27 protein-coding genes (1 of these 27 running past the window's edge) are annotated in these 41,165 nt (G+C 36.8%); 11 read left to right on the forward strand and 16 right to left on the reverse strand.

What is annotated here, in order from left to right; genetic code table 11:
• From AC07YC_RS12845 to AC07YC_RS12870, 6 genes are all read right to left on the reverse strand, one after another.
• Positions 1 to 7, reverse strand: the start of a protein-coding gene (locus tag AC07YC_RS12845) for a ComF family protein (RefSeq protein WP_494919566.1). 584 nt of this gene lie to the left of the window's left edge; only the first 7 of its 591 coding nucleotides appear in the window; it begins with the start codon at positions 5 to 7; its stop codon lies beyond the left edge, outside the window.
• A complete protein-coding gene (locus AC07YC_RS12850) occupies positions 4 to 1,389 on the reverse strand; it encodes an ATP-dependent helicase ComFA (protein WP_494919567.1) in 1,386 nt (461 codons plus the stop codon). The genes AC07YC_RS12845 and AC07YC_RS12850 overlap by 4 nt, the downstream gene beginning before the upstream one ends.
• 44 nt (positions 1,390 to 1,433) lie before the next feature.
• A complete protein-coding gene (locus tag AC07YC_RS12855; RefSeq protein ID WP_494919568.1) occupies positions 1,434 to 2,276 on the reverse strand; it encodes a DegV family protein in 843 nt (280 codons plus the stop codon).
• A gap of 246 nt (positions 2,277 to 2,522) precedes the next feature.
• On the reverse strand, positions 2,523 to 3,074 hold the full coding sequence (locus AC07YC_RS12860; RefSeq protein ID WP_494919569.1) for a DUF3225 domain-containing protein: 552 nt from the start codon (positions 3,072 to 3,074) through the stop codon (positions 2,523 to 2,525).
• A gap of 295 nt (positions 3,075 to 3,369) precedes the next feature.
• Positions 3,370 to 4,044, reverse strand: coding sequence for a response regulator transcription factor (locus tag AC07YC_RS12865; protein WP_008178876.1), 675 nt, complete (start codon positions 4,042 to 4,044; stop codon positions 3,370 to 3,372).
• 30 nt (positions 4,045 to 4,074) lie between these two features.
• A complete protein-coding gene (locus tag AC07YC_RS12870; RefSeq protein ID WP_025116710.1) occupies positions 4,075 to 5,223 on the reverse strand; it encodes a sensor histidine kinase in 1,149 nt (382 codons plus the stop codon).
• A gap of 165 nt (positions 5,224 to 5,388) precedes the next feature.
• Here AC07YC_RS12870 and AC07YC_RS12875 point away from each other — a divergent pair, with 165 nt between their 5' ends.
• Both AC07YC_RS12875 and AC07YC_RS12880 read left to right on the forward strand, forming a co-directional pair.
• Positions 5,389 to 6,024 (forward strand): YigZ family protein, encoded by a 636-nt coding sequence (locus tag AC07YC_RS12875; protein WP_069480059.1) that lies wholly within the window; start codon positions 5,389 to 5,391, stop codon positions 6,022 to 6,024.
• Positions 6,025 to 6,173: 149 nt separating this feature from the next.
• A complete protein-coding gene (locus AC07YC_RS12880) occupies positions 6,174 to 7,235 on the forward strand; it encodes an LCP family protein (protein WP_402796036.1) in 1,062 nt (353 codons plus the stop codon).
• A gap of 459 nt (positions 7,236 to 7,694) precedes the next feature.
• Here the strand turns inward: AC07YC_RS12880 and AC07YC_RS12885 are convergent, their stop codons facing one another.
• A complete protein-coding gene (locus AC07YC_RS12885; RefSeq protein ID WP_008178880.1) occupies positions 7,695 to 8,762 on the reverse strand; it encodes a glycosyltransferase family 4 protein in 1,068 nt (355 codons plus the stop codon).
• A 225-nt stretch (positions 8,763 to 8,987) separates the two neighbouring features.
• Here AC07YC_RS12885 and secA2 point away from each other — a divergent pair, with 225 nt between their 5' ends.
• Positions 8,988 to 11,351 (forward strand): accessory Sec system translocase SecA2, encoded by a 2,364-nt coding sequence (secA2, locus tag AC07YC_RS12890; protein WP_336636178.1) that lies wholly within the window; start codon positions 8,988 to 8,990, stop codon positions 11,349 to 11,351.
• Positions 11,351 to 12,247 (forward strand): accessory Sec system S-layer assembly protein, encoded by an 897-nt coding sequence (locus AC07YC_RS12895; protein ID WP_208704735.1) that lies wholly within the window; start codon positions 11,351 to 11,353, stop codon positions 12,245 to 12,247. The genes secA2 and AC07YC_RS12895 overlap by 1 nt, the downstream gene beginning before the upstream one ends.
• A gap of 83 nt (positions 12,248 to 12,330) precedes the next feature.
• On the opposite strand, the gene AC07YC_RS12900 is transcribed toward AC07YC_RS12895, so the two are convergent.
• On the reverse strand, positions 12,331 to 13,224 hold the full coding sequence (locus AC07YC_RS12900; RefSeq protein ID WP_494919570.1) for a C40 family peptidase: 894 nt from the start codon (positions 13,222 to 13,224) through the stop codon (positions 12,331 to 12,333).
• A gap of 250 nt (positions 13,225 to 13,474) precedes the next feature.
• Between AC07YC_RS12900 and brnQ the strand changes: the two genes are divergently transcribed.
• Positions 13,475 to 14,806, forward strand: coding sequence for a branched-chain amino acid transport system II carrier protein (gene brnQ / locus AC07YC_RS12905; protein ID WP_494919571.1), 1,332 nt, complete (start codon positions 13,475 to 13,477; stop codon positions 14,804 to 14,806).
• Between the two features lie 191 nt (positions 14,807 to 14,997).
• A complete protein-coding gene (locus tag AC07YC_RS12910; RefSeq protein WP_494919572.1) occupies positions 14,998 to 16,371 on the forward strand; it encodes a S41 family peptidase in 1,374 nt (457 codons plus the stop codon).
• Between the two features lie 24 nt (positions 16,372 to 16,395).
• On the opposite strand, the gene AC07YC_RS12915 is transcribed toward AC07YC_RS12910, so the two are convergent.
• Positions 16,396 to 17,016 (reverse strand): TetR/AcrR family transcriptional regulator, encoded by a 621-nt coding sequence (locus AC07YC_RS12915; protein WP_494919573.1) that lies wholly within the window; start codon positions 17,014 to 17,016, stop codon positions 16,396 to 16,398.
• A 611-nt stretch (positions 17,017 to 17,627) separates the two neighbouring features.
• Here AC07YC_RS12915 and AC07YC_RS12920 point away from each other — a divergent pair.
• Positions 17,628 to 18,602 (forward strand): proline dehydrogenase family protein, encoded by a 975-nt coding sequence (locus AC07YC_RS12920; protein WP_036123135.1) that lies wholly within the window; start codon positions 17,628 to 17,630, stop codon positions 18,600 to 18,602.
• 124 nt (positions 18,603 to 18,726) lie between these two features.
• Here AC07YC_RS12920 and AC07YC_RS12925 read toward each other — a convergent pair whose 3' ends face one another.
• On the reverse strand, positions 18,727 to 20,064 hold the full coding sequence (locus AC07YC_RS12925) for an AAA-type ATPase lid domain-containing protein (RefSeq protein WP_036123133.1): 1,338 nt from the start codon (positions 20,062 to 20,064) through the stop codon (positions 18,727 to 18,729).
• Positions 20,065 to 20,243: 179 nt separating this feature from the next.
• Between AC07YC_RS12925 and pruA the strand changes: the two genes are divergently transcribed.
• Complete coding sequence (pruA, locus tag AC07YC_RS12930; protein WP_494919574.1) at positions 20,244 to 21,788, forward strand: L-glutamate gamma-semialdehyde dehydrogenase; 1,545 nt, start codon at positions 20,244 to 20,246, stop codon at positions 21,786 to 21,788.
• A 263-nt stretch (positions 21,789 to 22,051) separates the two neighbouring features.
• Positions 22,052 to 24,028: an S-layer homology domain-containing protein gene (locus AC07YC_RS12935; RefSeq protein WP_494919576.1), complete on the forward strand. Its 1,977-nt coding sequence runs from the start codon at positions 22,052 to 22,054 to the stop codon at positions 24,026 to 24,028.
• 127 nt (positions 24,029 to 24,155) lie between these two features.
• On the opposite strand, the gene AC07YC_RS12940 is transcribed toward AC07YC_RS12935, so the two are convergent.
• From AC07YC_RS12940 to AC07YC_RS12955, 4 genes are all read right to left on the reverse strand, one after another.
• Positions 24,156 to 26,078 (reverse strand): N-acetylmuramoyl-L-alanine amidase, encoded by a 1,923-nt coding sequence (locus AC07YC_RS12940; protein WP_494919577.1) that lies wholly within the window; start codon positions 26,076 to 26,078, stop codon positions 24,156 to 24,158.
• Positions 26,079 to 26,311: 233 nt separating this feature from the next.
• Positions 26,312 to 27,223: a C40 family peptidase gene (locus tag AC07YC_RS12945; RefSeq protein WP_336637004.1), complete on the reverse strand. Its 912-nt coding sequence runs from the start codon at positions 27,221 to 27,223 to the stop codon at positions 26,312 to 26,314.
• A gap of 221 nt (positions 27,224 to 27,444) precedes the next feature.
• Entirely contained in the window at positions 27,445 to 28,512 is a 1,068-nt protein-coding gene (locus tag AC07YC_RS12950) for a CAP and S-layer homology domain-containing protein (protein WP_336637003.1), read from the reverse strand.
• 214 nt (positions 28,513 to 28,726) lie between these two features.
• Positions 28,727 to 32,728, reverse strand: a complete 4,002-nt coding sequence (locus AC07YC_RS12955; protein ID WP_494919579.1) for a cell wall-binding protein — start codon at positions 32,726 to 32,728, stop codon at positions 28,727 to 28,729.
• 597 nt (positions 32,729 to 33,325) lie between these two features.
• On the opposite strand from AC07YC_RS12955, the gene AC07YC_RS12960 reads away from it, so the two are divergent.
• Both AC07YC_RS12960 and AC07YC_RS12965 read left to right on the forward strand, forming a co-directional pair.
• A complete protein-coding gene (locus AC07YC_RS12960) occupies positions 33,326 to 34,003 on the forward strand; it encodes a hypothetical protein (RefSeq protein ID WP_249661218.1) in 678 nt (225 codons plus the stop codon).
• Positions 34,003 to 35,256, forward strand: coding sequence for an HlyD family secretion protein (locus AC07YC_RS12965; RefSeq protein WP_494919580.1), 1,254 nt, complete (start codon positions 34,003 to 34,005; stop codon positions 35,254 to 35,256). The genes AC07YC_RS12960 and AC07YC_RS12965 overlap by 1 nt, the downstream gene beginning before the upstream one ends.
• 88 nt (positions 35,257 to 35,344) lie before the next feature.
• Here AC07YC_RS12965 and AC07YC_RS12970 read toward each other — a convergent pair whose 3' ends face one another.
• On the reverse strand, positions 35,345 to 37,837 hold the full coding sequence (locus tag AC07YC_RS12970; protein ID WP_494919581.1) for an S-layer homology domain-containing protein: 2,493 nt from the start codon (positions 37,835 to 37,837) through the stop codon (positions 35,345 to 35,347).
• A gap of 68 nt (positions 37,838 to 37,905) precedes the next feature.
• Entirely contained in the window at positions 37,906 to 39,798 is a 1,893-nt protein-coding gene (locus AC07YC_RS12975) for a stalk domain-containing protein (RefSeq protein WP_494919582.1), read from the reverse strand.
• Between the last annotated feature and the right edge of the window lie 1,367 nt (positions 39,799 to 41,165).

A 41,165-nucleotide genomic window follows, 5' to 3' on the forward strand; every position in this document is an offset into this window, starting at 1 on the left:
TATTCATTGAGGAAATCCTTTCTTATTATAAAAGAGGATTTTCGCACATGCCTCATCCATCTCTGTCGTGATGCCATGGTGAAAGAATACGATGTTCCCATTTGGATATTGATTATTTCGTCCAACTCGTCCAGCTATTTGAATTAGCGCACTTGCGGTAAATATGGAGGATTCTGCCCCAACAACCGCCACCTGCACATTACTAATGGTGATACCCCTCTCTAATATGGTAGTTGTTAAAAGTCCTGGTAATTCATTATTTCGGAGCATCTCTACTTTCTCTTTCCGATCCGGATCTTCTGCATGCACAGCGAGGATATTTTCATTTACTAGCTGAAATAGAGGCGCTGCTTTATGCATGAGGGCGATCGTAGGGAAAAATAGTAAGAATGGTTCCTTTCGTTCAAGGCGTTCTTCTGTCCATTTTATTAACTTTTTAGGGATTTTTCCTTGTTTGAAGCTTTTATTGTAACCCCATAAAGCACAAAACTGAGGAACTGGTAATGGATGATTGTGAAAGCGTTTGGGGATGAAGGAATAGCTTTCATGTTGGAAGGCATTGAGTAAATTCTGTGATGGCGTTGCTGTAACAAATACGATAGGTGCCTCTTTCTTTTTAGCCTTTGTCACTGCTCTTTGTAGAGTTTCATCTATAGTATAAGGAAAAGCATCTGCCTCATCTACGATCATGACATCAAAGGTGCTCTCAAATCTATAGAGCTGATGAGTTGTGGCAATAATAAGCTGGGCATAAGCATTTTGCTTCGTTACACCACCATATAATGCATGAATAACTGTCTTAGGGAATACATGTTGAAAGCGTGGATATAGCTCTAATACTACATCCGTGCGCGGTGTAGCAATACAAACACGTAAACCCCGCTTTAATGCATCATGAACAGTTGGAAAAAGCAATTCCGTTTTTCCTGCCCCACATACAGCATGAATAAGATGGGAGCGTTTTGCTTGTACACTTGCTAGCATCTCGCTTGCAGCCTGCTGTTGGAGCTTTGTCAACTGCCCTTCCCACTTTAATATATGCCTTCTCATTTTAATTACTTGAGGGCCTGTCCATACCATCAACTGCGTACAGCTACTCACCCTGCCCATTCGAATACAATGTCGACAATATAAACATTGCTGCTGACATTTTGAACAATCGAATATCGTGAATAAATGTGGGTCTATATTGTGGCAACGATTGCATTTGGTGACGGGCGTCAATTCAATTCCTTCTATTATACGGAAGTAATTTTGCTTAATTGCTCGATCAATATCTATAGTTGAAAATGGAGAATGATGCTTTAACCAAATACGGCCCTCATGAAAATCCCGTAAAGCTGGTGGTAATAGCCAACCTTTATATCTCAAAATGATCTCTCCCTTCATAGAAAAAAGCCTCTACTTTGCGTAGAGACTTTCATCGGTTACATTTATTTTTTGGTCCAACCTAAGCCCATTGATCCTTCTCCTAAATGAGTACCAATAACAGGACCAAAATAGCTTAATTTAAAGTTGACGTTCGGGTACGTTGCAGCTAATTGTTCTAGCCATTCTTGCGCTTCTGCTGGGCAATTGCCGTGAATGACCACAGCATCCATGGCATCATATTTTTTAGCATCCTCTGCTAGCAGTTCCTCCGCACGCTTTAAAGCTTTTTTACGTGTTCGGATTTTTTCAAAAGGAACAATTACCTTGTCCACAAAATGAAGGACAGGTTTCACTTGTAAAAGGCCACCGATTAAGGCTGCTGCAGAAGATAAACGCCCACCACGTTGTAAATGTGCTAAGTCGTCTACAATGAAGTAAGCACGAATATACTGCTGCATGTCCGCCAATGCTGCAAGTATTTCTTTGGCTGAATAGCCCTCTTTCGCCATTTCACCTGCTCTTAAAACGTAAAAGCCTTGAACAGCACAGGATATTTCACTGTCAAAGGTATACACATCAATACCTTCCACCATTTCACCTGCCTGCACTGCACCTTGATATGTTCCACTAATTCCACTTGATAGATGGATAGAAATAACCTCATCGTAATCCTTTGCTAGCTCATCGAAAAGAGCGACAAATTCTCCGATTGGAGGCTGTGTTGTTTTGGGAAATTCTTTGGCTCCACGCACCTTATCATAAAATTCAGATGCTGTGATATCTACTTCTTCTGCAAATAATTGGCCTGAAATATTAACGCTTAAAGGTATCATATGGATGTTTAAGCGTGCACGTTCCTCAACTGTATTATATGCAGTACTATCTGTTACGATTGCCGTCCTCATCTATGTCCACTCTCCTATGTTTCATAGTTTACAATCTATTTCATCTTGGTGCAATTGTTGTTGGGTTTCTCACAGATTTAGAATGAAAACAAAAAGAAATGAATGTGATGAAGGACGAACGTATATTTTACGTTTTGGTCATTCGACAATGAGCTAGTAGCTAAACTAGCCTCCATTTCACATTCATTTCCTATGTATAGTAGGCGTATCTTCACTCAATTCTATGTTGAATGAAGATCGCTCCTCTTAATTGCCTGTACTTGACTGTGAATCATCGCCAATATAAAAGACGCTTGTCACTTTCCAATCATCATCTTCTTTGACAAAGACCGTTACCTGTCGTCCTGCGCTTTCATGCTCGACATTTGTTTCGAGTTGAAGAGAATGCATTTTCATGTTGGCAAATACTTGAGCTTCTTCTGACCCGTATTTGGCAATCGTTACATTTTCGACATCACGCTTTATATCAAATTGATCGAACACTTCTGTTGCATATGTTTTTTCTTCATCATATTTAAAGCCCTTTGGATTTTTCGAAATCGTTTTCATATAGCGGTCGATTTCCTCCGCATTTAGGGCTGCAATATATTCATCGAAAGAAGCTAAAATAGCTTTTTCATCTGCTGCTGGTACGTTTTCTGCTTTTTCTACATTACCGCCCATCATCTCAAAGCCAACGGTACCATCCTCTATTACCTTTTCTCGATCGTCATCACTAATCTTCTCTTCTTTATTACCACATGCAGTTAAAGTGAATACAAATAAAATTATAACTGCTAGAAAACTTTTCTTTAACATCACAAAACCTCCCGCGCATATTGTAGCATATAAATGCTGTCGTAGGAATTTTGTTGTGCTTTTTCAACATTTAGGTGCTACATCTTCCTTATGACGCATTCGGCAGTAAAATGTTGCATGATCTGACAGTTTCCATATTTAATACCTACTAACAGGACGAAAGAGCAATGTTACAAATTTGTGAAAGGCGATCCAATATCTTTAACAGGCCATTCAAATAGTTACTAAAAAACAATAAAAAACTGTTTTAAAAACTACTTCTATACAAAGTAGCTTTTAAAAACAGTTTTAAACATTATCGTACTTCAACCCAACCATTTTTAATGGCTGTTACAACGGCTTGTGTACGGTCATTCACATTCATTTTTTGTAAGATGCTTGATACATGGTTTTTAACTGTTTTTTCAGAGATAAACAGTGTCTCACCAATTGTACGGTTTGATTGACCATCTGTTAATAGCTGTAATACTTCACATTCACGTTTTGTTAGTAAATGGAATGGACGGCGGATTTCCGTTTGGTGGAAGTTACCTTTATTTTCGTGTTCTGAAAGTCTTTTGAACTCTGCCACTAAATTTTTTGTTACTTTTGGATGTAAGTAAGATCCACCGTTTGCAACAACTTTAATAGCCTCCACGATTTCATCTGCATCCATTTCTTTTAGCATATAGCCAAGAGCGCCTGATTTTAATGCATGTGTCACATATGTTTCATCATCATGGATGGACAGCATAATGACCTTCGCATCAGGAAATTCATTAATTAACTCTGATGTTGCTTCTACGCCATTTTTGCCTGGCATGTTGATATCCATCAGTACTACATCTGGTTCGTTTTCAGCGTATAATGTTACTACATCAGTACCATCATCACCTTCTGCTACTACGTCAAACGTATCTTCAAAATCTAAAATACGTTTTACTCCTTCACGGAATAGCTGGTGATCGTCTACAATAATAATCTTTGTCATTTGTCTTTACCCCCTAAATTTCTGCAACAGTTACTTTACTTCTAACGGAATTTTAAATAACACCGTTGTACCTCGGTTGATTTCACTAGTAATAGTAATTGTACCATTTAAAATTTCAATTCGTTCTTTCATTCCTAAAATCCCAAAGGAATGGTCTTTCACTACTTGTTGGTCAAAGCCTATACCATCATCTTTAACAACGATATTAACAGCATCTTTTAACCATTCAAGCTTGACCCAAATGTCTTTACATTTTCCATGCTTCATGGCATTTGTTACACACTCTTGCACGAGTCGGAAAATGGATACTTCGTAATTGGAAGGTATACGTTTTTCTGTACTTCTCGATTGGAAATGAATGTCGACACCTGGATTATATTCAGTGACTGTTGATAAATACTTCTTTAATGTCGGAATAATTCCCAAATCATCAAGTGCCATTGGTCGTAGATCATAAATAATACGTCGCACCTCAGATAATGCGTTTCGCACCGTTTTCTTTAAATCAGCAATTTCTGCTAATGCATTTTCTATGCCTTTTTCACGATACGTTCTATCTATTAAATCAGTGCGCATTAGTACATTTGCAAGCATTTGAGCAGGTCCATCATGAATCTCTCTGGACAAACGCTTACGCTCCTCTTCTTGAGCTGCAATAATACGTATCCCAAAATCTTGCTTCATTTTTGCTTGTTCAAGCGCTAAACCAACATTTTTTAAATCTGAAGTTAAGTAATTCAAAACGACATTTACCTGATTGACAATATGATCAGCACGTTCAATCGTATCGAGTAATCCTCTTAATCTTCTCTCTAGATCATCTCTTTTATCGCGTAGCTGTTTTTCTTGCGTTCTAATAACGGAGAGCTTTACTTGAAAATCATGTGCAGTTTCATATGCTTCTCTAACTTGTTCTTCGGTATAATTATCAAAAGCTTTACTTACTAAGACAAGTCTTTGTTTAGCAAGCTGCGTACTTTTTTCCAATGCATCGCCTTCATCAATTACAATTGATATTTGTTTTCGAACAATTTCTAGCTCTTTTTGCATATCTTCAAAGCTTCTACGGCTTTGTTCGCTTATAATAAAGATATCATCCTTCGAGCTCATGATTGTATCTAACATTCGATTAAAAATGTCATCAAGCGACTTTAAATCGAAGGTATCATTTGAAAACATACTATACTCCCCAGTCTAATGTCTTATGATTACTTACTATTTTAATAGACCAAATTCTTATATTCCATAGTCTACACCTATTATAGCATTACCATGCTAAAATTTAATGCTTTTTCTTTACGAAAATTATAGAATAGAACTCTAGTTAAAAGGAGATTGATACGGATGAGAGAAAACTATTTAACAGTAAAAGGATATGGTGAAAGCGAAATTGTTATTTCTAAATCCCGCTTTCTCACTTATATAGAACGTGCAGAAACGGAAGAGGATGCAATTTCTTTTATAGATCGTATAAAAAAAATGCATCACAACGCAACACATAATTGCTCAGCCTATATAATCGGCGAACATGATAACATTCAAAAAGCGAATGATGACGGGGAACCTAGCGGTACGGCTGGCGTCCCTATGTTAGAGGTCTTAAAAAAACAAGGCCTAAAAGATACGGTCGTCGTTGTGACTCGCTATTTTGGAGGCATTAAACTTGGCGGTGGCGGTCTTATACGTGCATACGGAAAAGCAACAACAGAAGGTCTTATTGCCGCACAAGTAGTTGAACGCAAGCTCCATCATTTTATGAAGGTTGCCATTGATTACACATGGCTTGGGAAAGTGGAAAACGAAGTAAGAGGTTCGTCCTATTCGTTGGAGGACATCCGTTATTTAGAGGGTGTCGAAATCATCGTCTCTGTGCTAAAAGAAGAAGAGGAACAGTTCCGAAGCTGGATGACAGAAATCACGAATGGACAAGCATCCATCACATTCGAAGATGCTCAATTTATAGAATTTATTGTCAAATAAATAGTTTTAATTGTCGAAACTAAATATGCATAGTATAATTTTTTTGTTAGGCTATTTTTATGGACCACACGTTTACTTCTTTAGTAATTGAATAAAATTTAGCTTTATCGCATTATTATTCCCAATAATAAGAGGAGAATATATCCAATATGAAAAAAAGATCTATTAATAAGTTCAAAAAGAGATCTTCTAAAGCTTCCTTAATTATAAAAGTTACACTACTCCTAGTTGCTAGCTTAGTGATTTGTGTTACTGCTTATGGTGTTTACCTTACAAAACAGGTAGAGCATGCGGCAAACTCAGCCCATGAAGTATTAGAAGGTCGGGAAGTTTCTAAGCTCCGTGAGGAAAAAGTAGAACCGGTACATGATAATGTTTCTATTTTATTTGTCGGAGTCGATGATAGTGATAATCGTGGACAAGGTTCTGATCATTCACGTTCGGATGCGCTTATTTTAGCAACGTTAAATAATAAAACACATACCATTAAAATGTTAAGTATCCCTCGTGATTCTTACGTTTATATTCCTAAAGTGGGTTATAAAGATAAAATCACTCATGCTCACGCGATGGGTGGAACCCTTACTACGATTGAAACAGTAGAACAATTATTCGATATCCCAATCGACTACTATGTACGTATGAACTTCAATGCTTTCATTGATGTTGTCGATGCTTTAGGCGGTGTTGAAGCAGAAGTACCGTATGCCCTACACGAATTAGACGAATTTGATAAGTTTACAATCAATTTACAGCCAGGACTACAGCATTTAAATGGTAGTGAGGCACTGGCTCTTGCAAGAACACGTAAACAAGATAGCGATATCGAACGTGGTAAACGTCAACAGGAAATTCTTTCAGCTATAATTAAAAAAGTAGCATCTGTTGGTTCCATTACAAAGTATGATGATGTAATTAAAGCACTTGGTGATAATATGAAAACAGATATGACATTTACTGAAATGAAGTCCTTCTTGTCATACTTATCAAAAGGCGCTCCACGTATCGATGCTTTAACTTTGGAAGGTACAGATGATATGTCTACTGGTATTTATTATTACCAGCTAAATCAGGATTCTGTGGAAGAAACAAAGGAAATATTTAAAAACCATCTTGGCCGAAATGAAGAATCATCAAGCCTAACATCAAGTGGTAGCAATAATACAGGAACTGATAGTGCTGCTAGCGATGAAAATTCAGTTGTCGAATAATCAGTTCGTATAACAATAAGACCCTTCAGACCATAGACAAAATTTTGTCTATGGTCTTTTTTGCTTCTAGCCAAGGCCATTTTTAGTATAGCTCTTCTTTTCTTTTCCATACGTCATAATGACCATACGGCAGATTTATAGATGTTACTTCTTTTCCCTTAAACCGTTACTTTAAACAGCTCTCAGTTAGTGATAACAACCAACTCACCCCCATAATGAGCATATGCATTGCAAATCAACGATTTAGTTCTCTCGTCTCATTTATATGACTCCCTTATCAACTATCAACTTCAACCATTGTCCTCATAGCTTCCTGCCATGCTCAAAGTCGAAATTCTAGGTTGAACGAAATGAGTGAAGCAGTTCGACCTAAATCCGCCGTAGTGAAAATCAAAAAAAGACTAAAGACAAACTCAACTTTTTTGAGTGTGTCTTTAGTCTTTAGTATGTAACAAAGCTCTATTTACTAAAGCTTCGTACAAAATTCAATAGTGGTTTGTAGTTTTTACCAGCAAGTCCGATGATTTCTACAAATATTTCAATGGCTGTTAGGATGACGGCAACAAGTAAAATTGCTCCCCATACTTTTGCCATTGAGAAAATAATAGCTGCTAACCCAAACATCACAGCAATTCCGTAAATAAGAAGTACCGTTTGACGATGTGTGAAGCCCATATCCAGTAAACGATGGTGTAAGTGGGATTTATCTGGATCAGACCATTTCTTCTTCATACGGACACGACGAACAATTGCAAAGAACGTATCAGAAATCGGTACACCAAGAATAATAATTGGGATGATTAAAGAAACGAACGTAACATTTTTAAAACCAAGTAGCGCTAGTACAGAAATCATAAATCCAAGGAATAGTGCTCCTGTATCACCCATAAAGATTTTAGCTGGGTGGAAGTTATAAAATAAAAAGCCAAGTGAAGCTACAGCTAAAATGGCTGCTATCGCTAAAACAAACATATTACTCATAATAAATGCCATGACTGCTAATGTAATCAGCGCTATCGTGGAAACACCCGCCGCTAGACCATCTAAGCCATCAATTAAGTTTACTGCATTAGTTATCCCGACAATCCAAATAATTGTTAATGGAATACTTAGCAAACCAAAATCTAATGTTCCTAAAAACGGTAAGTTTACCATATCGATTTGAATGCCACCTACAAAAACAATAATGAGTGCAGCACCTAGCTGACCGACCATTTTTGCTTTAGCAGAAATCTCACGCATATCATCAACAACGCCTGTTGCAACTATAATACAAGCACCAATAATAATCGCTATTAAATAATCGCTATTGCCATTTTTAGTATGAATTAAATACGAATATAAAATCGTTACACCAATTATAAATGCAAGGAAAATAGCCAAACCACCAAGTCTTGGCATAATTCGAGCATGTACTTTTCGATAGTTTGGTGCATCCACTGCACCTATTCTAAACGCTAAACGTTTCACTAATGGAGTTAACAAAATGGATGCAACGAATGCTGCTATTAAAGACACGTAAATCATGTCTCTCCTCCTCAAAAAAATAATCTACATTGAAATCCAAATTGATTATAGCACGAACAAGCATTGAAATATACTTTTTCTAAACATTTTCCACGATTTCACAAATATTTTGTACATTTTAGCATTCATAGATTCCTATATAGTCAATTGTAGTCACCATAAGTAAAATTTGATAGAATAATGGTGTGTCTAGCATTTAGACAACATTAAAGGAGCGTATATTTCATGTTCTCAATTTTCAAAAGTAACAAAGAGCAAACGAGTGCTCGTCAATTAAAACGCTACTACAAAATAGTAGATCAAATTAATAATCTTGAAGAAAAGTATGTTGATAAGTCAGATGCTGAATTACGAGAAATGACTTTTATTTTCAAAAATCAATTAGAACAAGGTGAGCCTATTACATCGATCATCCCAGACGCATTTGCTGTTGTACGCGAAGCCTCAAAGCGTGTATTAGGAATGCGTCATTTTGATGTGCAGCTTATCGGTGGTCTAGTGTTAACAGAAGGTAATATTGCTGAAATGCCTACAGGTGAAGGTAAAACATTAGTTGCATCTCTTCCCTCTTATGTACGTGCATTAGAAGGTAAAGGCGTTCATGTCATTACTGTCAATGATTACCTAGCAAAACGTGACTTTGAGCTTGTTGGTCAAATCCATCGTTTCCTTGGCCTAACTGTTGGTTTAAATATTCCGATGATGGAAGCTGATGAGAAAAAAGAAGCCTATAATGCAGATATTACATATGGTGTTGGTACTGAATTTGGTTTCGACTATTTACGGGACAATATGTCCTATAGCTTAGCAGATAAAGTACAGCGTCCTTATCATTTCGCCATTATTGATGAAGTGGATAGTGTATTAATCGATGAAGCTAAAACACCACTAATTATCGCTGGTAAAATGCCTTCAAATGATGAATTACATCGCATCGCTGCTATGTTAGCTAAACGTTTCAAAAAAGATGAAGATTATGATTTCGATGATGAAACAAAGGCTACTTCCCTAACAGATAAAGGTATTGAAAAGATTGAGGCTGCTTTCGATGTTGAAAATCTGTATGATTTAGAACATCAAACACTCTTCCATTACGTCATTCAAGCGGTACGAGCTCATGTCATGTTTAAACGTGATGTAGATTACATTGTCAAAGATGACAAAATCGAGCTTGTCGATATGTTTACAGGTCGTATTTTAGAAGGTCGCTCACTTTCTGACGGTTTACATCAAGCAATTGAAGCCAAAGAAGGCGTCACGATTACGGATGAAAATAAATCACAAGCACAGATTACCATTCAGAACTATTTCCGTATGTATCCGAAGCTATCCGGGATGACGGGTACAGCGAAAACACAGGAAAAAGAAATTCGAGAAGTATATGGCATGGAAGTTATACAAATTCCAACGAATCGTCCACGTCAACGTGTCGATCAGCCTGATATTATTTTTAACACACAAGAGGCAAAATATAAGTATGTGGCAGCTGAAACTAAAAAGCGCCACGATAAAGGTCAGCCTATTTTAATTGGTACAACATCGATCTTACAGTCTGAAACAGTGGCGGACTACCTGAAAAAAGAAAAATTAACATTCCAATTACTGAATGCCAAAACCGTTGAGCAAGAGGTTGAGCTTATTTCGCAGGCAGGTCAAAAAGGTCGTATTACTGTAGCGACAAATATGGCTGGCCGTGGTACGGATATCGTGCTAGGCGACGATGTTCACGAACTTGGTGGTTTATATGTCATTGGTACCGAAAAGCATGAAAGTCGCCGTGTAGACAATCAGCTTCGTGGTCGGTCTGGGCGTCAAGGTGACATAGGCGAAAGCCGCTTCATACTCTCTATTGAAGATGATATGTTCCGACGCTATGCAAAAGAAGAAGTTGAAAAATTCTCTGCTAAAATGGTCGTTGATGAACAAGGGATTATTCAAAATAAAGAGGTTCAAGAGCTAATAGACCGTACACAGCGCATAGTCGAAGGATCTCAATATGGCATGCGTGAGTATAACCTAAAGTTAGACGATGTTATTAATGATCAACGTACTGTACTTTACGGGCTACGAGACAAAATTTTAGCTGGTGGAGACTTAATGGGCGAGCTGAAAAAAATGCTACATGAAACAATTGATTTCGCAGTGCTAGACGCTGCACCAGAGGATGTATCCACAATGGAATGGGATTATGATCGAATGGAGCATGCGCTTAACTCCCTATTTATCACACCGGTTACAATCGATCGCGAGGTCGGTAAAGTAAAACAAATTTTAGCTGATATTCAGCCTTCTGAACAAGAGCTACTCGATCATATGGAGAAATTTGCGGAAAATGAAAGAGTCATAGAAGTTCTGCCACAAATTATGCTTAGCTACATCGATAGTGGCTGGGTAAGACATTTAGAGGCAATGACGCATTTAAAAGAAGGGATCGGCTTACGTCATTATCAACAAGAAGACCCAATGCGAATTTACCAACGAGAAGGACTTGAGTTATTCGGTAAAAATTTCCAAGAACTACGTCGTTCTATTATAATAGAAATTACAGGCTTCATGAAAACAGTTGAGGCACAACAGGAGGAACAATAATGGGTTTATTTTCATTTTTTAAAAAATCGGACAAGGTTGGTCAAGAAAATACGATTGACTCTAAAGACCTGCTAGGAAATGCTACAGCAAAAAAAGGTGATAACCGTGATGTTGTAACAAAACTGTCCTTTCATCCAGAATGGGATGTGCCACAGGAGCAAAAATATATCTTTAACTTCCTTGCAAATGAGCTAGAACCATTGAAACCGAATCAATTATCACTATCTTCTATTAGTATTGAAGAGGCTCGTGCTGGAAAATGGCTCGTTCGTGCATTTTTCCGTTCTTCTTTACCACAAGCAATTGAGCTAGGTGAAATTGAACTTTTCATTTTAGATAAAGATGAAGAGCTTATAGCATCTAAAAAATTCGATTTTAAAGCATTAGGAACAATTCCAGCAGAAAGTGCTCGTCCATGGGTATTCGAATTCGAAAAATCTACCATTAAAGTAGACGAAGTTCCTGAGGATGGCTGGAAAATTGCCTTTAACCTTGTATCCCTTCGTGGTCACCAATTAGAGCTTGACCCATCATGGGAAAAGCAATTGCCAGCAGCTCAAAAAGAAGAGCTTGAGAAAATCGTTAAAACATTACCAGAGCTAGGTGAGACTGAGGTAAACTTTACAGGCTTACAGGCAAAACTAGCTGACAACGGTAATCTAAACGTATCCATCTTTATCCGTAATGGTCACAATAAAGCGATCAATCTAGAGCAATTACCTTTAGAAATTATTGATTCAACAGGTAAGCAAATTGCAAAGGGCTCTTTTAAAATGGATCCAATTTTAACTGTTCAACCGAACTCAACAAAGCCATGGACGTTTATCTTCCCGGCAGATCTTGTTGACGCAGAAGATGCTGATCTTTCTCGTTGGACAGCACGTGTAACACAATAACAAAAAGCCCCTCTCTAAAAAGAGGGGCTTTTCAATTATTCACTAAACAAGCGATTTCCGCCTTAGCAGAAATCGCTTGTTTTTTATTTCACACTATCAAACCGTTTATAGGCTACTAGTTTAGATGACCAGTATGGATACGTAACATCTGAGATTTCTACGCCATCAGTACCCGCATGGACAAATTTATTATCACCAAGATAAATTCCCATATGAGAAATGCCTTCTTTATACGTGTTCTCAAAGAATACTAGATCGCCAGGGACTGGATTTTGTACAGATGTTGTATGGCCATTAAAATACCCTTCACTACTTGCTCTGCCTATTTTTAAACCGCCCTGATTAAAGGCATAGAAAATAAAGCCACTGCAGTCAAGGCCTACCGGAGTATTTCCTCCATATAGATATGGTGTACCAACCAATGTATGGGCTACTTCAACTGTTTTCTTATAAATAACTTGTCCATTAGTTGTAGGATCATTTGATGTTACCTTTGATGGTGTACCCGCATCTGATGTCCCATTATTATGTATCGAATCGCCCTCGGGAATGACTGCGCCTGGAGACATTTTTAACACTTGTCCAATGTAAATTGTGTCTTTCTCAAGCTTATTCCAATTCATAATATCCTTAATTGTCACATTATATTGCTTAGCAATTTTCGATAATGTATCACCTTTCGCTACCGTATGAGAAGTAGTTGTTGGCTTTGAGGATGTTGATGGGACTGAAGGCTTTTTACTATCACTCGTTGCTTGCTTTTGAATATCAAGCTGTTGAGCTACATAAATCGTATCTTTCGAGAGATTATTCCATTTCATAATATCTGCAATCGTTACTTGATGATTTTGGGCGATTTTAGATAATGTATCGCCTTTTTGTACAGTATATGTTGCAGCCTCTGCAGTTTGTAGAGTTAAAAATGAAGTGGCTAAAGTGCTTAAAACAAGAATTCTCCATTTTTTTGTTTTTTGCATACCAAAGTGCCTCCGTTCGTGCTAGAATATTTCCTTGTGTGTCTATCATACTAGATAATTATAGTATGAAAAATCGGAAATACTGACTATTTTTCAAACATTTTATCAAACTTATAGAAAACGACGAAATCCGACTATATTACAATAATATATTCATTGCAAGATTTTGGTTCCTATGATAACATACACATCTGTATTTAAAATTTTTAGAAAGTTTTAGCTTTTCAATCTTAAAGGAGTTTTTATACTTATGAAAAACATCATGCATTTCATCAAAGGAAATTTAGCAGTAGGATTACTACTATTTGCCTTATTCTTGGGTGCTGGGAATATTATTTTTCCACCGTTATTAGGTCAGCAGGCAGGTGAAAATATCACAGTAGCTATGATTGGTTTCCTTATAACAGGTGTCGGTTTACCACTATTAGCTATCGTTGCTGTCGCCAAAGCAGGAGGCGATTTACAACTGCTCGCCAATCGTGTTAGTCCCACTTTTGGTATACTCTTTACCTCTATTGTATATCTAGCAATTGGACCATTCTTTGCTGTACCACGAACTGGATCAGTGTCCTATGAAATTGGCATTGCCCCTTTCCTTCCAGAAGTTATGAAGGACCATTGGGCACCGCTTTTCATTACATCTATTTTGTTTTTTACCTTAATTCTTTATTTATCCATTAACCCTTCGAAGCTTGTCGATCGAGTAGGAAAAATATTAACCCCTGCCCTGCTTCTTGTCATTTTATTGCTAGCAGTCAAAAGCTTTATTTCTCCAATGGGAGAGCCAGGAGAAGCAGCAGGAAACTATATTAGCTCCCCATTTGCTGAAGGATTTGTACAAGGTTACTTAACAATGGATGTTCTGAGCGCACTTGTTTTCGGTATCGTTATTTTACAAGCATTACGCGATATGGGAATGAAGGATAAAAAAAAGCAAGTGAATACAACTATATTTGCCGGTGTTGTTGCAGCCATTGGTCTATCTTTTGTTTATATCTCACTTGGCCATATCGGTAATACAAGTATTACTGCCATTGGTACTTCTGCTAATGGTGGAGATATTATTGCAAAATCAGCTGAAGTACTTTTTGGAAGTCTAGGAAGTATTATTTTGTCTGCGACTATTTTACTAGCTTGTATTTCAACAGCTGTTGGCTTACTAACTGCCAACGCACAATTTTTCCATAAGTTATTCCCAAAAATATCCTACAAAACATTCTTAATCGTATTTACTATTTTTAGTACAGCTATTACGAATGTGGGACTTTCAACAATTATTAATGCCTCTCTGCCTGTGTTGTTAATTATCTATCCAATAGCAATGGTATTGATGGTACTATCATTAGCGGATCATTTCTTTAAGGGTGGACAAATTGTTTATATTTTAGCGTTAATCCCTACTTTCCTTGTCAGCCTATATGATGGCTTAAAACAAATGAAAGTTGAAATCACTTCCTATGAAAATATTCTTCAAGCCTTGCCATTGTATGACCAAAACTTAGGATGGCTTGTACCTGCCATTGTCGGCGCATTCATCGGTTTTATTATTCACAAGCTTATGAATAACCAAGCCTCGGCCTAATGGACATGACATCTTCAACGAGAATCTGCTTGCTATACAAGGCTAGCAGATTCTTTTTCTATTATTAAATTCATCCACTATTTCTATCGTTCATGTATAATAAAAACTAGATACTCAACTGTAAAATGTATCCATCCACTATCTAGAAGGACTATGCATTCCTACTTTGAGTGCTAGAAAAGAGGTGTCCAATGAAAAAATTAATATGGTCGTTCGTATTTATACTAGGCTTCTTTCTCCTACCGTTAACGTCTACTCAGGCAGCTAGTCAGGATCAATCGTTAGTAAGAGAAATAAAGGAAATAATTCAGAATACGTATGTAGGGACGATCAACGGAAACTTAGAGAAGGCCACATCGATCGCAGAAATTATTGATATGCTAGATCCTTACTCCACCTATTTTACAAAGCAGGAATTCGAGGATTATATGAATAGCATCAATCTATCAACCATCGGCATAGGTGTTGTTATTGAAGAACACGAGGATGGTATTCATATTTTACAAGTAATTGAAGGCAGTGGAGCATTTGATGCAGGTTTACAGGCTGGAGATATTATCATTGCTGTAAATGGCGAATCTATTATTGGCCGTTCTACACAGGAAACCTCTTCTCTCTTAACGGGGCATGAAGGTAGTCAGGTAAAAGTGACACTTAAACATAAGAATGAAACAACGACTACGAAAACCATTACACGAAAAAAATTCACATTACCCAATGTACAATCTGAATTATTGTTTGGACATGTTGGCTATATTTCACTTGCTTCATTTTCAGAAGATGGTGCTCAGCTTGTCAAAAAAGCGCTGATTGACTTAAAAAAGCGCGGTGCCAAATCGTTTATCTTTGATTTACAAAATAATGGTGGCGGTTATGTTACAACAGCAGAAGAACTTACAGGGCTATTTCCATCAGCAAAAATTGCTTATCTATTAGAGGAAGCACATGCCTCTTATACAATACCAGCTGTTAAGCAAAATACTAAATTTCCAGTTAATACACGTATTTTAGTCAATCGTTATAGCGCTAGTGCCTCTGAAATGCTTTCTGCATCACTAAAAGATCAGAAGTCCGCTATTTTATACGGTGAAACAACTTACGGAAAAGGTGCTATGCAAGGGTTTTATATGCTCCATGATGGAAGCTACTTAAAATTAACTGTAGGCAAATTTACAGGACCCGCGCAGCAGACCATTCATGAAGTAGGTGTCAAGCCTACTATTCAAACAACATCAGCCCCTATTTTCCAGGCGCATTTTGATGCCATTAAGGAGCAATATCCTAAATATAAAAAGCTTTTAAATGGGAAAGCTGCTATTCAAACCGAAAAATTAACGGTGAAACTACCATCAACACTTATTTCACAAGTTGATAAGGGGCATATTCAGCTTATTGCTTTAGGAGCAGACGAGGTAGCAGCAACTACTAAAATCGAAGGGCAAACATTAATTCTTACCCCAACAAGTCCTTTATCACTCAATCAGGAATATATGCTACTCATTCATCCGAATAAGCAAAGCAAGGTACAAAAAGGCTATTATCAGCACATAAAGTTTGAAAATTAAGAAAAATCTTCTCATCGATCTACATTACGATTGATGAGAGGATTTTTGTATTATTTCTTCGGTTTTCCAAAAATATAATTGTACAATATCGTTCGCTAGTTCGGCAGGCAATCTTTTTTGCTCCAGTAAATTGGTTAATATCAATCTCTCCATCGATCCAACTAAAGAATCTATTAAAATTTTAATATCCACACGATAACGTTGTAAGTCCTTGTCACAATCATGAAGATAAATAAGATGAATCAATTGTTGCGTTAACTGAGATTTTACTAAAAAAGCCTGCTTAGATTCTATAAATCCAATTTTTGACAGCTTCGGATTTTCGATTATATAGAAAAATATATTTGACAGTTTTTGTTCTAAAATCGAAATAAATGCTTCTAATCCATTCGCCACACTATCAGAGGATTTACTATTCATCACTTCAAAAAAACCACTCTGAAATTGTACATTCAAATCATGATAAAGCGCATCCTTGCTTTTAAAGTATAAATAAAAAGTAGGCTGTGTTACATTAGCAGCCTTCACAATATCACTAATTTTTGTATGGTGATATCCTTTATCTGAAAATAGCTCTATCGCTTTTTCAAGTAAGAGTTGTTTGCTTCGTTCCCCATTCGAATTAAATTTTCTACCCCTTGCCATACTTTCCACCTTATCTTAGTTTATAGTCGCCCTAATCCCTTAGCATCATTAATAGACACACTATTCTTAATCAAAAGTAACTAAATTTTCATAACTAGTACATATTTTATTCATGATTATACTCCATTGTATTATAATACACCTTCTAAATATTTACTATAAATGATAGATTTATGATCACACTAAAAAAGTGTATATTTTATAACTAATTACCAAAATACCAGAAATGCCCACTCCATAAAGTTATTTCAATATATTTATAAAGGTTGCATTCCACTTGTTTCTTTTCTCTTTTAGATTGATTTAAACATACACTCCATCATCCGATAACTTGCTAAAATTATTTTAATAAACTCCTTCTAATAAAGTAGCACTTTTGTTTTAAGACAAAAATTTTAACATAAAACAAAACTACTAATTTGAAAAGTCCTTGTTTTTGAAAAAATATTTTTTATGACCATTTCAAAATTTGAAAAGTCAATTGTGCCAATAGTTTACCCCCTCAGTCTTCCGCACAAAAAATTTTTTTCTAAAAATCATACCATTTTACTTTTCGAAAAAAGTGTTATAATCGCCAAGAATTTAAAATTTTCAATTTTGGAGGCATATAAATGGTACTACGTGATTTTTTCATTTACTTATCAGAGAACAAAATATTAAATAGCGCTGCACAAAAATATGGTCTAAAGATGGGTGCTCAAAGTGTTGTGGCAGGCACTAGCTTACCAGAAGTTGTGCAATCTATTAGAGAATTAAACAAAGCTAATATTTCTTGTACAGTCGACAATCTTGGAGAGTTCGTTTATGAGAAATCAGAGGCGACTGCTGCAAAAAATAATATTTTAGCTGTTGTTCAAGCTATTCACGATGAGCAACTAGATGCTCATATTTCACTTAAACCTTCCCAATTAGGTTTAGACATTGATTACGCATTTTGCTATGAAAACTTAAAAGAGATCGTAGAGCTTGCACATCAATACAATATTTTCGTGAACTTCGATATGGAAAATTACGAGCGTTTACACAGCTCTTTTGAATTACTAGAGGAATTACACAAAGAATTTGATAATGTGGGGACAGTTATTCAAGCTTACTTCTTCGAGTCAGAAGAAAATATTGAAAAGTACAAAAACTTCCGTTTGCGTATTGTAAAAGGTGCCTACAAAGAACCAGAAAGTGTAGCCTACCAATCAAAAGGTGATATCGACCGTAACTATTTGAAGCTCATTGAACATCATTTACTACATGGTAAATTTACTTCTATCGCTACGCATGACCACAATGTGATTAATCATGTGAAGCAATTCGTTAAACAACATAACGTTCCAAACGAAAAATTTGAATTCCAAATGCTATATGGTTTCCGTAAAGAAATGCAGTTAGATCTTGCACGTGAAGGCTATAATTTCTGCACATACCTACCATTTGGTAACGACTGGTACGGTTACTTTATGCGCCGTTTAGCAGAACGCCCACAAAACGTAGCACTTGTGACAAAGCAAGTGTTTAATAAAAAAACAAATCTAGCAATTGGCTTAGGCGCAGCAGCATTCGCCCTTGGTCGCCTTTCAAAAAAAGGAAAATAATAGTTGAGGCTAGTGACTACCCAGCAATTTGATAATGCTATCCGTCACTTTCGGAGTTCTATCCGTCAGTTCGACTTTGCTATCCGTCACTCTACCCAAGCTATCCAAAAAAGCGAAAACATTGTTAATCAATGTTTTCGCTTTTTTTATTGAGCCTATAGTTTTTTACGCGATATTGTAAACTTTGTCGACGTATTCCTAAAGCAGCTGCGGTTTTGGAAATATTACCTTGGTGAAAGTCTAAAGCCTTTGAAATATAATATTCCTCCACCTCTTTCATGTAGACATCTAATGGTCGAATATCTTGTTGATTTTTAATGACAAACAAATCACTTGTTGATACTTCATTTTCTGCTTCCTCACAGGTGCTTTGGATTTTCCATTTAAAATGAACGGGTAGCATATGGGATTCAACGATAGTTTCGTTGGTAATTAGCGAGGTGATCTCATCCAGCAGTACTTCTAATTCCTTTAAATTTCCTGGCCAATCATATTTCAAAAACGTCTCTTGCACTTCTTCCGAAAGACCTTGGATTGTTGAGCCAAAGCTCTCCCGATGTCTTTTGAAGTAATCATCAATAAATGGCATCATATCTTCTTTTCTTTCACGTAAAGGTGGTACATAAATCGTGATTCCAGAAAATAAGCGGTAAAGTTTTTTAGACAGCTCCTGCTTTTGAATTAAATCTATAGGGTCTTTGCCAACACTAGCAATTAAAACATGTTGATGATTTGGATGATTGTTGAAAAGCTCGACAATCTTTTCTTGGGCTTCGAGTGATAAATATTCGATGCGTTCAGCAAAAAAAGTAATTCTCTCTTTTTCAACAATGTATTTTTCAAATTGATTCAACACTGTTTGCTCATCTCGGCGGCAAATTAGAGCGATAAACATATCATTTTGCACCTTTAGATCATGATGAATACCCTCAGCAACCATATCGATACCGGTGCCTGATTCCCCAATTAACACAACAGGCATTCTGCTCAATGCAACAATTTTTGCCTTTTCGATGACATCCTTCATGACTGCGGAAACAGCCGTAATAATATCAAATGTTAGCGGTGCACCATATCTCCTTAATGGCTGATACATCATATATTCAAGCTGCGTAATATCTCGCGCGAATTCCACAGCCCCTATTAACACACCCTCATAGTGCAACGGATAAATATTGCTTATGTAGGTCACTTCTTGATTTTTTTTATTCCAATACGTTTTTTTGACGTGTAGAACTGGCGTTTCAGAACTTAGGACTTTAAAGATATCGCTCTTTTCGATTTCGAAATCAATGATTTCTATCGCTCGCCTCTCCTCATATTCGTCCTCATTTACGCCCTCCAGTTCTCGCATTTTTTTATTGTATATGAGCAACTTGCCTTCAGTATCGACAACGCAAATTCCCATATCACCTTTTTCAATGACGTATTTATAAATACTTAGTAGTACATTATTATCCATCTTGTCCTCCTGTATTCCATTAAGCTTATTCTAACACCAATACGAAAAACAGATGCAAAAATTAAAAAAGTTTTAAAATTTGAGTTGATTAATGCCAAATTATATTGCATTATATAATTAACAAAATCTTTAAAGGTGCATAATCATTTGGCACCCTTTATCCAGGGGAGGAAACAGATATGATTCCATACAAACACGAACCATTCACAGATTTTTCACAAGAGGCAAACTACAATGCTTATGTAGAAGCTATAAAAAAAGTTGAAGGTTATTTAGGTCAAGACTACCCACTTATTATCGGTGGTGAGCGTATTACAACTGAAGATAAAATCGTTTCGTATAACCCTGCAAAGAAAACAGAAGTTATTGGCCGTGTGTCAAAAGCGAGCAAAGATTTAGCTGAAAAAGCGATGCAAGCAGCAGATGAAACATTCAAAACTTGGAAAAAAGTTGATCCAGCTATTCGTGCTGATGTTCTTTTCAAAGCAGCCGCTATTATTCGTCGTCGTAAACACGAATTCTCAGCATTATTAACAAAAGAAGCAGGGAAACCATGGGCTGAGGCTGATGCAGACACAGCAGAAGCAATCGACTTCTTAGAATACTATGGTCGCCAAATGCTACGTATTAAAAACGGTCAACCAGTAGAAAGCCGTCCAGGTGAATACAACCGTTATGACTATATTCCACTAGGAATTGGTATCGTCATCTCACCTTGGAACTTCCCATTTGCAATCATGGCTGGTACAACAGTAGCTGCTTTAGTAACAGGTAACACAGTATTACTAAAACCAGCTTCTACAACACCAGTAGTGGCGTATAAATTTATCGAAGTATTAGAAGAAGCAGGTCTTCCAGCAGGAGCTGTTAACTTTGTACCAGGTTCTGGTGCTGAAGTGGGCGACTATTTAGTTGATCACCCAAAAACTCGTTTCATCAGCTTCACAGGTTCACGTGATGTTGGCTTACGTATTAACCAACGTGCATCTGTCCTAAATGATGGTCAAATTTGGATCAAACGCGTAATCGCTGAAATGGGCGGTAAAGATACAATCGTTGTCGATAAAGAAGCAGATCTTGAATTAGCTGCACAATCGATTGTGAAATCAGCATTTGGTTTCTCTGGTCAAAAATGTTCAGCATGTTCTCGTGCTGTCATCGTAGAAGATGTGTATGACCAAGTGGTGAACCGTGTAGAAGAGTTAACAAACTCTTTAACAGTTGGAGACCCAACAGATTTCAGCAACTTCATGGCAACGGTTATTGACCAAGCAGCATTCAATAAAATTACGGAATACATCGAAATCGGTAAAGGCGAAGGTCGTTTAGTAGCTGGTGGCACAGCGGACGATTCAGTAGGTTACTTCGTACAACCAACCGTATTCGCTGACGTAGAGCCTTCTGCACGTATTATGAAAGAAGAAATCTTCGGACCAGTAGTAGCGATCGCAAAAGCAAAAGATTTCGATCAAGCGATTGAAATTGCTAACGATACAGAATACGGCTTAACAGGTGCTGTCATTACGACAAACCGCGTAAACCTAGAAAAAGCACGTGAAGAATTCCACGTTGGAAACCTTTACTTCAACCGTGGCTGTACAGGTGCGATTGTTGGCTACCAACCATTCGGTGGTTTCAACATGTCAGGTACAGACTCAAAAGCTGGTGGCCCAGACTACCTACAACTTCACATGCAAGCAAAAACAACTTCAGAAATGCTATAATATTCCCCATCATAAATGCCGTACATAGTTTCTTATGTACGGCATTTTTTTATCGTTTATCTCAAACGTATATATAATAGAAGAAACTCATATGAATATTGATTCACTTCCCTCATAGATTCCTCTTTTACTTTCTCTACATGCGTCAAAAGGATACTTTTCTCCTATAATACTCTAGTATATTTTATGGTATTTCTAACATTTGACCCTTAACTTGATTGTGGAACTTTGTTAAAATGATATCAGTTTAGGAGGGTAAAACTATGAAAAAACTATCAATTTTTATGTTACTGATGATGCTTATTAGCATAATCATTTCGCAACCCCAAAAGGCCTATGCTGATGAGCTATCAGGACATATGCATGAAAGTGGTCTGCGTTATTTGATTTCCAAAGGAGCCTTGCTGAAAGATGCTACTGGCAGCTATCGTCCGAATGATACTGTTACACGCGGTGAATTCGCCACATACATAGCAAAGGCTTTAAACTTAGAGACGAAGGATAATAGTACATTTACAGATGTCTCTGACACATATTTATTTGCCAATGAAATCAAGCTTGCTGCTACTGCTGGCATAATTACCGGCTACACAGATGGCACATTTAAGCCAGATGCACGTATTTCAAGAGAGCATATGGCCGTTATGTTAATTAGAGCGGTTGATTATTTAAAAATTCCAAAAGGTACTTCCTCTATTACATTTACAGACAATGCTACCATTTTCAAAGATTTCCGTCAGGACATTGCCATAGGTGCTCAATTAGGGCTTATTAAAGGAAGCTCTAACGGCATGTTTTTACCTAGAGACAATGCTACAATTGCTGAAGCATCAACATTTATACTTCGCTTAATTCTCCTTGCTGACACTGTTGAAAATAATAATGGGAATACTGATAACAACAACGGTAATAATGGTAATTCCAATAATAATGGGAACTCTGAAAACGACAATAATTCAGGTAATAATAATGCCAATGCATTTATTGTTAAAGAAATCTCAAATGGTAATCTTGTAGACAAGCAATCTTATGCTAGTTTTGAAGCTGCTGAAAAAGCGATGACAAACAGTTCTTTAGTGGTTACTCAAAATAATAAGATTATAAAAATGTCTTCCGGTATTATTGTCACAAATAATTATGTCGCGTTAAATTCCGAAACGATAAAGGATCAAATTGCCGTTGCTGCTAATACAGAAATGGAGTATCTCGGTAGTGATGCCACTCAAGTAAGGGTACGCTTAGCTGGACAAGTTGGTTCTTTAAAACAAGCAGACGTTACTTTAATCCCTTCTGCTTTAGTAAAGGGACGCGCTTATTATACAAATGAAAATGGTGAAATTAAACATACCTTATATGATTATAAAGCCAATAAGTACTCATCTAGTTACGTCTACGGCAAGGCTCCTAGCTTTATGAAGCAAGGTGAGAAATACTTTAGCTGGGATGGTATTAATTTTACGAATGGTAATGGCTCTGCAAAGGGAGAAGGCTATAATTACTATCAATTCTTACCTGCTCGTGCTACGACACAATATACAGCTGAGGAAATTGATCAATATATTATGCAAAAACTAGCTGAAGTGGAGAGCTCAGGTGCTTCTATTTACAAAGACGCTACGACAAAAAGTAAACTCATTGGTTTAGGTACCGTGTTAAAAGATGTCGAAGCGAATGCCCATATTAACGCCATGCTTATTTTAGCACTGGCACAGCATGAGAGTGCCTACGGGATGAGTGATCATGCTCAAAATTTGAATAACCTATTTGGTTTATATGTATATGATACAAATCCTTTAAACAAAAAATTTGATAGTGTGGGCGCAAACATTAATGAGCTTGTTGAAAAGTTCTTACAGCCTAATTACATTACGCCTGGAGGACGTTATACAAATGGTGCAGTCGTTGGCTCTAAAGCAATTGGGTTTAACGTAAAATACGCCTCTGACCCTTTCTGGGGTGCCAAAATTGCTGGACACTACTATCGTGCCGAAAAAGCATTAGGCTATAAAGATGCTAGTAACCCGTATAAAATTGCACTAACAACAACAGCTGGTCTAAATGTTCGTGCTGATGCATCCACACAACAAAGTCCACTATTCACCTTTAATAAAAGTAATATGCCTGTTATCATCACAGATACAGGTGCTAATGGTTGGTATCAAGTAATTTCAGATAGATCGCACTCAGAAGCTGCTTATATTAGTAAGGATTATATTAAATTCATCCCTACTGTCAAGTAAAACTAAAAGGCTACCTCTCTCATAATGGAGGTAGCCTTGTTTGTTTTTTTCGGAAACTGGGTACTTATAAGTAAAGAGAAAAAACGACCCCAAAGCTAGTATAACTTTGGCATCGTCTCTTCCACTTTTATTGTTTTTTGTAGTATTGCAAAATACCATTATAAATAGATTCTGCAAATAGATTCACGTATTGATCATTTGTCATTTTATTGTGATCCTCAGTATTTGTTAAGAAACCAAGCTCCACTAGAATAGATGGAATGACCATATTGCGAATTACGTAGTACTGTTCTTGTTTAACACCACGATTTTTCATATTTAAATTGTTAACAATTTGGTTATTTACAAATGTGGCTAAATCTATGTCTTCCTGATACATATCTCCTGTAGATATAGCATAATATGTTTCAGTACCTTGTGCTGACGAATTGGCAGCAGAATTGACATGGACACTAACAAAAATCTCACCGTAGTTTGCTTGTGTGAAATCTACTCGATCTTGTAATGATGGGTACGTATCACCAGTACGTGTCATATACACTTTGGCACCAGCATTCTCTAGTAATTGCTTTACTTGCGTGCTGACCTTTAATGTAATGCTCTTTTCGGAAACAGAACCTTTTACTGTCCCTGGATCTTTACCACCGTGACCTGGATCAAGGATGATAACGCGATTTTGTAAAGGCTTAGCTGACTGATTTAATAGTTTTAAATAAGATTTATGAACATAACCTGTTTGTCCTTTGTAAGTGATTTCTGCCCAGTAACCGCTGATGCTATTAACTTGGACATACTCTCCTTTATTCAGCTTGAAAAGTACTGCTGACGTTGAATTACTTTGACTGCGCACATTTAGGTTAGCAACCGTAACTCTTCCAAGTACATCTCCTGAAGTAACAGGTGGTGTTCCTGGATCTGGATTAGGATTTGGCTTCTCTTCTTCAACCGTATCCGTTGTACTATTAGCTACCACATAACCTGGTAAACCATTCACTTGAGTTAAATAGTAGCCGCCTACTGTTTTATATACTGGTAATTTAACATTTGCTTTAATCGTTGAAATTACTTTTGCTGAAGAAGTTGGCTTCACATATAAGTTAACAGCATTTTTTGTCGTTACTTCTTTTTCGACTGCACCTAACGCATTGCCATCTGCATCTAAAAATTCAGCATATTGTTTAAAAATATAAGCATAAGCACCTTTATAAGATACTTTTAACCAATTACCTTCAACTGCATATACTGATAATTTACCGCCTGTATTGACTTTACCTACAATGTTCGTAGTTGAAGCGCTATCCGTTGATTTACGAATATTTAAACCATCTGTAGTAACTTTTACTAAGCCAATAACCTGAGATGTATCAGGTACCGTTACACCTTTTACAGGCAATTCTAAACGGTATTTCTCACTTTTTGCACGTGCCACAAATAATGAGAATTGTGAACGTGTCACCGTGCTGTTTGGTAAATACGTTTTACCTGTTCCGTTAGTAATACCATTATAATAGATTGTATTGATGTACTTCACATATTCGTGTGTGATTCCTACATCTGTAAATGGTGAATCGATTCCCTCATACTCACTTGTATCTAAATTAAATGCCTTTGTTAAGACATAACTCATTTCTCCACGAGTTAGAGCTTTGTTTGGTAGAAATTCACCTTTTATATTTTTGTCGAAGAAACCTAATTGTACAGCACGTTCTATATAACCTGACATTTCAGTGCCTACTGTAACATCTGAAAAGCTAGATTTATTTACGATTAATGGTTTATTTCCGGAGGCAACGACAACCATTTTGGCTGCTTGTCCTCTCGTTACATTGTTATTTGGGCCAAAAACTCTTTTACCATTCACAAAATAGCCTTGGATCACACCCAAACTTACTAAATAATTAATTTCTTCATAGGCTGGGTGATTTTTAGTGACATCTTCAAATGTAATATTTGAGTTGGTAGCTGCACTGACACTTGCACTATGTATCGTAAACATAGAAGCCGAAATGAATAAGACGCACAAGATAAGACTAATTTTTTTGATGTTCAATGTCTTATTTCCTCCCTTCTTGTTCTCTTAACGTGTCCATTTTAACAAAATTAGCTAAATAATGCATCATACAATAGAACTGTTAAATTATATTTTCCATATCACTTCCTCTGCTATGTAGTTATCATAAAAATAGAAGAGTCTGCGATTGCAAACCCTTCTTCCATTATACGCTATTCAAAAGATCGATTCTTGCAATCTATGACAAAATTAACATGTAAAATTCAAGAAATTTATTGTTGAATTCTATCAATGAAAACTTTAAGTTGTTTAATTTTTAGTAATTCATCAGTGCCAAAGCTTCCATCTCCATCGCCATTTGTAACACCATTAGAAGCAAGGATAGAAACATAATTACTAGCCCAGTTATTTTGAGGAACATCATTGAATGCTACTGTTTCTCCTTGGTTTTCAAGACCGAAAGCTAGTACTAAAACTTTAGCGATTTGTGCACGTGTAATTGGTGACGACGGGTTGAACTTACCGTTCGCATCACCTTCAAAGATCCCCAATTTTTCAACAGCGGCAATAGCACCTGCATTTGCGTTTGTTGGTTTCACATCTACAAAATTAGTAGTTGTATTAGAAGTATCTAAGTTTAAAGCTTTTGCAATTTGTACAGCAACTTCTGCACGAGAAGCATATACTGAAAAGTCAATTGCAGCTTTTTTAACTTCAGCTTGTTGTTGCGTATCAAATGTTGCCACACGTTTAGCCCCTACATAACGAGAAGCCCAATAATATGGATCATTAACACTTGAGTAGCTAACGCCTTGACCTGTTTGAGAGTGGATCATATTACCATTACCTATGTATATACCCACATGTGAAATGCCACTACCACTTGTATTGAAAAATACTAAATCGCCAACTTGTAGATCACTCTTTGCTACTGCATTACCTTGTTGGTATTGAGAGCCTGATGTACGATTTAATTGAATGCCTAAGTCTGAAAATACTTTAGAAGTGAATCCAGAGCAATCAAAACCACTTGTTGTTGTACCACCGTATTTATATGGAATACCTAAATATTTAGAAGCTGTGTCAGTGACTTCTTCTTTTGTCGCTGCTTCAGCAGTATTTATATGAGTTGTTGAAAATAACATGAAAGATGCAAAAATCGGTAATAACCATTTCTTATTCATACTTTTGTTATACCCCTCTCAAAACTTTTTTGCCTATAAATAGACTATCATAAAAGAAGCTCTTGTTATTTTTCATTTGTGTAACGGTTTTAGACAGCAAAAAAACGCTGCAATACCAACGTTTGGTGGTATTTCCAGCGTTAAAAGAGGAATTTTTTTATCATTTTTTGAAGCTTTCGTAACATTACTGTAATATTAGAGCACCTTTGTTACACAACAACTTATTGACTAGAAAACATTTGAACCCAATAGTAATTTTCTTTGCTATCCTGCGCTACTGCAACACCTGTATTCGTATAATGTTCTTTCAAAATGTTATCGCGATGACTAGGTGAAGCCATCCACGCCTTTACAGCAATCTCGGGCGTTTGAATATTTCTAGCGATATTTTCTCCAAAGCTCGTATAATCATAATCAAATAAAGTCGCTAAATCCCATGGGGCACCATAAAACGGCGAAACGTGTTCAAAATAATGGCGGTTCACCATATCCTGCGCTTTAATAATTGCGATTTGCGTCAATTTTGGATCATGCACAACAGGTTCTAGCTTTTTCTTTTGTCTTTCAACATTAATTAACTCAATAACCCTTTTCGACCATTCAGTAGAAAGGTTGACTGTTGGAATATAATCCTTCGCCAAATAATCATAAGCCACTTCTAATTTATTTATTTTTTGCTGAAAATTAATACTTCGTTCAACGAACACAGCAAATTGGGCGCGTGTCACTAACTGATCAGGTGCAAAGTGTTTAGTGTCTACCCCACTGATAATGCCGATATCAGCAAGCGATTCAATATAATTATGTGCCCAATGCGTCTGAGGAATATCTGCGAATTGGGTATTATTTTTGTTATCAACCTTAAATTGATACGCTAATGCTAGCATTTTTGCCACCTGCATTCGCTTTAAAGGCTCCTCAGGATGAAAGGCTTCCCCTTTTTGGATAACCCCCAGTTTAACAAGCTGACAAATCTCTTTGTAATAGGGATGACTAGCAGGGACATCCTTAAATTTTGTCGTATTTGCTATGTCTACATTGGTCTGAATAGATCGAGCAATGGCAGCAGCAGCCTCTGCCCTTGTAATTGCCTGCTCCGGTTTAAACTTGTTATCGCTATATGTAGTCATATATTGCTTTGTTAGCATATGTTGTATCGAAGCGTTTGCCCAATATGAATTCGAAATATCCACAGCTTTGGCAGATGCCGCTTCTACCTGACTTAAACTTGTTAAACTTCCTACGGTTGCAGCTATTGAAAGGACAATGATACTCAGAATTTTTTTCAACAGGGCTACCTCCTCAATATGTCAAATATGTAGCAAACGGCGCTTTTTCATTACTGAAGTGGAGGAACGAAAATTCACCATACATACTATATGATACGAAATTCAAATAAGATAGTTTCACTTTTTTTGGAAAATAATAAATTGATTTCATCATTAATCATTATAAAAGGAGTTTTCCCTTATTAATCGTTGGGAAAACTCCTTTTTTCTCATACTATTGAATCATTTTAAGATATTCTTCTAAAATACGATAGTTATACACTAATCCCTGTTGCTCTATCGACAATGAGCTGTAGTCTTTTTGAGCTGCTAATACTTTTTTCTCGAATGATGAGCTATCTGGATCGATATTGCCAATCGCTTGAACGACCTTGAGAACGGCAGCCACATCTTTTTCAGCTTGTTTGAGTAAGTCTTCATTAATGACTTGCCCTCGTACTTTAGAATCCAAAGCCTGATATGCAGCTACGGCATTTGCCACATCCTCTATATACGTTGGTGAGCTTGGAGAAAGACCTGCAATCATTTCAACGACCTTTTTGACGTCGGCCATACTTTTCTCCGCCTCTAATAGAATTGAATAATTGGAGATACGCTGTTTATCTGTCGTATTCAAACTATCGTATTCTTTACGTACGGCTTCAACCATACCAAAGTAGAATTTATCCTTAGGATTTAATTTTGCAATGTTATTATAGACCTTAATCACGCTGTCTAAGGATAGTAACAATTGGTCGTTATACACATAGCGTCTTTGGTCAGCATTCAGCTTATCATAAGCTTTTAAAATCTTTTGATATTGACTATTCATATCCTTAGCTGTTAAAAGACGATCAATATCCTCCACAATACTTATAACGGGCTTAATCAGCTTTTCTTGGTCTTGTAATACTCTGTAGTTTTCCACAGCTCGTTGCTGATCCTTTGGTAACGCATTATAAGCAGCACGAATTTCTTGAATACGTTTTACATACTGCTTTGGATCTACAGATGGTAAAGCATCAATCATTTGCATTACATTGCCAGCCCCTAGAATACTTGACTCAGCAGCCTGCAATAAATAGTAGTTTGTTACATATTGCTGCAAATCGGTAGGTAATGCATCATAAAGCGAACGTGCTCTTGCTGTATCTTGAAGGAATGTATTGCTTGAAGATTTTAGTTTACTAATCAATTCCACTACATCGGATACAGGCTCATATTTTAAGAGTACATCAATATTGTCGATGTATTTTTTTTGATCTTTCGACAATTTGTCATATGCCTTACGGACAGAGTTAACCTTACTAACAAAGCTTTTCGATTCTGGATCTAGTTCATTAATTTGTACCATCACGCTTAAAATAGGCTTAACCTCTTTTTCACGCGTTGTTAAATCTTTACTATTCGTTACTAGTTTCTTTTGGTTCGATGACAGCTTATCATAGGCTAAACGTGCATTCATGAGCTTTGTTAAATAGTCTGCATCTTGCACTTCTGTTAATTTGATTAGCTCAATTACGCCCTCAGCTAACCCCTGTTCATTTTCAGCAGCTACCAGTGCATCATAGTTGATAATGGCTTGCTTCTTCTCCTCAGATAATCCATCGTAAAGCTCACGTGCCGTTTTCATATCTTGGTAGAATGTTTTACTTGTTGGCTTTAACGAAGCAATCAGGCCAATTAATGAAGCCACATCCTCAACAGCTGTAAGATTCGTATAGTTCGTCACATGTTTTTTTGAAACTTCATCAAGGGCATTATAAGCCTTCCGTGCGGCAAGTACCTTTTTTGTATAGTCCTTACTCGTTGGGTCCAATGCATTAATCATTTGAATAACCTTGATAACGGCTTTATTGCTCTTTTCATAATTACTTAAAGTTTTTGCCTGCTCCACAAGCTTCTGCGCATTTTTATCTAATGCTTTATAGGCTGTAGTTAGCTCGGCTACCTTTTGGACAAATGTGTCCGGATTCTCATTCACTAATGCAAGAACACGTTCATCGAATGCCTTTGCCATATCGATATAGGCTTGTGCTTTTATAAGATCAGGATAATTAATAACCTGGGCTTGATCTGTTAATGCTGTGTATGCATCTGTTGCTGCTTTCACATCATCCTTATACGTTTTTTTAGAAGGATTTAATGCATTAATTTTCACAATTACGTCTATTACAGGTACAACCTCTTTTAAATTCTTATAATTTTTGACATAGGCTTTATTTTTATCATCAAGCTTAGCGTAGGCTGTATAAGCTGATTTGGCTTTTGAAATATAGCTCTTAGAGGATGGATCAAGCTTTTCAAATTGTGAAATAACATTCACAACCGTTTTATAGGATTTCTCTAAATCAGTTAAAACTTTAATATTCGTTACACGGCTTTTTGCCGAAGATGGGAGGCCATCATAGGCAGCTCGAGCAGCTAAAATCTCCGTGATTATATCATTTGATTGACTTAGCTTTGATATTTGCTGAATCACACCCGCTATTACTAAATCTTCATTTAATAGATTGGATAATTTCTCTTCAAGCTTACTTTTCATTTCAGCCAATGGAGCCGTGTCATTACCATTCCCAGCATTTAACGCCGTTACCTTTGATTGCAACTCCGTAATTTGGGTCTTGTAATCTGGCATTGTCGGTTTAAGGGCATTAACTTGTTTCGATAAAGTCGCATAGTGGTATAAAAGATTTAAGCGATCTTTATTTTGCACAAATTCCTTTTCTTCCATAGCCAATTTGTCAAAGGCCGACTGAGCAGCAAATGTTTTGCTCTCAAATGTAGAAGCTTTAGGATCAATACCGTCAATTAATTTGTCCACGCTTATAGATGCATTGTAAACCTTCTCCCACTTTGTTAGCTCAGCAAGATTATTGACAATTTTTTTGACATTCGCCGCGTTAATAGTAGTTCCAGTTGTTGCTAGTGGCACATCATAGGCAGTACGAGCAGCTTTGATAGCCTCCACTTTATTTGAGGCACTTGCAATTGCCACAATAAGTCCTTCGATTTTTTCAGCAGAAGCAATATTTGCTACTGCTACATTTAAATCCGCTGTATTTTTTACAAGTTCTTTATCAATTGTTAACGAATCATACATCCCTTTAATGGAGTTTACTTCTGTACGATATGCCGCCTCATTGGATACACGCAGTGCTGAAATTTGCTTGGAAATATCAGCAGCCTTTTTAAATTGTTCAAATGTAGAATAGTTTGCCACTAACTTTTGTGAAGCTTCATCTAAGGCGTTATAGGATTTTTCAATAGCCGTTACAGCACTTATAAAGCTTGTTGCTGACGTAAAGTCTGCTGGTTTTTTAGCTATTAATTGAGTAATACTTAGTGAAACTTTATCTATGGCTGACAGACCCGTTAAAGCATCCTTATATTGTTTAAAAGGTGTTACCGTATCATTGTTTGGATTATAGGCCTCAGCCACTTTCTTTTGATCTGCCGTTAGTAGGTTATAAGCTGCTGTAACTTTATCTAATGCTGAAGAAATAGCTGGATAATCCGTTGGGCTTTGCTTTAATACATCCACTAAAGCGTCTAGCTCTGTTGCAGTAGTTTTGACTGCTGCTGCATCATCAACTAATTTTCCAAGTTTCGCAATATCTACTCCTTTGCCTTTAAAATAGTTATTGCGATCAGCCTCTTTATAGCCATATTGTAAGACTGTTCCTCGAACGGTATTAGTAATGCTGCTAGCACTATTGGCAAACGCTGCATCGACCGCTTTCTCAAATTGCTTTTGTACGAATAAATATGATCGGTCTGTCGTTTCATTACCTAAAAAACTTTCATATTCTGTTTCTACAGCATTTACATCGTCTATAAATGTTTTACTAGTATTAGAGATTGCACTAATTTTCTTCCAAATTGCTTGTAGTTCATTTAATAGGCGACGTTGTTCCACTACATAGTCGTACTTTGCTTGAATCAGTGCCTTTTCATTGTTGTCAAATCCAAGGTCATTCGAATTTTGTACAACTTTAATATCACCATCTGCGATCACCATCTCATTAGCAGTCGAATTCTCCGATAATTTACCGAATTGGGCAATGAGCTGTTCCTTTGTCGTTGCAGCTGCCACAGCGTTGACGTAGGAAACTTGCTCCGTTTGTGCTGTGACACGAGATTGTGCATCATTTTCCTGTGCATTTGCTATAGCTGTAGGTGCTAATAAAAGACTTGTTATAACACCTGTTGTCAATTTTCGATTCAATCGAACCACCCTTTCATTTTTTATGTATAAGAAAATGTGATGTTCATTTTCATTTATCCTGAAATGGCATAGGATACCTCTTTTTAAGAGAGTGCGTAATCAAGATAAAGCATCCGAAGATCATTGAGATTTATTTCGAGCAAAATCGAAAAAATCTGGACATAAATACGCAGAGACGTAATTAATTAATCATTACTTTAGTATCGGTGTAAATTACACGTTTTCAAGCCATTCTATTATATTTACAAAATAATGGGCGTCAAAAGTAGTTTTTCAAAATTACTAGCTAGAAAAACAGGAAGTTATTTCAATTATACTATACAATAGATTTATCTTGATTCTTCGGATTTCCAACGTCTATGGAATCAGAAAAAGTCCTCTGGCAGATACTACAGATTTTTGACGAGTAATTGTGAAAAAATGTGACACAATTCCGCCGAGGTGTAATTGATATTAGGATGTTTTTCATCCATCGACATGTAATGACGAAATACGTTTTTTCAACGAAATTATTGGAAAAAAACAGCTATTTTCATATGTCATAATGTCTTTACAAGGTGTATACTACATCTTTGATATCCTATTTTGGAAGAAAGGACGCTGTTTATGTTTTACCATTATAAGTTCTGGCATAGCTTAAAAAACCCTACCTACTTTACAAACATCGTAGAAAAAGGTGAGATCATCGGATATAAAAAACGTGCATTAACGGTGTTCATCCTTTTCATCCTATTGTTTGCTACTCGCGAATATTGGGGAATGGGGACAGAAAATTTAACGTCCTTATTTGCAATGGATTTACAAAATGAATACTATGTGGCACGCGTACTTTCCATGCTCGGTGCCATTTTATGGGCGATCATTTATTTTTGCTTCCATTATTACGGTGTTACCTATCTATTACATCTATTAACGGACATTCCTTATACTTGGATAAAAAAAGTCCAGCTTTACGTTGTTACCTTTCTGCTCATTGAAAAAGCAATCCTCTTTGCTGTTTTTTATGGAGTGGGCTATACAACGATGTTTTCATTCTTTTCTTTGGCACCCGCTGCCTTACAGGTCATTAAAACTGACTTCGTGTTATTTACAATCAATCAATTGACGGTAACGACCGTTTTAATCATTATTGTGCAGTATCTATTCCTGTCGAAATGGGAGGAAGAAGCTAGTAGAAAAATGTTAGTAGTCAAATTGATTGGCTTACAACTATTTATGGCCTTATTTGTGGGCATGATTAGTGTGCTACCCATTAAAGAATGGATTGCTAGGGGGTTAGGATGATGGCATTTATCAAGGCAAGACCATGGACAAGTATTGGTATTGTGGTGGCAATGCTCGTAATCGGTATAAATGCTTATTTTGTCTTCAAAGAAGATAGCACCGTGACACGATCCTACTTTATTGACGAATTTCAGAAAGCCTATATCGGGACGAATACGGAGCGTGTCAATAAGGAAACCATTGTGGCACCCGCCGAGACATATACCATTACAGCTGATGCCACAAAGTTATCCGCTGTCAATGTAAAACGTGGCCAGGAAGTGATGATGAATGATTTACTCGCTACCTTAAAAACAGATGAAGTAGACGAGGAGCTTACAAAGCTTGAATCAGAACGTACTGCCTATGAAACAGAATTAAATGATTTACAAAATGCACTTGATCAAATTGAAGACGAATACGACGATTCGGATCCAAAAAGCTCTATTAATACCGATCAAATCAATGATAGATTGTCTGTTACATTAAAATTAGAGCTTGCTCAACAAAATTCACTATCAACAGCAGTTGCCCTGTTAAATCGACATATTGCTGAAACAAATCGTCAAATTTCACTCATTGAAGCGCAAATTACACAAATAGAGTCTCGTCAAGGCATTGTCAGTCCTATAGATGGTGTAGTGTCATCAGTGAAAGAAGAAGCTGGTGCTTTAACCTTCGAAATCTACTCGAATGAAAAAGCCATGTATGCTTATTTGTCAGAAAAAGAATGGCAAAAAGTACAGGAAGGCCAAACGGTTGATTTTAAAGTGAAACATGTAAAAGATGCATTATCTGGCATCGTTTTAGACAAGCAAATGATTGCTACAGATGATGAAACATTTTGGGCAAATGAATTAGCTAAAACAACAAACCTTCCGCATCCAACAAATTATGAAGTAGTACTGCAACAGGATGCGCCAATAGAGGAAGTACCGTTTTCAACAACTGGTAAAGCATCCATTATTGTCAATGAAGCGTTCGATTCTTATAAAGTCGATAAATCGTGGTTAGCGACAACAAAAAGAGGAAATAAAAAGCTCCATATCATTAATCAGGATGGAAAAATTCAATTGATAGATATTAATGTCCAATTTAATACGACTCAATCAGCAATTTTCTCAGACTATCTCGATGAAGGAACACCAATGCTCTCTAATGAGAAGCGCAATATGGAAGCCTACACCTTCCGTACTTTACCTATTGAGAAATTGCATTGGAAGCAGTTTAAAGAGTTAACTTGGAAGCAATATGTGAAATACATTGTTTTCTAAATGCAAAATCCGCCTCACTCTCTCTAGAGATGGGCGGATTTTTTTTATGAAAATACCCCTTGTAGCTATAACAGGGGGTATTTCATGTTTATTTTAGTGATAAGCATCTATTTAAGAAGCTTGCAAATTGAGCACGAGTAATTTGTGCATCTGGTCTAAATGTATTATCTGGGAAACCTCCTGTTAAATCATTGGCCACAAGTGCTTGGATATTGCTGTATGCCCAGTGTGTTGATTTAACATCTGTGAAGGAAACTTTACTTGTACCTGTTAATTTGTAGGCTCTTGTTAAAATCGCTGCCATCTCTGCACGTGAAAGCTGTCCGTTTGGATTGAACTTCCCTGCTTCTTGTCCTTTAATAATGCCAGCCTGCTCGACTGCTGCAATGGCACTATACGCATAGTGACCTTTACTTACATCTTTAAAGCTAGAATCCTTCGTTGTTGATAGATTCAGTGCTCTGGCAATGATTGTAGCTGCCTCTGCACGTGTAATGGACGCTTCTGGCTTAAAAGTACCATTCGAGTAACCTTTAATTAGCGATTTATTGTATAAGCTTTGGATTTCAGAGAACGCCCAATGTCCTTTGTTCACATCCGTATAAACTAATTCTTCATGATTATCTTTGTAGACAGCCTGTAATTGATCGAAGTACAGTTGACCTTTCTTTTGAAGAGAAGCTGTTGGTTGAGCAACATAGAAACGTTCGAATTTCAATGGTGTTGCTAGATTACTTGGAATAGCAGCCGTTACGTATTTCCAGCCATTCCAGTCCAGGCCACCCTGACTTGTGAAATCAATCGTATGCTTAGTTCCCGCTCCATCCACGACAACGCCTCTTAGCCAATGCTTACCGGCATCGCCAAATACCCAAACACCGATATTTTTGGGCTGACCTGACATAGCAATTGGTGTTTTAGCAACCATATAGGCAGCCTTTGTTCCTGTACCCGCTACTGTAAAATCATAGTTTAATTGCATGCTAGCTGTTCCCTGTCTTGCATACTCTTTTGAGTTTGCTAATGAAGCATTCGCCTTTGCTACTTCCGTTGTCCAAGTAGACACATTATCAAAGCTGTCTAGCACAATAGGCTTTTCTGCTAAATCTATTACAGAAACAGCTATGGACGTACGAATACCTCCATATTCTCCGATAATTTTCCCTTCACCCTTTTGAGTAGCTGTAAAGGTTGCACCATCCATCTTGCCAATATTTCCTTCAACTGACCACTTCATACTCGCTGGATTGATGGTCATCGGATTTAAGTATTGATCATAAGCAGTCGCTACCTGCATATCTACAGATGAACCTTTCATGACTTGACCAACACTATTTAGCGTAATAGATTTTGCATTCCCTGGTGGTGCTGTATTAACGACCTGTAAAATGGCCGATACACGACGCTCACTACCCTCTGACGGTTTGTTCACAAGATTGGCGAAATACCCTCCTGGATTGCGCGCAACCATCGCTGTAGAACCGCCACCATCTAAGTTAATAGCCGAAGTAGCTCCGATCGAAATTAAATGTGAAGCTAAATCTGATAAGTTAACACCATTACTATGGCCACTTAAGCGACCATCAATTGTAATAAGTGACACCTTTGTACCTGTAGCATCTATCGCTACTGCTGTACGAGGACTGCGTGTCGAAGCAAAGCCAGAATTTGTTGGCATTGAAATATCAACTTGACCATTGCGCACAAGCATTGGCCCTGCAGCTAAAATGAATTGAGCATCCATCCATTTTTGATCAATCGACAAGCTGACATCGATATTTGTACCTGCCGAAATATTGCTTAATTCAGCGGCTAATTCTTTATTTTGTACTGAAATAACAAAACCATCCGCTGGTACAGATGAGTTTCCTGCTGCACCATATGTCGTTACATGAGAAACTGTGCCTGAGAATTGATCACCGAAATGCAAAGTATTTGTATCTTGGCTAGCACCTGACACTACTAGTTCTAACCCCCATGCATTTGTACCGGTTGTCTTTTTTTCTGGTGTATATAAAACGTTTTTATTCGTTCCTCGTTCACTATTAATGAGATCGATAGGATATGTTTTTCCATTTACTTGAAAGGAGAGATTCGTTGTATAATAATCTGCTATCGCTTTCCCTGACTTAGATAAGCCAAATGCAACTGGCTTTTGAGTCGGGCTATCATACGTATCTCCCAAAATACCATAATTGACAATTTCATTCTTTTCCGCTAACAAGTTCGCGGGCATACCATTTCCTAAAAAGTATGAAGCGTTAACAGCTCCAACAACACGATGGCCATCATACGTGTTTTGCTTCGCCATAGCTGATGTCGTTTTTAGGGAATTAATAGGATTGGGCATCCCAATTTCTAGTTTTGTATATGTATTATTTAAATTTACATCTAAAACATTTACAAACTGACGGATAGAGCCTGAAGTATAGGTTTGTTGTAAGTGATTTACTTGTGGGGATACCTCTGTTTTCACTTCACTCACTTTATTGCCAAAACCGGCTGCTTGCCCGTTGAGGGGGCTAACAGTTAACATAAGCACGAACATAACTACAACAATTGAGACTAATTTTCTTGCCAATTTCTTCACTCCGAATTAATCAAAGTATGGCACGATGTCATGTCGTATGACCCGTGCCAGTGACTTCTTTATTTTGTTTCTACATAGATTGCTACTGGAAGATTGACACCACCAGCATGCATTAGTTCTAAATCAATCGTGCCTGATGAACCTTTCATTTCGTAATCAGGCAACTCAACATATTCTTCTCCTACTCGTAAAGAAGGCACTAAATGAACCTTGCCATTCACCTTAATTGCACCACTGTATAAGCCTCCACGACCAGCAAGTTTCAGCTTAATCGTTTTTGTAGACCCAGTTGGATTTACAACAGGAATTGACACCTTGTAGTTCATACCGAAATGACCTGGATTTCCGACTGCCCCATTAATTTGTGAAAATGAATTTTCAGCTGTTTGTAGATGGTCAGTACGGCCATTCGAAATGTTATAGCCGACTTCTGGCGAATCTACCGTATAGGCTGGTAGCTCTGCTAGAATTGTAGCGCTTGGCCAAGCACCTCTTGGATGCTTTGCATACTCATCGATGGCAACCTGCTCCGATTGAATCGTTGTTAAATCACTATTGTCTTTTGTAAGCACTGTACGAATCATATACTCTGGTTTTCCACCATTGACCGCTTGAATATCTAAATCATGTAAAAAACCAATAATATACTCATGGTGTAGATCGTATGTTTCAATGACCTTTGTTTCTCCTGGTGCAATGACAATTCCGCTACTTGCAGATTTTTTTAGCTTGTTATTTAAGGTAGCATCAGCAATTGTCAAACCAATATCATGCCCTACCCAGCTATTACCTGTCTTTTGGTTAATACCTCTTGAATCTACAACTTTAATACTCTCTGTCGTAGACTTGTTTTGAACCGTAATCCCAATATTAACATCTGTGCCTAGTGTATTGTAATGCCACCCAAAGACACGGTGCTTATTCGTCACTGCCGTTGAGTTCACATCATATTGTGCAAGCGTCACATTATTCTTTGGCACAAGCTTACGCGTTAACGTTTCAGGATTATCACTAATAAATAAATCACGATCTCCCTCTAAACGAGCAGAAGGGACAGTGGCTGGCGATGATGTAGAGCCATAAGATTTTTCAAGGAATGAACTTGTGTACATATAACGGTAAACGTAAATATACATTTCTTTTTTATCACTGATATAACGTAAATTTCCGCCTAGCGCATTCACAAGAAACGTAATAGGCACATACATTTTCCCTTTTTGAATAAACGGTTTTTCTGTTAATGTTACCGTTTCGTTATTCACAAGAACCTCATTGCTATTATCTTTGAAAACAAAGCTCATCCCAGCAATTTGTAATTCAAAGGAATTGTCTGGGAGCCATGCACCCGCAGAATCATCTAAATAATCATAAATATAGTTAGCTGGTAAATAAGATCTTGAATCCTTCATAATAATAGGATCTTTCATCACGATACGTTTGTTATTAATATGTAAAATATAAGGATCTTCCTGAGGCGTTTCAGGCAGATCATCTGACATTGTAATATCTACCGATTGTTTTTCGGGATCCCATTGAACATAGCCATCAAAATTTTCACTAACGAAACGCAATGGCATATAAGTACGATCTTTATACATAAACGGTGCGACATCCATCGCTACTTCTTGTCCGTCTACTAAAGCCATCATCGAATCAATCTTTAAATCCACAATCTTCCCGTTACGAGTAGCTGACGCAGTCTGTGTTTCTTTATTCCAATCCACATTTGCACCAATCGCTTCATATAAAGCACGCATTGGTAATAGTAAGAAATCCGATTTATTTAAAATAGGGTCATAGACACTAATCGTCTCTCCATTAATTGTAATCGAAACATTGTTTTTTATCTGAATTCCATTGTTACTAATTGCTGATGCCGATGCTTGTCCAGGCAAAATTGTAGCCAAAGCAACCGCTGATACAATACATGTATTCCTTAGTTTCTTAAACATGCTATTCTCCTTTTTTTACATTCAAAATTGTCTTTATCATCTTAACATGAAAAAACCCCAAAATGTGGGATTCTTATCGAAAAAAGTAGAATTCGGTACTAGAGTTCTAACCTCTCTCCTTCAAAAGCTTCATATGAAGTAAATGTTATTCCAAAATGCCAGTATATTTTCTTGCAAACTGTTTTCCTCCTTAATAGATCCTTATATATACCCTCCCCTGAAGCTAATTTTAAAGCAATAATGTAGCTGCTTTCTATGCGATTCATACCGATATATAGCTAGTAGGTAACTAGATTGGCCGATATTATTAGAACAACTAGTAAACTATTTTATAAAGTAGACTCTTTTTATTTAAAAAAGTTACATAGCCTGGAGAAAATGGTGGATTATTCTCGTGTTTTGTATTAAAAAAAGCTTCATTCCTAAAATATGGAATGAAGCTTAAACGGGGTGGACGATGGCGATATAAGGAAAGCACCCTCAGCAGAGAGAATATCTGTGATATTTAATGCTGACTTTTGAGACACCATATGTAAAATAACTATACATTACTATTAGATTTACTACATTTAACGAGACTAAATAAGAAAATATTTTTATCAAGAGGCTTATTATATCCATAATAAAAAAGCCCTGCTGACACTTTTTTTACAGAGCTGCTAATATAAACTTCTCGATTGAATATTGATAAACACCCTATTAGTCATTTGATAAGATGTTTATTATATTCAATCCACTTTTCCATTTCCCTCTCAACAGCACTATTTTGCCATTCAAACCAAATTCCAGAACATTCACTACAATGACTGTCTACCCCGTTCTTTCTATACGTATCTCTATAAGTAAATATAGTTTTTTTACGACAACTGTAGCAAAAGATTTCTTTTTCTTTATAAAATTCCATATTTAACCTACCTAATGATTTTTACTTATTCATCTCCTTTTTTCACTAAAGTTATTCAAGCATTAAATACTTAGAAGTTAAAATTTTAAGAGTTTGCTATTGCTTTATTAAGAGAAGGTTTGTATTAAAAATCAGTTTACATTGGTTAAGAAATATAATAAACATTACAAGGAATCACTCTATATTAACTAGAATGAGCATTCTTCTTTCCAAAGTTTACTTTCTTTCATTGAGTAATACAAAATAAAAAAAGAGGCTGGGACAGAACTAGCTGGTATTCAAGATAAAAGGAAAATCGATGCTGTTCGATTTCCCTTTTTGCTTATTTGACTAAGATTTCCCACTATTTTTACCTTATTGCTTGTTTAATGGCAATATATTTCCGAAGATTTACTGCCATTAATGCTAAGCCCATTTCGTTTTCAACCTTCGGTTTTCCGCGTACCGAAAATCGAGTGAAACG

The organism is Lysinibacillus sp. GW247-5R2A (assembly GCF_059424475.1).

Bases quoted from the DNA above. Each gene is read 5' to 3' on its own strand.
- AC07YC_RS12920 (WP_036123135.1), top strand. From the start codon at position 17,628: ATGGTACTACGTGATTTTTTCATTTACTTATCAGAGAACAAAATATTA.
- AC07YC_RS12865 (WP_008178876.1), bottom strand. From the start codon at position 4,044: ATGACAAAGATTATTATTGTAGACGATCACCAGCTATTCCGTGAAGGA.
- AC07YC_RS12870 (WP_025116710.1), bottom strand. From the start codon at position 5,223: ATGTTTTCAAATGATACCTTCGATTTAAAGTCGCTTGATGACATTTTT.
- AC07YC_RS12855 (WP_494919568.1), bottom strand. From the start codon at position 2,276: ATGAGGACGGCAATCGTAACAGATAGTACTGCATATAATACAGTTGAG.
- AC07YC_RS12960 (WP_249661218.1), top strand. From the start codon at position 33,326: ATGTTTTACCATTATAAGTTCTGGCATAGCTTAAAAAACCCTACCTAC.
- AC07YC_RS12910 (WP_494919572.1), top strand. From the start codon at position 14,998: ATGAAAAAATTAATATGGTCGTTCGTATTTATACTAGGCTTCTTTCTC.
- AC07YC_RS12935 (WP_494919576.1), top strand. From the start codon at position 22,052: ATGAAAAAACTATCAATTTTTATGTTACTGATGATGCTTATTAGCATA.
- AC07YC_RS12945 (WP_336637004.1), bottom strand. From the start codon at position 27,223: ATGAATAAGAAATGGTTATTACCGATTTTTGCATCTTTCATGTTATTT.
- AC07YC_RS12880 (WP_402796036.1), top strand. From the start codon at position 6,174: ATGAAAAAAAGATCTATTAATAAGTTCAAAAAGAGATCTTCTAAAGCT.
- AC07YC_RS12965 (WP_494919580.1), top strand. From the start codon at position 34,003: ATGGCATTTATCAAGGCAAGACCATGGACAAGTATTGGTATTGTGGTG.
- AC07YC_RS12850 (WP_494919567.1), bottom strand. From the start codon at position 1,389: ATGAAGGGAGAGATCATTTTGAGATATAAAGGTTGGCTATTACCACCA.
- AC07YC_RS12975 (WP_494919582.1), bottom strand. From the start codon at position 39,798: ATGTTTAAGAAACTAAGGAATACATGTATTGTATCAGCGGTTGCTTTG.
- pruA (WP_494919574.1), top strand. From the start codon at position 20,244: ATGATTCCATACAAACACGAACCATTCACAGATTTTTCACAAGAGGCA.
- AC07YC_RS12915 (WP_494919573.1), bottom strand. From the start codon at position 17,016: ATGGCAAGGGGTAGAAAATTTAATTCGAATGGGGAACGAAGCAAACAA.
- AC07YC_RS12860 (WP_494919569.1), bottom strand. From the start codon at position 3,074: ATGTTAAAGAAAAGTTTTCTAGCAGTTATAATTTTATTTGTATTCACT.
- brnQ (WP_494919571.1), top strand. From the start codon at position 13,475: ATGAAAAACATCATGCATTTCATCAAAGGAAATTTAGCAGTAGGATTA.
- AC07YC_RS12885 (WP_008178880.1), bottom strand. From the start codon at position 8,762: ATGATTTACGTGTCTTTAATAGCAGCATTCGTTGCATCCATTTTGTTA.
- AC07YC_RS12900 (WP_494919570.1), bottom strand. From the start codon at position 13,224: ATGCAAAAAACAAAAAAATGGAGAATTCTTGTTTTAAGCACTTTAGCC.
- AC07YC_RS12875 (WP_069480059.1), top strand. From the start codon at position 5,389: ATGAGAGAAAACTATTTAACAGTAAAAGGATATGGTGAAAGCGAAATT.
- AC07YC_RS12895 (WP_208704735.1), top strand. From the start codon at position 11,351: ATGGGTTTATTTTCATTTTTTAAAAAATCGGACAAGGTTGGTCAAGAA.
- AC07YC_RS12925 (WP_036123133.1), bottom strand. From the start codon at position 20,064: ATGGATAATAATGTACTACTAAGTATTTATAAATACGTCATTGAAAAA.
- secA2 (WP_336636178.1), top strand. From the start codon at position 8,988: ATGTTCTCAATTTTCAAAAGTAACAAAGAGCAAACGAGTGCTCGTCAA.